The organism is Methylocaldum gracile, from assembly GCF_053646815.1.
Window position 1 is genome coordinate 2,110,921 of sequence record NZ_CM132196.1, and the last position, 55,733, is coordinate 2,166,653.

General features: G+C 60.9%; 55 protein-coding genes, 2 tRNA genes, 1 pseudogene and 1 riboswitch (2 of these 59 only partly in view). Of the genes and pseudogenes, 29 read left to right on the forward strand and 29 right to left on the reverse strand.

The window, feature by feature from the left end:
* The 5 genes from ACWJJK_RS09255 to ACWJJK_RS09275 all read right to left on the reverse strand — a co-directional run.
* Window positions 1-254, reverse strand: partial view of an Ig-like domain-containing protein gene (locus ACWJJK_RS09255; protein WP_454128916.1) — the 5' portion only. It extends 1,630 nt beyond the left edge of the window; only the first 254 of its 1,884 coding nucleotides appear in the window; it begins with the start codon at window positions 252-254; the stop codon falls past the left edge of the window.
* Window positions 255-270: 16 nt separating this feature from the next.
* Window positions 271-1,584 (reverse strand): multicopper oxidase domain-containing protein, encoded by a 1,314-nt coding sequence (locus tag ACWJJK_RS09260; protein WP_086132898.1) that lies wholly within the window; start codon window positions 1,582-1,584, stop codon window positions 271-273.
* A 10-nt stretch (window positions 1,585-1,594) separates the two neighbouring features.
* Entirely contained in the window at window positions 1,595-2,818 is a 1,224-nt protein-coding gene (locus ACWJJK_RS09265) for a multicopper oxidase domain-containing protein (RefSeq protein ID WP_168183691.1), read from the reverse strand.
* Window positions 2,819-2,884: 66 nt separating this feature from the next.
* Complete coding sequence (locus ACWJJK_RS09270; protein ID WP_454128917.1) at window positions 2,885-7,882, reverse strand: hypothetical protein; 4,998 nt, start codon at window positions 7,880-7,882, stop codon at window positions 2,885-2,887.
* A gap of 367 nt (window positions 7,883-8,249) precedes the next feature.
* Complete coding sequence (locus tag ACWJJK_RS09275; RefSeq protein WP_168183692.1) at window positions 8,250-8,636, reverse strand: response regulator; 387 nt, start codon at window positions 8,634-8,636, stop codon at window positions 8,250-8,252.
* Between the two features lie 201 nt (window positions 8,637-8,837).
* Between ACWJJK_RS09275 and ACWJJK_RS09280 the strand changes: the two genes are divergently transcribed.
* Window positions 8,838-9,497, forward strand: coding sequence for a response regulator (locus tag ACWJJK_RS09280; RefSeq protein WP_086132902.1), 660 nt, complete (start codon window positions 8,838-8,840; stop codon window positions 9,495-9,497).
* Between the two features lie 67 nt (window positions 9,498-9,564).
* Here ACWJJK_RS09280 and ACWJJK_RS09285 read toward each other — a convergent pair whose 3' ends face one another.
* From ACWJJK_RS09285 to ACWJJK_RS09320, 8 genes and pseudogenes are all read right to left on the reverse strand, one after another.
* Window positions 9,565-10,782 (reverse strand): PAS domain-containing sensor histidine kinase, encoded by a 1,218-nt coding sequence (locus ACWJJK_RS09285; RefSeq protein WP_454128918.1) that lies wholly within the window; start codon window positions 10,780-10,782, stop codon window positions 9,565-9,567.
* A gap of 315 nt (window positions 10,783-11,097) precedes the next feature.
* Window positions 11,098-12,312, reverse strand: a pseudogene (tnpC, locus tag ACWJJK_RS09290) (IS66 family transposase); the annotation flags it as partial.
* 23 nt (window positions 12,313-12,335) lie between these two features.
* Window positions 12,336-12,680 (reverse strand): IS66 family insertion sequence element accessory protein TnpB, encoded by a 345-nt coding sequence (gene tnpB, locus ACWJJK_RS09295; RefSeq protein ID WP_077732713.1) that lies wholly within the window; start codon window positions 12,678-12,680, stop codon window positions 12,336-12,338.
* Complete coding sequence (gene tnpA, locus ACWJJK_RS09300) at window positions 12,677-13,075, reverse strand: IS66-like element accessory protein TnpA (RefSeq protein ID WP_454128919.1); 399 nt, start codon at window positions 13,073-13,075, stop codon at window positions 12,677-12,679. Before tnpA ends, tnpB begins: the two co-directional genes overlap by 4 nt.
* Window positions 13,076-13,174: 99 nt before the next feature.
* Window positions 13,175-13,624 carry an STY4526/YPO1902 family pathogenicity island replication protein gene (locus ACWJJK_RS09305; RefSeq protein ID WP_454128920.1) on the reverse strand — a complete coding sequence of 150 codons (450 nt, stop codon included), beginning with the start codon at window positions 13,622-13,624 and terminating at the stop codon, window positions 13,175-13,177.
* Window positions 13,625-13,653: 29 nt separating this feature from the next.
* Window positions 13,654-15,222, reverse strand: coding sequence for a ParB family protein (locus ACWJJK_RS09310; RefSeq protein ID WP_454128921.1), 1,569 nt, complete (start codon window positions 15,220-15,222; stop codon window positions 13,654-13,656).
* Window positions 15,223-15,227: 5 nt separating this feature from the next.
* A complete protein-coding gene (locus ACWJJK_RS09315) occupies window positions 15,228-16,049 on the reverse strand; it encodes a ParA family protein (protein ID WP_454128922.1) in 822 nt (273 codons plus the stop codon).
* A gap of 96 nt (window positions 16,050-16,145) precedes the next feature.
* Window positions 16,146-16,221 (reverse strand) — tRNA-Thr (locus ACWJJK_RS09320).
* A gap of 283 nt (window positions 16,222-16,504) precedes the next feature.
* On the opposite strand from ACWJJK_RS09320, the gene ACWJJK_RS09325 reads away from it, so the two are divergent.
* Both ACWJJK_RS09325 and ACWJJK_RS09330 read left to right on the forward strand, forming a co-directional pair.
* Window positions 16,505-16,690: a hypothetical protein gene (locus tag ACWJJK_RS09325; RefSeq protein WP_139840956.1), complete on the forward strand. Its 186-nt coding sequence runs from the start codon at window positions 16,505-16,507 to the stop codon at window positions 16,688-16,690.
* Between the two features lie 134 nt (window positions 16,691-16,824).
* Window positions 16,825-18,003 carry a glycoside hydrolase family 57 gene (locus ACWJJK_RS09330; RefSeq protein WP_454128923.1) on the forward strand — a complete coding sequence of 393 codons (1,179 nt, stop codon included), beginning with the start codon at window positions 16,825-16,827 and terminating at the stop codon, window positions 18,001-18,003.
* Window positions 18,004-18,176: 173 nt separating this feature from the next.
* Here ACWJJK_RS09330 and ACWJJK_RS09335 read toward each other — a convergent pair whose 3' ends face one another.
* Genes ACWJJK_RS09335 through glyQ form a run of 4 tightly spaced genes read right to left on the reverse strand, consistent with a single transcriptional unit; the run spans window position 18,177 to window position 22,493 of the window.
* Complete coding sequence (locus ACWJJK_RS09335; protein ID WP_434101677.1) at window positions 18,177-18,929, reverse strand: 1-acyl-sn-glycerol-3-phosphate acyltransferase; 753 nt, start codon at window positions 18,927-18,929, stop codon at window positions 18,177-18,179.
* Between the two features lie 7 nt (window positions 18,930-18,936).
* On the reverse strand, window positions 18,937-19,479 hold the full coding sequence (gene gmhB, locus ACWJJK_RS09340; protein WP_156881967.1) for a D-glycero-beta-D-manno-heptose 1,7-bisphosphate 7-phosphatase: 543 nt from the start codon (window positions 19,477-19,479) through the stop codon (window positions 18,937-18,939).
* 13 nt (window positions 19,480-19,492) lie between these two features.
* Window positions 19,493-21,568 carry a glycine--tRNA ligase subunit beta gene (glyS, locus tag ACWJJK_RS09345; RefSeq protein ID WP_156881968.1) on the reverse strand — a complete coding sequence of 692 codons (2,076 nt, stop codon included), beginning with the start codon at window positions 21,566-21,568 and terminating at the stop codon, window positions 19,493-19,495.
* Complete coding sequence (gene glyQ, locus ACWJJK_RS09350) at window positions 21,561-22,493, reverse strand: glycine--tRNA ligase subunit alpha (protein WP_240506732.1); 933 nt, start codon at window positions 22,491-22,493, stop codon at window positions 21,561-21,563. Before glyQ ends, glyS begins: the two co-directional genes overlap by 8 nt.
* A 145-nt stretch (window positions 22,494-22,638) precedes the next feature.
* On the opposite strand from glyQ, the gene ACWJJK_RS09355 reads away from it, so the two are divergent.
* The 9 genes from ACWJJK_RS09355 (at window position 22,639) to ACWJJK_RS09395 (ending at window position 30,911) form a co-directional block, all read left to right on the forward strand.
* Window positions 22,639-23,013: a VOC family protein gene (locus ACWJJK_RS09355; protein ID WP_156881969.1), complete on the forward strand. Its 375-nt coding sequence runs from the start codon at window positions 22,639-22,641 to the stop codon at window positions 23,011-23,013.
* A gap of 278 nt (window positions 23,014-23,291) precedes the next feature.
* A complete protein-coding gene (locus ACWJJK_RS09360) occupies window positions 23,292-24,290 on the forward strand; it encodes a UbiA family prenyltransferase (protein WP_156881970.1) in 999 nt (332 codons plus the stop codon).
* 12 nt (window positions 24,291-24,302) lie between these two features.
* Window positions 24,303-24,953 (forward strand): transmembrane-type terpene cyclase, encoded by a 651-nt coding sequence (locus ACWJJK_RS09365; RefSeq protein ID WP_156881971.1) that lies wholly within the window; start codon window positions 24,303-24,305, stop codon window positions 24,951-24,953.
* A gap of 260 nt (window positions 24,954-25,213) precedes the next feature.
* Window positions 25,214-25,735 carry a helix-turn-helix domain-containing protein gene (locus tag ACWJJK_RS09370; protein WP_434111134.1) on the forward strand — a complete coding sequence of 174 codons (522 nt, stop codon included), beginning with the start codon at window positions 25,214-25,216 and terminating at the stop codon, window positions 25,733-25,735.
* Complete coding sequence (locus ACWJJK_RS09375; protein ID WP_156881976.1) at window positions 25,732-26,271, forward strand: IS630 family transposase; 540 nt, start codon at window positions 25,732-25,734, stop codon at window positions 26,269-26,271. The genes ACWJJK_RS09370 and ACWJJK_RS09375 overlap by 4 nt, the downstream gene beginning before the upstream one ends.
* 284 nt (window positions 26,272-26,555) lie before the next feature.
* On the forward strand, window positions 26,556-29,318 hold the full coding sequence (locus tag ACWJJK_RS09380) for an endonuclease/exonuclease/phosphatase family protein (RefSeq protein ID WP_156882032.1): 2,763 nt from the start codon (window positions 26,556-26,558) through the stop codon (window positions 29,316-29,318).
* A gap of 227 nt (window positions 29,319-29,545) precedes the next feature.
* Entirely contained in the window at window positions 29,546-30,109 is a 564-nt protein-coding gene (locus ACWJJK_RS09385; protein WP_156882033.1) for an Lcl C-terminal domain-containing protein, read from the forward strand.
* A 63-nt stretch (window positions 30,110-30,172) separates the two neighbouring features.
* Window positions 30,173-30,439, forward strand: coding sequence for a hypothetical protein (locus ACWJJK_RS09390; RefSeq protein ID WP_454128924.1), 267 nt, complete (start codon window positions 30,173-30,175; stop codon window positions 30,437-30,439).
* Window positions 30,440-30,617: 178 nt separating this feature from the next.
* Window positions 30,618-30,911 (forward strand): diguanylate cyclase domain-containing protein, encoded by a 294-nt coding sequence (locus ACWJJK_RS09395; RefSeq protein ID WP_454129039.1) that lies wholly within the window; start codon window positions 30,618-30,620, stop codon window positions 30,909-30,911.
* Between the two features lie 6 nt (window positions 30,912-30,917).
* Here ACWJJK_RS09395 and ACWJJK_RS09400 read toward each other — a convergent pair whose 3' ends face one another.
* Window positions 30,918-31,457: an IS630 family transposase gene (locus ACWJJK_RS09400; protein WP_156881976.1), complete on the reverse strand. Its 540-nt coding sequence runs from the start codon at window positions 31,455-31,457 to the stop codon at window positions 30,918-30,920.
* Entirely contained in the window at window positions 31,454-31,975 is a 522-nt protein-coding gene (locus ACWJJK_RS09405) for a helix-turn-helix domain-containing protein (protein WP_156882070.1), read from the reverse strand. The genes ACWJJK_RS09400 and ACWJJK_RS09405 overlap by 4 nt, the downstream gene beginning before the upstream one ends.
* Before the next feature lie 394 nt (window positions 31,976-32,369).
* On the opposite strand from ACWJJK_RS09405, the gene ACWJJK_RS09410 reads away from it, so the two are divergent.
* Complete coding sequence (locus ACWJJK_RS09410; protein WP_156881925.1) at window positions 32,370-32,873, forward strand: hypothetical protein; 504 nt, start codon at window positions 32,370-32,372, stop codon at window positions 32,871-32,873.
* 164 nt (window positions 32,874-33,037) lie between these two features.
* Complete coding sequence (locus ACWJJK_RS09415) at window positions 33,038-33,832, forward strand: PEP-CTERM sorting domain-containing protein (RefSeq protein WP_086132738.1); 795 nt, start codon at window positions 33,038-33,040, stop codon at window positions 33,830-33,832.
* A 287-nt stretch (window positions 33,833-34,119) separates the two neighbouring features.
* On the opposite strand, the gene ACWJJK_RS09420 is transcribed toward ACWJJK_RS09415, so the two are convergent.
* The 4 genes from ACWJJK_RS09420 to ACWJJK_RS09435 all read right to left on the reverse strand — a co-directional run bounded on the left by ACWJJK_RS09420 (window position 34,120) and on the right by ACWJJK_RS09435 (window position 40,057).
* The gene (locus tag ACWJJK_RS09420; protein ID WP_156881926.1) at window positions 34,120-35,037 is read right to left on the reverse strand and encodes a TorF family putative porin; all 918 of its coding nucleotides are present in this window, start codon (window positions 35,035-35,037) and stop codon (window positions 34,120-34,122) included.
* A 119-nt stretch (window positions 35,038-35,156) separates the two neighbouring features.
* Window positions 35,157-37,982 carry an ATP-binding protein gene (locus ACWJJK_RS09425; RefSeq protein WP_156881927.1) on the reverse strand — a complete coding sequence of 942 codons (2,826 nt, stop codon included), beginning with the start codon at window positions 37,980-37,982 and terminating at the stop codon, window positions 35,157-35,159.
* Between the two features lie 54 nt (window positions 37,983-38,036).
* Window positions 38,037-38,756, reverse strand: a complete 720-nt coding sequence (locus ACWJJK_RS09430; RefSeq protein ID WP_086132741.1) for a response regulator — start codon at window positions 38,754-38,756, stop codon at window positions 38,037-38,039.
* 347 nt (window positions 38,757-39,103) lie between these two features.
* Window positions 39,104-40,057 carry a DUF5765 domain-containing protein gene (locus ACWJJK_RS09435; protein ID WP_454128925.1) on the reverse strand — a complete coding sequence of 318 codons (954 nt, stop codon included), beginning with the start codon at window positions 40,055-40,057 and terminating at the stop codon, window positions 39,104-39,106.
* A gap of 836 nt (window positions 40,058-40,893) precedes the next feature.
* Between ACWJJK_RS09435 and ACWJJK_RS09440 the strand changes: the two genes are divergently transcribed.
* Together ACWJJK_RS09440 and ACWJJK_RS09445 are read left to right on the forward strand one after the other, a co-directional pair.
* On the forward strand, window positions 40,894-41,904 hold the full coding sequence (locus tag ACWJJK_RS09440) for a zinc-dependent alcohol dehydrogenase family protein (protein WP_156881928.1): 1,011 nt from the start codon (window positions 40,894-40,896) through the stop codon (window positions 41,902-41,904).
* 14 nt (window positions 41,905-41,918) lie between these two features.
* Window positions 41,919-42,611, forward strand: a complete 693-nt coding sequence (locus ACWJJK_RS09445) for a type 1 glutamine amidotransferase domain-containing protein (protein WP_156881929.1) — start codon at window positions 41,919-41,921, stop codon at window positions 42,609-42,611.
* A 99-nt stretch (window positions 42,612-42,710) separates the two neighbouring features.
* On the opposite strand, the gene ACWJJK_RS09450 is transcribed toward ACWJJK_RS09445, so the two are convergent.
* From ACWJJK_RS09450 to ACWJJK_RS09460, 3 genes are all read right to left on the reverse strand, one after another.
* A complete protein-coding gene (locus tag ACWJJK_RS09450) occupies window positions 42,711-42,869 on the reverse strand; it encodes a hypothetical protein (protein ID WP_156881930.1) in 159 nt (52 codons plus the stop codon).
* Between the two features lie 165 nt (window positions 42,870-43,034).
* Window positions 43,035-43,718, reverse strand: a complete 684-nt coding sequence (locus tag ACWJJK_RS09455; protein ID WP_156881931.1) for a protocatechuate 3,4-dioxygenase — start codon at window positions 43,716-43,718, stop codon at window positions 43,035-43,037.
* Window positions 43,719-43,906: 188 nt separating this feature from the next.
* Window positions 43,907-44,320, reverse strand: coding sequence for a DUF1326 domain-containing protein (locus tag ACWJJK_RS09460; protein WP_086132745.1), 414 nt, complete (start codon window positions 44,318-44,320; stop codon window positions 43,907-43,909).
* 418 nt (window positions 44,321-44,738) lie between these two features.
* Between ACWJJK_RS09460 and ACWJJK_RS09465 the strand changes: the two genes are divergently transcribed.
* The 4 genes from ACWJJK_RS09465 to ACWJJK_RS09480 all read left to right on the forward strand — a co-directional run bounded on the left by ACWJJK_RS09465 (window position 44,739) and on the right by ACWJJK_RS09480 (window position 46,744).
* Window positions 44,739-45,302, forward strand: coding sequence for an HdeD family acid-resistance protein (locus ACWJJK_RS09465; protein WP_245245659.1), 564 nt, complete (start codon window positions 44,739-44,741; stop codon window positions 45,300-45,302).
* Window positions 45,303-45,346: 44 nt separating this feature from the next.
* Window positions 45,347-45,667 (forward strand): hypothetical protein, encoded by a 321-nt coding sequence (locus tag ACWJJK_RS09470; protein WP_434112944.1) that lies wholly within the window; start codon window positions 45,347-45,349, stop codon window positions 45,665-45,667.
* Window positions 45,668-46,248: 581 nt separating this feature from the next.
* Window positions 46,249-46,596 (forward strand): hypothetical protein, encoded by a 348-nt coding sequence (locus tag ACWJJK_RS09475; protein WP_454128926.1) that lies wholly within the window; start codon window positions 46,249-46,251, stop codon window positions 46,594-46,596.
* 16 nt (window positions 46,597-46,612) lie between these two features.
* Window positions 46,613-46,744: a hypothetical protein gene (locus tag ACWJJK_RS09480; RefSeq protein WP_276205407.1), complete on the forward strand. Its 132-nt coding sequence runs from the start codon at window positions 46,613-46,615 to the stop codon at window positions 46,742-46,744.
* On the opposite strand, the gene ACWJJK_RS09485 is transcribed toward ACWJJK_RS09480, so the two are convergent.
* Window positions 46,717-46,941, reverse strand: a complete 225-nt coding sequence (locus ACWJJK_RS09485; protein WP_077731397.1) for a hypothetical protein — start codon at window positions 46,939-46,941, stop codon at window positions 46,717-46,719. The two genes, ACWJJK_RS09480 and ACWJJK_RS09485, sit on opposite strands and share 28 nt — an antisense overlap.
* A 205-nt stretch (window positions 46,942-47,146) precedes the next feature.
* Here ACWJJK_RS09485 and ACWJJK_RS09490 point away from each other — a divergent pair, with 205 nt between their 5' ends.
* Window positions 47,147-47,566: a hypothetical protein gene (locus tag ACWJJK_RS09490; protein WP_077731396.1), complete on the forward strand. Its 420-nt coding sequence runs from the start codon at window positions 47,147-47,149 to the stop codon at window positions 47,564-47,566.
* A gap of 69 nt (window positions 47,567-47,635) precedes the next feature.
* On the opposite strand, the gene ACWJJK_RS09495 is transcribed toward ACWJJK_RS09490, so the two are convergent.
* On the reverse strand, window positions 47,636-47,770 hold the full coding sequence (locus ACWJJK_RS09495) for a hypothetical protein (protein ID WP_276205406.1): 135 nt from the start codon (window positions 47,768-47,770) through the stop codon (window positions 47,636-47,638).
* A gap of 257 nt (window positions 47,771-48,027) precedes the next feature.
* Here ACWJJK_RS09495 and ACWJJK_RS09500 point away from each other — a divergent pair, with 257 nt between their 5' ends.
* A complete protein-coding gene (locus tag ACWJJK_RS09500) occupies window positions 48,028-48,243 on the forward strand; it encodes a hypothetical protein (protein WP_086132749.1) in 216 nt (71 codons plus the stop codon).
* Between the two features lie 11 nt (window positions 48,244-48,254).
* Complete coding sequence (locus ACWJJK_RS09505) at window positions 48,255-48,416, forward strand: hypothetical protein (RefSeq protein ID WP_156881934.1); 162 nt, start codon at window positions 48,255-48,257, stop codon at window positions 48,414-48,416.
* Between the two features lie 462 nt (window positions 48,417-48,878).
* Here the strand turns inward: ACWJJK_RS09505 and ACWJJK_RS09510 are convergent.
* A tRNA-Val gene (locus tag ACWJJK_RS09510) sits at window positions 48,879-48,953 on the reverse strand.
* A 238-nt stretch (window positions 48,954-49,191) separates the two neighbouring features.
* Here ACWJJK_RS09510 and ACWJJK_RS09515 point away from each other — a divergent pair.
* The 6 genes from ACWJJK_RS09515 to ACWJJK_RS09540 all read left to right on the forward strand — a co-directional run.
* Window positions 49,192-49,986: a DNA/RNA non-specific endonuclease gene (locus ACWJJK_RS09515; RefSeq protein ID WP_454128927.1), complete on the forward strand. Its 795-nt coding sequence runs from the start codon at window positions 49,192-49,194 to the stop codon at window positions 49,984-49,986.
* Between the two features lie 266 nt (window positions 49,987-50,252).
* Window positions 50,253-50,476: riboswitch (cobalamin riboswitch) on the forward strand.
* A gap of 248 nt (window positions 50,477-50,724) precedes the next feature.
* The gene (gene btuB, locus ACWJJK_RS09520) at window positions 50,725-52,584 is read left to right on the forward strand and encodes a TonB-dependent vitamin B12 receptor (RefSeq protein WP_156881877.1); all 1,860 of its coding nucleotides are present in this window, start codon (window positions 50,725-50,727) and stop codon (window positions 52,582-52,584) included.
* A 195-nt stretch (window positions 52,585-52,779) separates the two neighbouring features.
* Entirely contained in the window at window positions 52,780-53,367 is a 588-nt protein-coding gene (locus tag ACWJJK_RS09525; RefSeq protein ID WP_156881878.1) for a hypothetical protein, read from the forward strand.
* Window positions 53,368-53,379: 12 nt separating this feature from the next.
* Window positions 53,380-53,985, forward strand: coding sequence for a cob(I)yrinic acid a,c-diamide adenosyltransferase (gene cobO, locus ACWJJK_RS09530; protein WP_156881879.1), 606 nt, complete (start codon window positions 53,380-53,382; stop codon window positions 53,983-53,985).
* A gap of 13 nt (window positions 53,986-53,998) precedes the next feature.
* Window positions 53,999-54,739, forward strand: a complete 741-nt coding sequence (gene bluB, locus ACWJJK_RS09535; RefSeq protein ID WP_156881880.1) for a 5,6-dimethylbenzimidazole synthase — start codon at window positions 53,999-54,001, stop codon at window positions 54,737-54,739.
* A gap of 66 nt (window positions 54,740-54,805) precedes the next feature.
* Window positions 54,806-55,733: the 5' portion of a cobyrinate a,c-diamide synthase gene (locus ACWJJK_RS09540; protein WP_156881881.1), read on the forward strand. The gene runs 359 nt beyond the window's last position; the window shows 928 of its 1,287 coding nt (coding positions 1-928); the start codon lies at window positions 54,806-54,808; the stop codon falls past the right edge of the window.

The window sequence follows — 55,733 nt, forward strand, 5'->3', positions numbered from 1 at the left end:
ACGGTGAGGGTGCCATCGCCCGGCGGGACCGTCAGCGTCGGTCCCGGCACGGTCGCGGGGTTGCCCGAATCGAATGTTTCGTTGTCGAGCGCGAATCCCCACATGGGTATCGTCGCACCATCCGGCATCATCACGTCGACCGTGTCCGCTCGCAGCCAGTATTCCGCGCCGAACGCCGAACTCCAGGCGATCGCCAGCACCGATAACGGCGGGAGACGCATACCGGATACCAGTTTCCATTTTTTGCTGCTCATGATTTCGTTCCCTCGATCAAGGAATCGGCACGCCGGGTGGCTCGATGATCACCATGGTCATCATCCCCCCCGGGAATATGTCGTCATTGGTAAGCTCCCGCTCGGTATGGGAGTGCCACATGTGGAAATAGCCGGCATTGAGGTTCTTGCCGCCCGCACCGGGAGGCAATATTCCGAACTGTCCCAGATATGGGCTGCCGCTCCAGAATTCGCCAATCGTCACGGCGAGTTGGGGATCCGGCAACGCGACCGGAAGCGGCTTGCCGTGGTCGGGCGCGTATTCGTTCGGCTGCAGGGGATCGCCCGGCTGGTGCCCGTAAATGTCCCAGCCGAGCCCTTTTCCGGTCCATTCGAAGATCGCGTCGTAGGTTTCCCCGGGCGCCGTCGTAATGGTGTAGTCCGAAACCGCGAGATCGGGCCCCGTCCCGGACGCGCTTTCCAGCAGCCTGCCGTCGCGGGCGATCAACCATGAGTTGTTGCCGTGATGATGGAACGGATGGAGGTCGCGGCCGCCATTGATGATGCGAAGCAAGAGTTTTTCGCCGGGATGCATCCTGGGCAAGCAGTTATAAGGCTGCGTCGGTAGCCAGGGCGTTTCGTTGCCCGCTTTCAGCATCGTGTCGGGATTATTGCGTCCGTTAATGAACCAATGCACCGGGTGGTAAGCCGCGGTGTCGATCTCGGACCGACGGCCGGCCTCGACCAGCCTGTGAATGGTCGGATCCATCTCGCTCAGCAGGAACAGGTATTCCTGATCGAAAGCGCTGTCCGGGTGTCCGTAGGCCTGGTTGTTCGAATTGGGCCGAACGATGAGCGCGCCCATCAGCCCCATCTCGACCTCCAGGTCCATCCTGGTGCCGGCGTGATAGAGATAGGTTCCAGGGCGGGATGCGGTGAAGGTGTAGGTCACGACCGCTTCGTTTTCCGGTGTGGCCGGGTTGTCCGCGATATCGGCCTCACGGGTCAACAATCCCTCCTTTCCGCCGCCGGCCGTGACGCCCTCCTGTCCCGGAAACACGATGGACACCGGCAGGGGCGCGTCGGCGCCATGCGGCGGCAGCGCGTTGTGCAGCGTCACGGTGACGACGTCGCCCTGGTTAACGATCAGAGTCGGTCCCGGATATTGCATGGTCCCGTTCCCGTTGGCGTAGCCCCAGGCGAGGATGGTATTGCCGTCGGCGGTGCTGATGTAGTCTTCCTTGGCGGTGAGGTCGAAGGTCGGCCCGGTAATGCCGTCGATCTGGGCGATCGCCGGATGCCCGAAGATGCCGAGCAATAGCGCCACGGAGGCCACGGAGAGTCTTTCGAGTATGCAAGCTGACTGGTTCATGGTCCTGCTCCTAATTGATCACGATCTCGGTCATCATCCCGCCGTAATCCTCGGTGTTGTTGCTCAAATAATTGAGATTGGTGGTGTAGAGGAAGTAGGTTCCGGGTGCGATTCCGCGAGTATCGATCAGAACGTCAACGGCCTCGCCCCCGCCCAAGGTGATGGAGCTGGTATCGTAGTAGAGCGTCTTGCCGGTCGGACCGCGCAGGATGTGGGCGCCGGTTCCCACCACGGTCATCGGGAGCCCCAGCGCCGCCACGGTGTAGAAATTGGTGACATTGAGATTGGAGATGCGCAGCAGGATGCGTTGCCCGGCGCTCGCCGTGACCAGCGAGGAAACCTTCTGCGACTGATTTCCGTTGTTGGCGCTTTCCCCGGTTTCCGGATCGATGGGCGTCGGCAACTGGGCAGGGTTGACGGTGTCCGGATAGCCGCGCCCGTTGATCATGGGATAGGTGTCCTTCATGTTTGCGAAAGGCAGCGGCTGTATTTTCAGGTGGAGATCGTGGAAGACGGGGTCGAATGAACCGAGTTGCAGCGGAAATTCCACGTCGTACCCGGTCGAGCCGTCGCCGTCGTTGTAGACGAATTTGGTGTAAGTCTTTCCGTCGTAGGTCTTGGAAGTGCCGTCCTGGCTCGGGTGCACGTATAGATTGCCGAGCATCCCCATCTGCATGTGTTCCGCCGCCTCGACGTGACAGTGATAGATGAAGGTGCCGGGTTCCACGATGTTGTAGTAGTAGGTGAGCGATTCGCCCTGGTTGACGGCGATCGAGCCTTCGGGAACGCCGTCGAACACGGACGCGGCATTGGGAAACCCGTGGAAATGGACGGAATGGGGATCGAACAGGTCGGGGCGTATCGCCAGGGCAACGTTGGTGAGCGTGAGGTAAAACTCGTCGCCTTCCCTTAGCGAGATGGTCGGTGCCGGAAAATTTGCCGCCAGCAGCCCGGTATCGATCACTTGGTCGGACGGGACGCCGGTCACGTCGCTGAAGCCGAAAATGTATTGCAGTTTCTCGATGTCGTCGCCCATCCGGATGAAGCCGTCACCGGCCGCGAGATGTTTGCATACGGCGCGAGGATGATTGGGATCGGGATTGTCTATGACCGCGTCGCCGTTGATGTCGCCCGGACACTGGACGTACACGCCCGCGTGGGATGTATGCGTTAGGGCACAGGCGATCGAGGCTGCCAGCAGCCTCACGGGCATGCGAAGATCGGACGTATCCATGATTGCCTCCTCCATGGGGTCTGGGTGTGCCGCCGGGCGTCCGCCCGGCGGGATTGGCGAGCTGAATCAGGGCAGGTGATAGTCCCCGAAGGGTTCGCCCGTGGCCGGATTGAACAGGGTCAGCGGACCGAAGTGCACATCGATGAAGTTGCCGCCTTCGTCGAAGGCCGGTGCCGTGGCCAAGGCCGTCGTGACTTCCGGTTGCTGGATCGTCTGTCCGGGCGAACTGTTGAAGTACGAGGCCAGGAAGCCCGGATTGTTGGTGTTATTGGGAGTGAGGAGACCTCCGGGATAGCTGCATCCCTCCGGTCCGCTGAGCGAGGTCAGCGTGCTGGCCCGCGGATTCAGACAGGCCGTGCTGGCCGTTCCGAGGACCGCCAGATCGTGGAATACCGCCCCGGTGACGCCATCCGCCTCCACCGCCGGTCTCAGGCCGAAGCTGGCCGGGTCGGTGCTATTGTCGATCTCCCAGAAGAACGATCGGTTCCGCCACACGATATTGTTCAGGAGATCCGGATTGGAGAAGACACCGTACTGATTCCTGGTCAGAGCACCGAACGCGGCCGCTAGCGCGGTGCTGTGGGCACGCGAGACGATTCCGGCCGGTTGCGCGTTGGACCGGTTCGGACTGCCCGGACTGAAGGTCTCGCCGGCCGTCGCGGTGCTGTCGTTGTGGGCGATCGTGTTGTGGAAAATTTCGATCCGGGCAGTATCCTGCATCGAAATTCCGCCGCCCGCCAGTCCGGCGATGTTGTCCACGATCCGATTATTTCGGATTTGTATTTGGTACCATCTGCCGGCGTTATTTCTTGCCGCCAGAACATCCGCGCCATTGACGAAAAGGGTCCGGATGCCGCCGCCGTCGCCCGCGCCGGCCATATTGCCCTGGATCAGGTTTTCGTCCACGGTCACGTTACCCGCGCCGGCGCTCAGTTCGCCCGCGGCCAGGGCGGGCAGCCCGCCGATGAAGATGCCGCCGCCGGAAGCGTTCTGTCCCTGATTGAAGGTTTGGTTGAAAACGATGGTGTTCCGGGCGATCAACCCATTATCCACCAGCCTCGAACTGCTGAGTCCCAAATGCGCGATGCCGCCGCCGTCTCCGGTGGAGAAGTTGCCGCACACGAAGTTGTCGGTCACCTCATAGTTTCGCGATCCCGTGGCGACGGTGATTCCACCCGCGCCAAGACCGCCGCTGGCGCCGTTTTCGACCACCTGGTTGTGGTGGATGCGGACGTCATAGTTCTCGTTGTCGGTATAGGTGGTGCCGTTGATTAATTGCGGGTTCCCGATGCGGATTCCGCCGCCGTAGATGCCGTTATTGCCGATGATGCGGTTGTTGCTGATCTCCAGATAGCGGGCATAGCCGTTGACGAATATTCCGCCGCTGTGGTCCGCACCGGTGATGGTGAAGCCGTCGATGCGCGCCCTTTGAGCCGCGGGGCCCGAGGCAAATTCGCCGACGTTGGCCACCACGGTAATGCCCGCGCCTTCCTCGGTGTTGAACAGTATCGGCTCGTTGTCCTGGGGATCCGGCGGACCGGCTTCCTGTCCCGGCAGCAGACTGAACTGGTTCGTGTCGAGAAGCTCGGCGAGCTTGTTTCTCCAGTTTTGCAATTTCTCGGACGGGAACTTGGCCGCGTTGATAATGGTTGACCCGGCTCCCCAGCCCTGGAGGCGAACCTTCTTGTGCATGATCGGCAGTTCGTCGTATTCGCCGGGAGCGACCGTGATCAGCGCGCCGTTCGGGGCCGTGTCGATCGCCGCCTGGATGGACTGTCCGGCGTTCACGACGATCGGGGCCGCCCCGCCGACGGTGACGGTGACGCCGGTCACGGAGAATGCGCCGCCGTTGGCGCGGGTAACGACCAATTCCCCGGTTGTCGTACCTTGCGGGACCCGTACGACGATCTGATCGTCGGTCCAACTGCAAGCCGGCGTACAGTTCGTGAAGGACAGGATCGTGTTGCCGATCCGTACGGAGCCCTGTGCATCGCCGAAACCGTGGTCGCGCACGATGGTTTTCGCGTTGGTGCCGTCATAGGCCGGATTCGGCACTTCGACCAAGCCCATCGAGCGGATGATCAGATACCGTCGGTTATTCCCCGTGTTGCTGATTGGCGTGGGTACGTAAGGGCCGACGTTGGCGGTGCCGGTCACCGAATAGATCATGGGCGTGCGAATGGGCTGCTCGCAATCGAGCGGAAACTTGTCCTGCGAAGCGAACGCGGCGATGGGTAGCACCGGGGTATCCAGATAAGTGGTCTTGCCCGGCATGTACTGGAAGGTGTAGCAGAACTGGCTGTACCTCGGGTTGTAGTAGGGGTCCAATGTGTGTCCGCCGGGATTGTTCGGATCCGGCATGGTTGGCGAGTTCATGCACGCCGTCAGCATGTTCGGCGCCACCCCCGAGGGTATGGGCGGATTGATGGTGAACGTGGAGGGCACCAGGGCGTTGAACCGGCCCCACTGGTCCGCGTGCACGCGGTTGATCTCGCGGCCGGTCCAGTCGCGAATCGAGACCGGAAGGTAGGGTGGGGCATATTTCTCGCCGAACGTTGGCGCGTTCGGGTCGAACTCGTTCGACAGATCATCCAGTATCATGCCGACCATATGCCCCGCAATCGGTACTTCGGTGAACATGAAAAAATCCGCCGCCGCATTCTGGCCCTGAGCGACGCGAACCTGCTTGCGATCACATAGAGGCCGTGTCTGCCCGGCGTAGGCTCCGGGCACGCCCGGAAACAGACTCAGCTCGGCCGGTACCAGGTGCGGGTCGCCGACGCACACCGGCGGCAGAAGCAAGGGGCTGGGCGTGTATTCGTCGCCGAAGTCGACGTTCTTGTCCTCTTCCTTCTGATGCTCGTAGCCGGGCGGAGTGACCGCCTCGATGATATAGGTGCCGGCCGCCAGCTCGGGTTTTCCGGCAGGGCCGCCGAAGGCATAGCCGCCATCGAACAGGGCGGGCCGCACCTGGTTGAAGTTGCGGAGACCGTCGTAGCAGTCGGTCGGCTGGCCTGTGGACGAGAGGAAAATATCGCCCTGGCAGCCGGCAGGCAGGTTGTCGTCCCAGCTGTCGGTGGTGGTGAAATCGACCGCGTCGCCCAAATCGAAAGTCCCGTTGGAATTACGGTCGATGTCTTCAGGCCCTTTGGCCGCGTTGCCTTCACTCCAGCCGAACGGATAGTTGTCTACGTCGGCCAGCACGAAGGTTCCGGGCGCGCCGAGGGCGGAACAGTCGGGCTTATCGATGACGCCGTCGTCGTTGCAGTCCCGGTAGAGATTGACCTGCACCCTCGGAATGCCCGGCTCCCAGTTCTCGGCCGCGGCATAACGCGGATCATCCTCGGCACGAGTGGTCGGATAATGGACAATGCCGCTCACGCCGCCGTTTTCTCCGATCGGATAGACTTGTTTGCCCCAGTCGATCACGCTGGTCTGGCCGAGAAAGCCTTGTATGCCTTCCAGCAGCACCGGTCCGGCTTCCGTGCGCGAGAGATTGTGGCCGGTGTTCGGATTCACGAGTTCGTTGCCTACTGTGCACCCGGTTTCAAAGGCGTCGGCGGCGGTGCAGAACTGCGGTTGAGGATTGAGCTTGCCCCGCGCTTCGGTACTGGCCGGTATCGCTCCTCCGGCGTCGACCGTGACGGTGGCGCCGGTCGCCTTGAAGCGGGCGAAATCCACTTCCGCGACTAGCCAGTTGAAGAAGGGAAAGATTTCCTCGAAGCCGTACGAACCGTCCGCTTTTGTGGGGAAGGACTGGTAAATGCTGCCGTCGCGGAAGCGGAGGTTAACGGCCTGGTCCGGCATGCCGACTTCGCCGTCGTCGCGATAACCGTTGCCGTTGGCGTCGTAGAACACACTGCCTTCCAGTCGGGAAAACCAGTCGAACACCGGCACTTCCACGAGGTCGCAGCTTCCGTCCGGGGTATTGCAGCTACCGTCGCCGTTCACCGTGACGCCGTGCGAAGCGAAGATGATATCCAGAGCCTCGTCCCAGACCACCAACTGATAATTGCCGGGCGGGACATTGGGAATGGAGAAGCTGCTGTCGGCATTGCAGGGTTGAGCGAAGATGGCTTGGCCTTCGCCGACGGCGAGGTCGTTCAGGCCCACCCAGCAGTTGGGAAAGGGGTGTCCGTTGTAGAACGGGAATTCCGGCGGACGCGAGGTGTGCAGATTGACCACCCGACCGCTAATGGTGCTGCCGCCGGTGAGCACCGTCGTATCGTTGATCTTGTTGACGAAGCCGATGAAGACATGGTGCCCCGGCGGCCCGAATTCAGTGAAGAAGGGCGGTTCATTCGCCTTGACCCAGGCATCGATCCCTTTTGTGCCCTCGATCGTGCTTGTCTGGTGCCAGTCGGAACCGGTCGGCGGTATGGCAAAGAGGGTGTACTTGGCGGGCACCAGATTCTTGATGAGGGCCACACCGTTGGCATCGGTCTGGATGACGCCGAGCGGGTTTCCGAACGCATCCTGGGTGACCTCGCCTCCGGACTGGCCATAGGTTCCGCCTGCTTCGTAGACCTTGATCGTGAAGCCGGCCAGTCCCTGTTCTTCGGGCAGGTCGGGGGCGTTGTTGATGGGGCGGTTATCGTTGAAGACGAACACCGAAATCTGCGCGGTGGGTATCGGCGACCGATTGACGTAAACGGTTACCGCGGACTGGCCCGGCGCTATCGGAGCGCCCCCTATGGTGTAACCGGGATTGGTGGCAGCGGAATCCGGGAGTACGGAAACGAAGTAGCGCTTGCTAGGGTTCAGAGGAATGTTCGACGCATTGTCCTGGTTGCCTTTGGCCACCAGCGGCATATAACTGGTATGGAAGCCGAGCGCGAGGCTCGTTCCCGGCTCGGCGGGCACGCCCGGTTGAGAAACCTTGGTGGCGTCCTCCTCGATCAGCCAGCGGAAACTGCCTACCGGACTTCCATCGGAACCGACCACGGTGATGTCGACCGCCTGGACATCGAGATGAACGGAAAGCCCGAGCACCAAAGCAAGAAAAAGCACACAGCGCTTTGCGCTTTTGATCGACGCGTCACGACACGAAACTCGAGCGTTCATAATCCTCCTCCTTGTGAGCGCGATGTCTTTTTTTTTGGGCGAGCGCCAGCGCGACGACCCTTCGCTCGGCGTCCTTACCTGGCGTTGGAACTAGCGTACTGAAAGGAGGATGAGTAAGAACTACAGCGGATACTGTATTCGGTAGCTCGTCGATACTGTAGTCTGAATGAGCAGATAGGGTAGAGGCCGGTGCGGGAGATGCGCCAAGAGCCGAATGACAGGCGACTGCGAGGGCTAGGAACCCGAGATTCTCGTGATCCGGAAGTCAGCGGCCGGTCGTACCGGTTCGCAACGCTGAATCGTTCGATGGGGCGAGTCGCAAATCGTTCTTTGTTTGACCGGACTCGGGGCAGCTACGAGTCAGGGACTAGATCGGCGGCGAAGAACTCGAGCCCGGAAGATAAGACTCGACCAGCCTTGAAACCTCCGCGGCGCTTGCCGCATCCTTGGCCAGGAAATAATCCGCGCCGCACGCCGAGGCGGCTTCACGATACTCGACCGCGTCGTAGCTGGTCAGAATGACGATGGCGGGAGAATAAATTGTCTTTATCTTGCGGGTCAGTACGAGACCGTTTTCGCCGGGCAGCTTGATATCCATGAAAATAAGATCGGGCCGCGCGAGATCGATCGTTCTCATCGCCGATGCGCCATTTTCGGCTTCCGCGATAGCGAAGTGCGCGAACTGGTCGCACAAGAAGGCTTTAAGAGAGCGCCGAAAAGAGGCGTTGTCATCGACAATCAATATTTTGCGCACGGTCGCTGGGTTCCTTGATAAAAGCGGAAAGCATTCATTCCCTTGCGTGACGAAGAGGCATCCGGCCGAATCATCGAACACGCCGCTTACCCGGTTATTTGACCGTACACGCTCGTATTGTTTCAGGCACTAAGGATTTTTGCTTATTTGGTTCGCGCGCCCAGCCGTAGAAGATCAGCAAAAACAAAGTAGCATCGCGCCATGGAAGAAAAAAAACGAATCTGTATCGCCGAGGACCACACGATTTTGCGGGAAGGTTTACGGGTACTGTTGTCGCAAGATCCGGAGTTCGAAGTCGTCTGCGAGGTCCATGATGGCCTGGAACTCATTCGCCGCTGCCGCGACGGCATAGCGGATCTAATCTTGCTCGATCTTTCCATGCCCAGGCTGGGCGGCTTGGAAGCGATCCTGGAAATCAAGAAACGTGTATCGCAGCAGCTGAAAATCCTGGTACTCACTGTGCACGACGTCGAAGAATACATCCTCGCAGCCCTGAGATCCGGGGCAGACGGCTATGTTTTGAAGGATGCCACCCATGCGGAATTACGTATCGCGATTCGCAGCGTGTTAATGGGGAAAATTTATTTAAGTCCGAGTATTTCCGGAAAAATCATAAAAGCCTATCTGCAAATCAAAAGTACGGAAGAACCTCGGTCAACCTGGGGCAGCCTGACCCATCGGGAGCGAGAGCTCCTGAAATTGATCGGTGAAGGCCACAAGAACAAAGAAATCGCGCAATATCTGCATCTCAGCGTGAAAACCGTGGAAACCCACCGCGCGAACTTGATGAAGAAGCTGGATCTCCACAGTGCTGCGGCGCTGACCGCCTATGCGATAGAGAAAGGGCTGGTTCTGCGATAGACAACGACACGCGGGTTGCGCGGGGCGGCTTTCCAATCTGCGCCGCCATGCGGCGGTCACGAGTCTTCTACTCGGCCCAGACCGCGCGAACGATCGTGCCGATGCCGGGCGCGGAATCGATGTAGAAGGCCCCCCCGGAACCCTCGCACCGTTGGCGCATGCTAGCGAGGCCCAGGCCGCGTTGCCGTAATTCTCGTTCCACGGTCTCGCTGACGTCGAATCCCCAGCCGTTGTCGGTGACGATCAACTCGACTGCGGTGTCGATTTTTCTCAGGCGAAGGACGATCCGATCGGCTTTGGCGTGTTTCGCAACGTTGTTCAGTGCTTCCTGAATGATCCGATAGATCGCGGTTTTTAATCCGCCGGGCACATCGCTTTCCTGCAGTTCTATTTGTTTTTCGACCGTGATGCAGGCATAGATGTCCTGAAAAGTGCGGCAGTGCCAGCTCAAGGTCGCAAGAAGCCCCAGATCGTCCAGAATCGCCGGCCTCAAGTCCATCGAGATGCGCCTCACCTCGGAAATGGCCTCCTGGATGACAGGGATAACGGCTCGCAGGGACCTCTGGCCGGATGCGATCTGATTGTCTTCGAGCAGCGCGTTGACGTTGTCCAAACTGAACTTGATGGCGCTGAGGTACTGTCCCACGGTGTCGTGAAGCTCCGAGGCGATCCGCTTGCGCTCTTGCTCCTGAGCGCCGAGAAGCTTTGCGGACAAGAGTCTAAGCTCATGTTTCGACTGCCAAACGACGTCTTTCAGCCGTTTTTTCGGGGTAAGGTCGATGACGTTCCCCAGGATGGCGGGAGATCCGCGATGTGCGATCAAGATCTCGCTCCGTCTGATCCAGATCACCTTGCCATTTTTCCTGATGCCTCTCGCCTCATGCACCGGTGGTATGGCGGCCGGTTTCTGCTGGTACACAACGGCCGCTTTCTGCGAACGCCGATGATCTAACTGAAAAAGTTTCCCGGGTGACATACCGATCAGTTGATCTTTCGGATAGCCGAGGATTTTGGCCAACTTTTCGTTCGCATAGACGACTTCTCCATCCTGAACGATGTAGATGCCGACGAGCAAACAATCGTCGAAGGCATGCTTAACCGCCGCATGCGGCGACGTTTCCGACGTCTTGCGGGTGTTGGTTATATTCCGTGGATAGTCTTTGGCGCCGAAAATTTGCCGATAGGGGTAGGGGAGGGAGCCGCCAGCGTGCTGAACCAAAAGCCCTTGATGCACGGTCTCGACCATTCGGCGAAACCATTCGACGGCCTTTTTCCTTTCGATCATCCCTGCTCTCCGCTCGAATTCATAAGATATTCTGACAATCAGCGGATTCGGCATTCCGCCAATAGCGCAGTTCCATTAACTCCGGACGACATCCTCTCCGGATCGTTCCAACTGGTGTTCTAGGCGGAATATAAACGAAACTTGGACAATCCGGCTACTCGCATCGGCCGGTCCGATGCCGTTTCCGCCGCGCCCTCCATAGTACCCTTTGCTGTTCCTTATGCTAGAACGCCTCTTCCCATGGCTTGGATAGGACCATGGCCGAATGAATGATCCCGACCATCGAATAGGTTTGCGGGAAATTGCCCCACATTTCGCCGGCCAGCGGGTCAGGGCATAGCGGATCGCCTCGGCTAGCGCCGACTTTTTCGAGACCTGTGTCAGCGTGGTGTGCAGCCAGGTCTGAAGCGCCGCGAGGAGCGGACCTGCGCGGGCTTGCCGCGCTGCGGCGCGGGCCTCCGGCGGCTGGCCCCGGATCTCGGCTTCGATCGTATAGAGCGCACCGATACGCTGGAGCGCCTCGGCCGCCAAGGGACTCCTGTGGGCCTTGTGGAGCTCGTAGAACTTGCGCCGGACGTGCGCCCAACAGGCGACTTCCTGCACGCGACCGGTGTCGTACAACCCGTTGAACCCGGCATAGCCATCCGCCTGCAGGGCGCCTTCGAAGTCCTTGAGATGCGTCCTGGGATGCTGGCCTTGGCGGTCCGGCGCGTAGGCGAACCACACCGCGGGCGGCGTGAGATCACCGGCCGGGCGGTCGTCCCGGACATAGGTCCACAGCCGACCGGTCTTCGTCTGGCCCTGACCGGGCGCGAGCACCGGGACCGGCGTGTCGTCGGCATGGAGTTTGTCGCCGGCGAGCACATGCCGGCGGATTGCCGCGACCAAAGGCCGGAGGAGGCCCGCGGCGTCGCCGACCCAATCGGTCAAGGTGGACCGGGACAGAGCCACGCCTTCGCGGGCGTAAATGACCGACTGGCGGTACAGCGGCAGATGATCGCCGTATTTCGAGACGAGTACATGGGCCAGGAGCCCAGGACCCGCCAAGCCTTGGGCGATGGGTCGGCTCGGCGCCGACGCCTGGACGATGCGGTCGCAGCGGGCGCAGGCACACTTGGGGCGGACGTGGCGGATCACCCGGAAGCGGGCCGGGACGTACTCCAGGATTTCGGCGACCTCCTCGCCCAAGGGCTTCAAGGGACCGCCGCAGTCGGGGCACTCGGCCAAGCCGGGGGCATGGGCCTGAGTTTCGCGGGGCAGATGATCGGGCAGTGACCGGGGCGTTCTTACCCGGCGCTCGGCTGCGCGCGGTTCGACGATCGCCGCGAGTTCCGCATCGCCCGTTTCGAGCTCCTCCAGCTGAAGTTCCAATTGATCGAGGAGCCCGGCCATTTTTTCGGAGCGGCGCCCGAACTGCTGGCGGCGGAGCTTGGCGACGAGGAGTTTCAGGTGGGCGATTTCGACGCGCTGGGCTTCAATCAGCGTCTTGAGGGCGGGAATCTCATCGGGAAGCACGTCGGGGTTGGTCATGCCCCGATTATACCCGCCCTCCGTCAGGCGGCGTGAGAAGGCGCGGTGCGGATCGGGCGGCGCCAGTCGATGCCTTCCAGCAGCATCGACAACTGGGCGGGGGTGAGGGATACCGTGCCGCCCGTCGCCTGCGGCCAGACGAAGCGGCCCCGCTCCAGCCGCTTGGCGAACAGGCAGAGTCCATCGCCGTCCCACCAGAGTAGTTTGATCCGGTCGCCGCGTCGCCCGCGAAAGGCAAAAATGTGTCCGGAGAAGGGCTCGGCTTGGAGCTGGGTCTGGACCAGGGCGGCCAAGCCATCGAAGCCGCGGCGCAGATCGGTCACCCCGGCGGCAATCCAGATGCGGGTGCCGGACGGAGGCGCGATCATGGGCCCTTGAGACTCGCGAGGACGGTGCGCAAGGTCGCCGCATCGACGGGACCTTTCACCTGAACCCGCGTACCCCCGAGTTCGATGGTGATGGTGCCCGGTGGAGCGGATACCGTGGCTTCACGCGCTGGCGCGGCCAATGCGGGCGTCATCGCCACCGGTAATAAGGTCGGCCCCGGCGGACCGGCCGGGGCGTTCCGGTCCTTAAGGTAGTGTCGGCGCCATTTGAACAGTTGATTGGCGTTGATCCGATGCGCCAGCGCAATCCCCGCGACCGAGGCGCCCGGCTGTAGGGTTCGCTCCACCAGTTCGCGCTTGAACTCAGGCGCAAACCGCCGCCGGCCCAAGTTATCCATCGCCACCACGCCCGTTGTGAAGTCAGCATCGTGAGTCATCAGTGCGTCCACCTCAAGAGTGTGCGGACACCCCGTGCATCCGCTCGCACCAGTGTCGCCTGAGCCTTTCAATCCGTCGAGACGGTCCTCGGCGGACGCTTACGTTTCACGCTGCCACAACGCCCAAATCCGGCCCTGGCAGGCGGGCTCGGGCCGTGGCGGTCGGCCGCCGGCGTGTTCGGACAGAGCGAGTCGCTTTCGCGCCTCGGCATAGTCTACCGTATCGAAGGCGAACAGCTCGTGCATCACGGTGTAGGACGCGCCGGCGAGGATCAGCTGGTCCTTCAAGTCATTCTCCTTCTGGCGCCGATCGAGCACCGTAAACGCCGCATTGAGCGCCTCCGCGTCCACCGCGAGGGCGATGAGTTTCGTTTTCGCGCAGGCGGCGAGCTCCACCAGGCTTTCCACCGGCAGACGCACGAGCCGGTCGAGCTGGTCCGGGCGAAATCCCAGCTCGATCGCCGCTTTTCGCCTGCCGCTGTGGGTCAGGCGGATCGCCTGCAACAGCACCTGGAGCGCAAAATCCCTCTGAACGTCGTGCGGAGTCATCGGTATCCCCCCTTTCGAGTCATCAAATCCTAAGGTCTCTCAATCCGTGGGTTCGAGTCGACGGTCGGCGCATGCCAGAGGTCGGTCTCCGGGAAGTGCCGACGCATACGCCGGCAACACCCGACGAGCTCGATCAGGGCGCCATAGGCCGCCTCCGGCAACCGCTCCGAGGACAGGAAGCGGAACGCCAGCTCCGGCACGGTGGGCGGTGCGCCGACCAGGGCGTGGAGCTCGGCCGCGCGGTCCTCGAGCAGGACCGGCTGGAGCGCGAGGCCGGGCGGCGCGAGCTGAAGCCGGTAGGGCGACACGGCGATTTCGGACAGGCCCAACAAGCACCACCAGGCGGCGCGGAGGACGGAATCGGCAGGCAAGGGGCCGGCCGGAAGGTCGATACAGAAGCCGAAACCCTCGTCGTTGTCGACGATCAGCGCCTCGAGCCCGAGCGCGGCAGCGAAACGCCGGGCTTCCTCGCGGCACCGGGCACGGGCGGTGGCGAGCCGGATGGCGAGATCCTGTCCGGATCTCACGGGCGTATCGTTCCTGGGTGAACCGGGCGACGGCGCTTCGTGTTTTTCTGCCGGGGTCGTTGGCTGGTAGGGTAGGCTCGGTTCGAGGTCGGCCGAAGCGAGGCCAGCTTCCTCCCGTTCTAAAACCCCGTCCCCATCGGTCGATCCGTGCGGCACGGTGGGCGAGGGCGGTGGATCCGGAGTCGGATCCGTATCCGCTTGATGGCGGCCGTCGTAGAGGAGCGCCTCGACCGCCAGGTGGACCCGGTTGGCGGGCAAGCCACCGTAGCGGCTGAAGCGGGCGTCGAGATCCGCGCGCACCTCCTCCAGGTCGAGGAGTTCGCCGTCGTGTTGGGCGAGCGCCTCGGCGAAGAGGGCCTCGAACGGCGGCGCCCCGGCTAGCTGTTCGTGGTAGCGCCGATAGGCGCGGTGAAGGTCGCGGATCAGGTCGACGCGCCAGCCGCCCAGTCCCGTCGCGAACGCCTTCGGGATCAGGGGCTCCAAGACTTCGGTGGCGAACTCGTAGCGGATGAGCTGGCGCCGGGAGATCACATAGCCGAGGCAGCCCAGCCGCCGCTGGAACTGCCCGCGGTTGAGCGTGTCGCCGGTCTCGGTCTCGATCTGGCGTTTCAGGTCCATCACGGCGTGGGCGAGGTCGATGAAGTTCAGTTCGCCGCGCGCCTCGTTCTCGACGATGTGCGCCCTAAGCACCTCGGACTCGGATTCCCAGGGCACGAACAGGCAAAACACGTCCCGATAGACGGGATCGCCCGTGTCCTGCCACAGGGTCCGGTGGATCTCGAGGCGGGTATTGCCGCCAGCCTTGACGATGAGGTGCTCGTCGCCGGGCCGCCGGGTGACGGTCAGGGGATCGTCGGCCAGCCCCGGTTTGGCCTTGATGGACCGATGGATGTCCTCGTACTTGGGATTCGGCCGACGGCGCGGATTGCGGTCGTAGGGCCGGATGGCCTCGACCGGCAGGATCATCGGCGTGGGCGCGACCGGGTCGGCCGGCGGCAGGTGCCCGTCGCGATGGGGACCGAAGGACCCCTCCTGCAACAAGGCACGGACATCGGGTGTGCGCTTGGCCATGCGGTCTACTCCACCGATGAGGTCGGCGACGTCTTCAGATGCGGAAACAGCTCCGCGATCAGGGCCTCGAGGGTGTCCAGGGCGGAGGGCGTGGTCCCGCGCCGACGGTCGAACCGGTGCACCGGGGTGCGATAGGTGGCCGCCTCGCGATAGACGACCGAGGCGGGAATGGCGGTCTCGAGGATGGTGATGGCCCCCTTGCTCGGCAGATAGGCTTCACGCCGGAGTTCCTCGGCAATCCGCCGGGCATCGCGCGAGCGGTCCAGGCGGTAGATGATGCCGCGCAAGGGACCGATGGGGGCGCCGAGAAACGCCATGGGCCGTAGCCGTTCCAGCATGGTGACGGTGCCGCGGACGAACTCGCGGGCCGAGAGGATTTCCGGCGGAATGGGGGAGAGGAGGATATCGGCGGCGGCGACCGCGGCGTCCTGGAGAGGACCGACCGCGCCCTGGGTGTCGATCAGGATGATATCGTACTGGGCAAAGGGGGGACGGCCGAGGAGGTGCTTGAGACGCACCCGCCCGTCGACGGCGTCGCGGATCCAGTCGCGGAGCTTGCCGTCCGGATCGTCGGAATAGACGAGATCGAGCCGCTCGAGGGTGGTCTGGCTGATCACGTCCGCGGTGGCCGCCTCGACCATCAGCCGGGTGAGACCGCCCGGGGCGCGGTGTCGGAGCGGAAAAAAGCTGGAGAGGGTGGGTTGGGGATCGGCGTCGACGAGGAGGGCGGTCTGGCCGAGATCGGCGAGATAGGCGCCGAGATTGGCGGTCAGCGTGGTCTTGTCGACGCCGCCCTTGGTGCTGGTGATGGTGATACAGATGGCCATGGCGCCCTTCTCCGGCATGTTACCCGGGGATGGAGTCCCGGGGGACGATGATGAACCGAAGGAAGTGAAAACAGAGCGCCAGCGCCTAAAAGGCGTTGGAGCCGGTGATAGGATTTGAACCTACGACCCGCACATTACGAATGTGCTGCTCTACCGACTGAGCTACACCGGCGATGAGAGCTGCCCATTATAAGAAAATTTGATGCGCTTACACAAGGCATCGAAGTAACCATGTGCGCATTGGCGCCTCGTGAGCGACGGCGTTAGGATATGAGGAACCTTTTATTTGATCGGGAGGAATTATGAACAAGGAACAGTTCTTGACATTCGCTTCATCGCTCCTACTTATGTGTTCGACGGGACAGGGCACCGCGGCTTACGCGGCCAACGTTTCAAGTTCAACCGTGTCCAGTTCGGTCTCCTCCGTTTCGCTCGGAGGCTCCCACGCGCAGGCCGTGATTAGCGGTCAACAGGGGATCATCTCGATTAACGGCGATCGCGTGGAGGTCAAGGACGGCAGACTGACGTGGAACGGCGTGTCCTACGGCACCGTAGGGAAGAATTCGGTCGTGAAATACATCGCCAACGGCTCCGTCAAGAAGCTGTTCGTCGATGGAGTGGAAAGATCGGCCGATCCTTGAACGCAGCGCTTTAATCCCACTTCGCCCGCCATTCTGAAGCGAAACTCGCCCACGCCCGCGTGTCCCAAACGGACTCGCCAGAAGGCATAATAAGCCTCACGAGTTCGTGATCGAGTTGAACACATCGAGGGATTATGTCTGCCATTCATCACGCCCTGGTATTGAACCTGCATCAGCCGCCCGGCAATCTGGACCATCTCCTTTCCGAACAGCCCTGGGAGGCTCGGGAAATTCTTTATGCCTACGATCGGATTCCGAGATTCCTATGGGATTACGACGACATCGCGCGGGTCCATCTGTCGCTTTCCGGGACGCTCCTCGAAACCTTGTCGAATCCGGAATTCCAGAGCCGCGTTTACGGCATCGTCGATTGCGGGTCGCTGATTTGGCACCTCCAGAACGAGCGGATCATCGACATCCTCGGTACGGGCTATTACCACCCGGTGTTGCCGCTCATCCCCGAGGCGGATCGCGACGAACATCTGGCACGCTGGCAGGCCATTGCCGGCCATCTGTTTTGGCGGAATTCGTTCCAAGGGTTTTGGCCTCCCGAGATGGGATTTTCCATGGAGCTGATTCCGCTGCTCAAGAAATTTGGCTATCGCTATGTAATCGTCGACAGCGAGCACGTGGAGCCGGTGACGCCCATGCAATGGCACGAACTCCGGTATCGGCCCCATATTGCTCGCCATAACGGGTCGGAAATCATCGTCATCGTACGCGACCGGGAGCTTTCGGACGCTCAGGAATCGGGCATGGACTACGTTTGGTTCGCGAAAGAACTGGCTCAGCGAACGCAATGCTGCGATTTCGAACCGCTGGTCACGACCTGCACGGACGGCGAGAACGGGGGTTGGTTCCGGAACACGACCAACGAGGTGAATTTTTGGGGTGCGTTTTACCGGGAATTGTTGGATGAAGCCCGCAAGAAAAGTTTAATTCAACCGGCTTTTATCAAGGATTATTTGGACCGATTCGGCGCGTACGGTGAAGTTACGGTAAGAACCGGAGCCTGGAATACCGGTTGGCATCACGGACGGGATTTTCTGCGATGGACCGGTTCGCAAACGCAAAAAGATTCTCTGGCGCGATTGCAGGCCGTAAGCATGGCGGTACACCAAGCCCGAAATGCCGCTGTAGCCAAGGATTTGACAGAAGAGGAGCAGGGTGAACTGAACGAAGCCTTCTGGCGGCTATTGCGTGCCGAAACGAGCTGCAACTTCTATTGGGGCGAAGACTGGGTGCACCGCTGTCATAACGACCTGGATGAAGCCGAGGCTTGTTTGCAGCGCTACAGAGCACGCGGTTCCTAGCACGCGAGAACCCGGAACGGCTGCCTTCCCTTTGTCCAAGCCCAGTTGTAGGTCGGCAATCCTTTGCCGACAAAGCCCTAACGCGACCGTTTGCCATCGGAGAGACCGGACAGACCGCATTCGTCGGCAAGGGAATTCCGACCTATCAATTCAGCCCGGAAGCCGAAACGGGACTACTGCGATACCGTCGGCGCGCCGCTCGGTGGAAACGTCCCCGCGTACGGGCCGAAGCCGCTGATTTCGGCCATTCGGCTTTCGATCCACTGTTCCGCTTGATGATTGATTTCGCTGGAGCTCAGCGTGGTCGCATCGATCGGCGGTCCGATGCGCACCTGGATAACACCGGGAAATTTGAGAAAAGCCCGCCGTGTCCAGTATTCGCCGGCATTGTGGGCGACGGGGACTACCGGACAGCCGACGCGATGAGCGAGTATTCCGCCGCTAGTCCCGTAGCGTCCTTTCTGCCCGGGCGCGACCCTAGTTCCCTCGGGGAAAATGACGACCCAGCGCCCGTCTTTCAGTCGTTTTTCGCCGTCCCTCAGGATCTGCTTCATGGCGGCGGATTTCGCCTGCCGGTTGATGGCGATCGGTTCCAAGGTAGCCATGGCCCAACCCCATACCGGGATGCGCAGCAATTCGCGCTTCAGAATGAACACCAGGGGCGGGAATATGGCTTGCAAAGCCAGAGTTTCCCAGGCGGATTGATGTTTGCAGAGTATGATGCCGCTTCGCTCCGGGATGTTCTCGAGCCCGCGCACCTCATACTTCAAGCCGCAAACGGTTTCCAACATCCATAAGTTGAACCGTACCCATAGGCCGGCGATGGCATAGCGGGTTTCGAACCGGAGCGGATAGGCCGTCAGCAGCACCGGCCCCAGCAGGAGGGTAGACAAGACCTGGCCGATGAAATAGAGAGTCGAACGCAAACAAACGCTAATCAGCGTTAAAAAGGATATATTGGGCCGCTGCATAGAGATTTGGAAAAATAGGAAGGTCGAGATCCGGATGGCGGGCCAAAGTCCGCATGCCTTTGCCCGTTTCAACCAGGATGGGTTGCGCCCCGGCCGCCTGTGCGGCCTGAACGTCCCGGAAGGAATCGCCCACCGCGGGTACGGACCTCAGATCGACCTGATATTTTTCGGCAAAGGCGCGGAACAAGCCCGGCTCGGGCTTCCGGCAGCCGCAGCCGTCTTCCGGGCCGTGCGGGCAGAAGAAAATCTCCTCGATCCGTCCTCCGGCAGACTCGACGGCATCGCGCATCTTTTGATGGATACCTTCCAGCGTAGCCAGATTGAACAATCCGCGGGCGATGCCGGATTGATTCGTCAGGATGACGACGCGAAAGCCGCCGCGGGTCAGAAGCGAGATCGCTTCGAGGCTGCCGGGAATGGGCACCCATTCGTCGGGCGACTTGATATAGGCGTAGGAGTCCTCGTTGACGACGCCGTCGCGGTCCAGAATGACGAATTTCGACATGCCGCGGGACCGCTTATCCCTGAAGCTTCGAGATGTCGGCGATGTTGAGGAACAGTCCTTCGACGATCGCCAAGAGGCCCAGCCGGTTGCGGCGAAGCTCGGCATCCTCGGTCATCACCATGACGCTGTCGAAGAAGGCGTCCACCGTTTCCCGGAGCTGCGCCAGACGGCACAAGGCCGCCGTATAGTCCCGTTCGTGCAGCAGCGGAAGAATGTCTTCCTTGGCTTGCCGCGCGGCCTCCAACAGATGTTTCTCTTCCGTTTCCGTCAGCACGTGATCGTCGACATTGGCGACGACTTCCTCTTCCGCCTTGCGCAGGATATTGCGTATCCGCTTGTTGGCCGCGGAAAGGCTCTCGGCCTCGGCCAGGCGGCGGAATTCGCGAACGGCTTTCAGGCGCCGGTCAAAGTCCGGCAGGCGGCCGGGCCTGACCGCCAGAACGGCCTCGAACTCGTCGTGGCGGACGCCGCGCTCCAGGCAGTAACCGCGGAGCCGTTCGAGGATGAAGTCGTAAACGTTCGCATGTACCGTTTCGGCGTCGAACGGATGGGGGAACTGCGCCAGGGCTGAATCCAGGAGCTCCGGAAGATCCAGATCCAATTCCCCCTCGAGCAGGATGCGGATGGCGCCCAAGGCGGCGCGGCGCAAAGCGTAGGGGTCTTTGTCGCCGGTCGGTATCAGGCCGGCGCTGAAGATGCCGGTCAAGGTGTCGATCTTTTCGGCCAGAGCCAGCATCAGGCCGGTGCCCGTTCGCGGCAGGGGACCGCCGGAGACCTTCGGCAGATACTGTTCCTCGATGGCTGCGGCGATTTCTTCCGGCTCTCCCTCCGCCAGGGCGTAGTAACGGCCCATGGTGCCCTGCAGCTCGGGAAACTCGCCGACCATCAGGCTCAGCAGATCGGCTTTGGCGAGAAGAGACGCGCGTTCGACCCAGGCGCTTTCCGTGTTCAGACGCTCGGCGATGCTGACGGCCAGGTTTTTGACCCGCTCGGTTTTGTCGAGCAGCGACCCCAGGGTCTTCTGGAAGGTGATCTGCGCCAGGTCGGGCACCCGGCTTTCGAGGGTTTGCTTGCGATCCTGGTTCCAGAAGAATTCGGCGTCCGATAGGCGAGGGCGCACGACTCTTTCGTTTCCGGCGCGTACGGTGTCCGGGGAGCGGCTGTCCAGATTGCTGAAGGTGATGAAGTAGGGCAACAGACCGCCTTCTTTATCCTTCACCGGAAAATACTTCTGATTCGCCTGCATGGTGGTGATCAGCACTTCCGGTGGAAGGGACAGGTAGCGGGCATCGAACCCGCCCAGAATTGGTACCGGCCATTCGACCAGGGATGCGACTTCGTCCAGCAGATCGGCTTCGATATGCGCGCAACCGTTGACCGTGACCGCGGTGGCTTCGGCCGACTCGCGGATCCTGGTCTTGCGGGTCTCGAAGTCGGCGATGACGAAACCTTGTTCGAGCAGCTTTTCGGCGTATTCGCCGGGCTCGTTCAGAACCAGGCCGTCGGGATGGTGGAAGCGGTGGCCGTAAGTCACGCGGCCCGCGGGTACGCTCAGGATTTCGGCCTCGATCACTTCGCTGCCGAACAGCAGCACGATCCAGTGTACCGGGCGCACGAATTCGGCGGTTCCGGCCCCCCAGCGCATGCGTTTCGCGATCGGCAGGGCGGCCAGCGACTGGCGCAGAATATCAGGGATCAAATCCTCGGTTCGGCCGCCCTTTACCTCCTGGCGGAACCCGATCCACGCGCCCTTATCGGTTTCGATGGTGGTGAGCTGTTCGAGCGTGGCGCCGCAGCTCTTCATGAAGCCTTCCAGAGCCTTGGAGGGCGAGCCGTCCGGCTGATAGGCGGCATTGAGCGCAGGGCCGCGCCTTTCGACGGTCTGGTCGGGCTGGGCGGTCGCCAAGCCTCTTACCCATACCGCGAGCCGCCGCGGCGCCGCATAGGGTACGACGTCATCGAAGTTCAGCGCGGCTCTGGCGAGACCGCTCTCGACGTTGCCTTTCAGTGCCAGGCTTAGCGTAAGCAGGGACTTGGGCGGCAATTCCTCGGTGCCCAGTTCGAACAGAAGATCGCGCGTCTCACTCATCGTCGGCACTCCTCGAATTCAGCAGCGGAAAACCGAGTTTTTCACGGCGCTGGTAATAGGCTTCCGCGACGGATTTGGCCAAGTCGCGGACACGGAGGATGTAGCGCTGGCGTTCGGTGACCGATATGGCGCGGCGCGCGTCCAGGAGGTTGAAGGAGTGCGAGGCTTTCAACACCATTTCGTAGGCGGGTAGGGGTAAATCCTGCGCGATCAGTTTTTGACATTCGCGTTCGTAAGTATCGAAGCAGCCGAACAGGAATTCGGTATCGGCGTGCTCGAAATTGAAAGACGACATTTCCACCTCATTCTGGTGATAAACGTCGCCGTAGGTCACTGGTCCGTTGGGTCCGCGGGTCCAGACCAGATCGAACACGCTTTCGACCCCTTGCAGGTACATGGCGATGCGTTCCAATCCGTAGGTGATTTCGCCGCTGACCGGGCGGCAGTCCAGCCCCCCCACTTGCTGGAAATACGTGAACTGCGTGACCTCCATGCCGTTCAGCCAGACCTCCCAACCTAGGCCCCAGGCGCCCAGGGTCGGCGATTCCCAGTTGTCCTCGACGAAGCGAACGTCGTGTTCGAGCAGGTCGAAGCCGAGAAAGCGGAGGGACCCCAGATACAGCTCCTGGATATCGGGCGGATTCGGTTTGAGAATGACCTGAAACTGGTAATAATGCTGGAGCCGGTTGGGGTTCTCGCCGTAGCGGCCGTCGGTGGGCCGGCGGGAGGGTTGCACGTAGGCGGTGTTCCAGGGCTCCGGGCCTATGGCCCGAAGGAATGTCGCGGGGTGGAAAGTGCCTGCCCCTACCTCCATGTCCAGAGGCTGCATGATGACGCAGCCCTGTGCCGCCCAGTACTCCTGCAGCGCCAGAATCAGTCCCTGAAAAGTGGAAACGTCGCGTTTAGCTATGGTTTGACTGGCCACAACGGTTTCGGATGGTTGATCAAAGTCGTCGATTATATCCCGAAATGACGATAGCACCGATCATTGCGGTAACGGATTGTGCGGCCGGGATGTCGGCGACAAAATACCCCGTCTTGAGAATTCGCGAACTTAGTTTAGAGGGCCTATGAAAGTCATCGGTTTTAATCACGCCTCATTGATTGTCAGCGATTTGGATGCCTCGCGGCGGTTCTACGAGGGCGTTCTCGGATTGACGCCCAGCGACAAGCGTCCGCGTATGCCCTTCGACGGGGTTTGGTACGAGATCGGCGCGCAGCAGATCCATTTGCTTCAGGTACCGAATCCCGATGCAGGGGCAGAGCGTCCGGAACACGGCGGACTCGACCGCCACGTGGCTTTGAACGTCGCGGACCTGGCGGCGATCAAACGCGACCTCGAACAAGCGGGGGTGCGCTATAGCGTAAGTAAATCCGGCCGCCCGGCGCTGTTTTGCCGGGATCCGGACAACAATACCTTCGAGCTTATCGAACTACCGGTCTAGATTTCTTATCCCGAGCCGCCAAGAAGGGAGATCGATCTCTTCCGGCGGCTGTCGTTATCGGGCGCAAGGGTTTGCGCCCAGCGCCCTCCGCCCGAAATAAGTCCGAAACGATCGAGTTACGAACGAAACAAATCTCCCATTTCGGGAAATCCTTCAGAAACGTTCCTCCCCTGAAATAGCGTCGCGTTGCGGGACGCGAGAGCCACCGATCAGCCCGCGACGAACTGACCATCAACCGGGCCGTGCCGAAACGCCGGCTCAAACCGAGGAGGAATTCCATGAACAAGTTCGTCCCGATTTTCGATCTCAGCAGCGTATTTTCGGTACCCGGCCGGGTGTCCGGGGAATATTGGCTGCGTTCAAACATGGCCCGCCTGAGCCGGCTCATGTCTTACGGAGTCGAATGCATGGCGCGTTTGGGACTGGTATTGCCCGCCGGTGCCGCCAGCGCGGTTTCGGCGGTTGCGCTGGCCGGGACCGGGCGGATTTCGACTGCGTTGGCCGCAGCCGTATTTCTGCTGGTCTACGCCAGCTATCTGATCGACCATCTGGCGGATGTCGACCGTTTCGATGATGAACAAGCTTCGAAACGCAGTCTGGCCTTGGGGCGTCGGAAACGATTCTTTTCAGTGCTCGGTGCCGCCGCGCTCGCGGCGGCCGTGACGATTACCGGAATAGCGAGCAGTCCGGCTGCGATGCTGTTCCTCGTCTCGTTCCCTATCGCGGTGATTCTTTACGGAACGCCATGGTTCGGCATTCTCACCCGCGGTCTCTTCCGCTATCGGCGGCTCAAGGACATTCCGGGGTTCAAGGCGTTTTACACGGCCTTTTTCTGGGGCTTGCTAATGGTCTACGCGGACCGTTTCGTCGGCGGAAATCAGCCGTCCCTGGTCCCGTTCTTTTTCGGTTACACGTTTTTGTCGTTCTTGTTGAATACCGTCTATTGCGATTTCAAGGATCTGGAGCGCGACCGCTTCGATGGCGTGGCCACGCTGCCGCTGATGCTCGGCATTCCGAAAACCTTGCGGCTGCTCCACATCGTGAATGCCGCGGCTCTCGCTTGGCTGATCGCTTTCGTGGCCGTCGGTTGGATTCCGGTGTGGACGACCGGGTTGGCGCTGGTGCACGGATACGTATCGGCCGTTCTTCGCCACGGTGCGAGGGTGATGGCGGGGGGCGGTCTTCCCGGCGATGCCGCCATCGATGCCGAATTCGCGCTATGGCTGCCCTGCGCCTTGCTCGGGTCCTGGATGACGGCGTTCCTCGGCTTGGCTTAAAGGAGGAAACTCATGAGTCCGACGGAACAGCTCGTCTACAACGCTTCCTCGATCGCCTGTCTGGGTTTGTGGGGCGTCGCTTATCTGCTCATCATCCGCCGCGCGTTCAAGGACCGCGCCTACGGCATGCCGTTGCTTCCGCTTTGCACCAATCTCTCCTACGAATTCATCTTCGGCTTTCTTCTGCCCGATGATCCGCCGCTGAACTACGCCAACGGCATCTGGTTTCTGATCGATCTGGTGATCGCTTACCAGTACTTGCGATTCGGCCGAAAGGAGTTTCCGTCCGCGTTGCCGCAACGGTGGTTCCTGCCGGCGTTCGGTCTGGCGCTGGTCACCGCATTTGCGGGCATCCTGGCCATCACTTTCGAATTTCAGGATTGGCACGGCAATTACACCGGATGGGGGGATCAGCTGCTGATCTCGGTTTCTTTTCCGTACCTGCTGGTGCGCAGGCAAAGCGTCAAAGGGCAGTCGGTCTACATCGCGTTGTCGCGAATGATCGGCAGCATCGCGCTGATTCCGGCCCAGTACGTACTGACGCCCGACTCCCTGTTCCTGGCCTACGTCTACATCGCCTTCATTGTTTTCGATCTCCTCTACATCGCCCTTTATCTGCGCCGGTGCCGTTCGGACGGAATCAATCCGTGGCGGCGTCTTTGAGCATAGAAGCGCGAGCAGAGCCGTGGAGTCCAGGGCGATTCTCGGATTGATTCGCGGAATGCGGGAGCGGGTTTTAGAGCACTTTCCGGTTTGGCGCAGAAGTAGGTCGGCAATCCTTTGCCGACACGCGCGGTCGGCGGGGGCATTGTCGGCAAAGGATTGCCGACCTACGAATTTCCCGATTCTCACCGCAAAACCGCGGTAAAAAACGCTCTAAGTACATCCCATAAAGTTCTGCGGAAAGGGCGTACACTGGTGGCATGAAAGCCATCCTGATCCCCCCGTTGGGCAAAGCGCAACAGAGTGAGTTAGACACCCTGTATCGAAAGACCAAGGACCCACGACTCCGAACTCGTGCCCAGATGGTCTTGCTCTCGGCCGAGCGGGGTCTCAAAGCGCTGGAGATCGCGGGGATCGTGCGGGAGAGCGAGGACACCGTGGTGCGGTGGCTGAAACGGTATCAGAGCGAAGGCGTGGACGGGCTGAAAGATGCGCCGCGAGCGGGACGGCAAGCCAAAGTGACGGCGGCGTATCGGGCCGCCCTGGTGGCGGCGGTACGGCGCCGTCCGCGCAGTTTGGACCTGCCGTTTTCCATATGGACCCTGCAACGGCTGGTGGATTACCTGGCCGAGCAAACCGGGATTCGCATCGCTCTGGAAACCCTGCGCCAAACCTTGAAGCGCGAAGGGATTGTGCTCAGTCGTCCGCAGCATAAGATCAGCAGCCCTGATCCAGACTATGCGGTGAAAAAAAAGCGGTCGAAGACACCCGCGATCACTTGAAACCGGGCGATGTGTTTTACTACGCCGACGAGTTTAACCTCAGTTGGCTGCCTACCTTGACGGCGTTGTGGAGCCCGGTAGGCCAGCAAATTATGATTCCGACCCCAGGTCAGCCTAAGAAGCGCTATGGGTTGGGAGCGGTGAATTACCATACCGGTGAAACCGTGGTCTTATTCAAACGACACAAGCGCCGTCGGGAGGTGGCCGAACTGCTGCAAGCCATAGTGGACCAGCATCCCACGGGGACGATTTACGTCGCGTGGGACAATGCCGACACGCATCAAGACGACGAGATCGAAGCGGTCGTGCGCGGAGCCGCCGGGCGACTGGTCCTGCTGTACTTGCCGACCTATAGCCCTTGGCTCAACCCGATCGAGATGCTGTGGCGCCATTTCCGCCGCGAAGTGACCCATTGCGAACTCTTCGAGACGGTGGCCGCCTTGCTCCAAGCCGCCCGCGAGTTCTTCGACCGTCACAACCGCTCTCCACAGCTGGTGCTCTCGATTATCGGTTCCTATGCCGTAAAAGTTTCATGAATGTACTTAGCCCGTACCTATACTGAGGCCGTTTGCAATCAATCCTTGCGTGCGAATGGAAACGCTTTAGTCTCACGACGGGCGTCCTTGAGTACGTTGACTGAGCCTGTGGGAAATCGCCGATTTCCAATTCGCCGGGGCTTCGGCGGTTACCCTGACGGGCGAAACAATTGAAACAAATCTCCGCTCCGCCGGAAATATTCGAGATACACGGCCCATTGAAACTGGTTCCCGACCTCGGCGCCTTCGCCGGGGAATTCGACAATCGAAGAGGAGAACCAACCATGAAACCAATCAAATCGCCCTTGCGAGCTATCTGGCGGGCGCTGGTCGCCGCAGTGCTCTGCTCGGGGCAAGCTGTGCTTGCCGACAGTCCCAATAAGCCGAGCCCGGTGGACCAACCGCCGGCCATCAAACTACCGGCGGTCGCGGACCATCCCGAAGTGATCCGGGCCTTGCACTGGAACGTCTGGATGTATCCCGACATCGTCCATCCCGACGCGGCAGGTCTGGACAACGACCACCGGGTACCCCACATCGTCGGGCGCCTGAACAAGCAGAAATACGACATCGTATCGATCAACGAGCTGTTTTCCGGATCGCCGGACCAGAAAGGCCAGTACGACGAGTTCATTTACCTCATGACCGGCATCGATACCGGGGTCTCGGATATCGGCAACACCGATATTTCCTATTCCTACCTCCCGCACGGAGCACCACCGGCCCAGTACCCCTACTATGCCTGGTCGCCCGGATTCCATATGACCACCGTCGGCGACGCCGGCCTGGGCCTGTTCACCCAGTTCCCGCCGCTGCCCCGCAACGATCTCGAACCCGCCTTCATGGCGCTTCCCAACATCCCTTATCCGCAGGGCATCAGCGTGGACTATTACTGCCTGAATGCGGAGGGCGCGGAAAAGCTCGCAAGCTTTCAATTCCTCGCCGGCGGGCCGGCGAGCCCCTTTCCGTGGGTGAAAAGCAAACCTTGGTACAAAACCAATATGAACCAGGCTCTCGGCTGCGCGGCGGCCTATACCTGGTACACGGAAGCGGAGGGGGCGGACGCGGGCGCCGTCAAGGGCATCCTCTGGACCCGCGTGCAGAACACCAAGACCGGCCGTCCGCTGAACATCTTCGTCACCCACACCCAGGCCGATTATCCGGAAGCCAATCCGCCGGAGGAATATTCGGCGGTCCGCGCCACCCAGTTGCAGCATCTGCGCAAATTCATCGACTCCATGGCTTCCGCGGACGAGGATGTCATGGTGATGGGCGATCTCAACGTTCTGGGCGACGGCAAGAAGTTCATCGGCGTCAATCCGTCGCAGAACCAATACGAGTACAAGGATTGGATCAGCGACATCTTCGTGGCTCAGGACGGCTTCGAGGACGTTTATCGCGCCCAGATGAAAACCACCGACAACGACGGCGGATTCACCCGGCATCCCGTCTGGAACAGCCACGACGCGGCGGACCCGTATCCTCAGCGGCTGGATTACATTCTGTCCCGCTGGAAAAGCGACTGGGACCGGAACGGCTACTGCATGCAGCATGCCCGCGCACGCCGCGATTTCAACCTCTATTTGGGAGGACCCAATCCGGCCACCGATGCTTCGGACCACTTCCCGGTGGAAATGGCGGTCAGCTTCGACTCCGGCTATTGCGCCCCGCGCAAGGCGCTGGATGCCGGGAACTCGGCCAATCTGAACACCACCAGAGTGCTGACCTTCGACAATCCGGGCGCGGTGCAGTGGATTCGCGTGCCGGCGGACACCGATCTGGCCATCACCGCCGAAAAACTCACCCATGTGGACGGCAGCAAGTATGAGCTGGATGTCACGGCCTTCCTGTCCACCGATCTGTCGATGCCGGTGGAAACCTTCAACAAGCGGTACCGGCTGGGCTTCGGCAAGCGCGATCTGAAAAAGTCCGTGAAGATCTCCTTCCCGGTTCCGGCCTACTTGCGGATCACGCCGGCAAGTTACGGCGCCATCGGCACGGCCGAAATCATGATCACCAGGATGGACGGCCTCACGCCGGACACGGCGCTCCTGATCGGCGCGGGCGGCTTCCTGGACGTGGACAAATCCCATGCGCGCTATGGCGAGAACTGGTCCAAGTCCTGGTCCGAACCGACCGACATGCCCGGCACCAGCCTGAACGGGACCCCCGGCCAGAAGGTCAAGTGGTTCGAGTTCAACAATCAGCCCGGTGAGGACGGCAAGGGCAGTTGCTTCACCCTGCGCATCCTCCAGGGCGGGATTCAGCCGCCGGCGGCATCCGGCAACAGTTCCTTCCGCATCCGCGTACAGCAGGGCAATACGGTATACCAGAACTGGGGAAATTATGTGCCGACCAACGCCGGCAGCAGTTCCAAGCCCTTCCAGGCGGTGTTCGATTGCAGTAACAATCCCGGCCTGGCCGTACCCACCGGAGCGGAAATCAAGCTGGGAATCGAGCGCTCGGACAACGCCAACAACGAAACCCTCCGCCTGGCCCTGACCCCGGACGTGCGCTCCCACCGCTTCATCAAGGTGGGGATCGCCCAGCAGGGCGACTGGGGCGCCACTTCGGGCGGCGACGAAGTGGTCGGTAGGTTCTACCTGGACGACATCGTCGCCTGGAACGTCAAGACCACCGACCGCCACACCGACGTTTCCCGCTGGAATCTCCATTTCCCGATATGGGGCCAAGGTTCCACCGGCCTGGTCGACAAGGCGTATTTCCGCACGCACATCGGCTGGGAACTGGGCGAGGAGTCCTGCGATTGCGACGCCGACACCTGGAACCCGAACGAGGTCGAATGGTTCAGGGTTTACCAGAACGGCAATCACTTCGGCCGTTCACTGGACTTCCACTCGGTACCCTGGGGCGTCCAGGTGAAATCGGGCGACACCAAGGTGGAAACCCTGGAGTTCAAGCGTCTCTCGGCGTCCAAGGCCTATCGGACCGGATTCTGGGATCCGGACGGCCCGGATGAAGGCGAATACTACCTCAGCGTGGAACTGGGTATGCCGAACGGCTTGCCGGCGGTACCGAACGAGTAATCCATCCCTCACAAACCCCTCGGGGCGGCCGTCGGCCGCCCTCTTTTTTTGGAGCCACCAAATTCAGTGACTTACGGGCTTTCGGCGGCGCTTCCCGTCGAAACAAATGAAACAAGTCTCGGGAATTCCGGAAATCCTTCAGAAACAAACCCGCCTCATAGTGTTTCCCGAGCCCCCGGCATGGGGGCAAGTCATACACGTTATCAACCAACACGGGAGGCAGAACCATGAACAAAAGAACCTTCATCGTCGCCGCACTAGCCGCGGCCGTTTCCGGACAGGCGCAGGCGCTCGATCTGCGCGACTGGGGCAAGAAATACAACTCCGCATCCCAGCGCTTCGTGGTGCTGTCCGAGTTCAGCAATGCGGCGGTGCTGGACAAGGAGACTCAACTGGTCTGGTTCAGGACCTGGCCGAACGCCACGACCGAATGGAACTCCGCCCGCGACTCCTGCGCCAACAGCAGCGTCGGGGGACGCAAGGGCTGGCGGTTGCCTTATCTGCACGAACTGATGAGCCTGATCGATCCCAACGTCGTTCCGGCGGCGAACGGCGACACCAAGCTGCCGCAGGGACATCCGTTCGCGAATTCGGCGCCGCAAAACGGACTGGGCTATGTGGCCTACTGGACCGAGACCTGGGACAAGATTTCCGTGCTCAATGCCACCGGCGCGGCGTACGCCCAAGTCTGGCGGGTCGATCTGGAAACCGGCGACACGAGCAAAGGCTCGCCGTATTCCGACTACCGCTTCGTCTGCGTGCGCAGCGGCGCGCCCCTGGCGGAATACTGAGCGGTCGGCGCGGGCGGTTCGAGCCCGTGCTCACTCGCGGGCCAGCCCTTCGGCATCCGCCCCGTGCGGGAAGTACTGGCCCGATTATCACAGATCGTGCCACTGCGGGTGGAACTGCCCGTCGAATGTTCTGCCAGCCTTGTCTCGTTGAAATTCTGCGGACTTCCGCTGGCGGAATTCATCGCCCGGCCGCTGGAGGACCGGCCCTATGCCTGGATCGTCGATCCCGAAGGCGAGCATTGCCTCATTCTCCCCGCTACCCGCCGCAACCATGGCCCATTGGAGAAAGCTCCCCATCACCCGCAAACCGCAACCTCGAGTCACCCATGAAACATCGGGCAAAAGTATTCTCGTCCAACGTCGACAAGCGGCCGGAGACCCTCTTCTCTGCCGAGATGTCCCGAGTCTTTCTCCGCGCCAGCGTCGCCTATTCGTCGGCTCAGGCACGGGGAGGGAACGGCTCCGTCCTTCCCTTTTCGATATGGGTGAAAAGGCTGGTAGGACGGTGATGCGCCGAAAGGCCTATAAGCATCACTACGGCCACGCCGGGGGCGACCGCCGCTTGCAGGAGATTGCCCCCGGCCAAGTCCCGGCGCGCCGGGGCGGCGAGGAATTCGCTGTTCCATTGCCGGAAACCGACCCGGAGGGGGCTCCGGAAGTCGCCGAGCAGTCGCGCAACCGGGTTGCTGGCTCGACCTTGCCCCATGCGGCCTTCCGAACCGCACCCATCGCCGCTGTCAGCTCCGCTCCGTATCGTTTGTCCGGAACGGCGCGGAACCTTCCGGAACTCGCCAGTCGCTAAGTACATTCATGAAACTTTTACGGCATAGGAACCGATAATCGAGAGCACCAGCTGTGGAGAGCGGTTGTGACGGTCGAAGAACTCGCGGGCGGCTTGGAGCAAGGCGGCCACCGTCTCGAAGAGTTCGCAATGGGTCACTTCGCGGCGGAAATGGCGCCACAGCATCTCGATCGGGTTGAGCCAAGGGCTATAGGTCGGCAAGTACAGCAGGACCAGTCGCCCGGCGGCTCCGCGCACGACCGCTTCGATCTCGTCGTCTTGATGCGTGTCGGCATTGTCCCACGCGACGTAAATCGTCCCCGTGGGATGCTGGTCCACTATGGCTTGCAGCAGTTCGGCCACCTCCCGACGGCGCTTGTGTCGTTTGAATAAGACCACGGTTTCACCGGTATGGTAATTCACCGCTCCCAACCCATAGCGCTTCTTAGGCTGACCTGGGGTCGGAATCATAATTTGCTGGCCTACCGGGCTCCACAACGCCGTCAAGGTAGGCAGCCAACTGAGGTTAAACTCGTCGGCGTAGTAAAACACATCGCCCGGTTTCAAGTGATCACGGGTGTCTTCGACCGCTTTTTTTTCACCGCATAGTCTGGATCAGGGCTGCTGATCTTATGCTGCGGACGACTGAGCACAATCCCTTCGCGCTTCAAGGTTTGGCGCAGGGTTTCCAGAGCGATGCGAATCCCGGTTTGCTCGGCCAGGTAATCCACCAGCCGTTGCAGGGTCCATATGGAAAACGGCAGGTCCAAACTGCGCGGACGGCGCCGTACCGCCGCCACCAGGGCGGCCCGATACGCCGCCGTCACTTTGGCTTGCCGTCCCGCTCGCGGCGCATCTTTCAGCCCGTCCACGCCTTCGCTCTGATACCGTTTCAGCCACCGCACCACGGTGTCCTCGCTCTCCCGCACGATCCCCGCGATCTCCAGCGCTTTGAGACCCCGCTCGGCCGAGAGCAAGACCATCTGGGCACGAGTTCGGAGTCGTGGGTCCTTGGTCTTTCGATACAGGGTGTCTAACTCACTCTGTTGCGCTTTGCCCAACGGGGGGATCAGGATGGCTTTCATGCCACCAGTGTACGCCCTTTCCGCAGAACTTTATGGGATGTACTTAGAGCGTTTTCATCGCGCTCGTACGGCAAAACCAGCTTGGCGGACGTCGTTGGCGCCTTCGGCTCGGGTGAATGGATTCAAGCATTCGTAGGTCGGCAATCCTTTGCCGACGAAGCCGCTCGGCCGGGACGTGGCGTCGGGAAAGGATTCCCGACCTACTCGCGAGTGCCTGTACAGTAGATATGAAAATGCTCTAGCTACAACCCAGCCCGTCCGTTACAAATGAAACAAAAAAGACAGATTCGGAAATCAGTCAGAAACACTCTTCCTTCGTAATAAGCACCCATCCGCCGATGCAGAGGCGGATGGACATTCAAGCGTTAAACAAACTTTTGCGGAGGAGACATCCATGAAACTCACATTCAAGACCCTCGTTATGGCTTCCGCCCTGACGGTCAACCTCGTGGCTTCGGGCACTGCTTGCGCTTTCAGCCCGTCCGAGTTGGGAGACCGGCCATGGGCGATCAATTTCGCCGTGGTCGACGTGCTCGCCGGAGCGCAGTCGGCGCGCTTGAACCTGGTGAACGTCACGGACAGGCCGGTTCAGTACCATGTCGTCGCCGTTTTACAAGATCCCGAAACCGGCCTCCCGCGTCGCCTCTTCGAAACCGACGGAACCGGCTTCCTGGAACCGGGCCAGAGCAAAAAGCAGGACTTCCACTTCCGACCCGGCATGACGCTGGACCGGCGCCAGGTGCGGATCGTGGTTTACACCGGCAATCCGGATGCGGCGAATGAAATAGGCGGGGCAAGCCCGGCGATAGCCGCCTCGATGACCCTGATCGACAGCTCGACCGGCAAGACGAGCGGCGTCTTCCTTCCCGCGGTCCAGCGCACACTGGTCGCTCCCTGAGGAACAAACCGGCATGGACGGCATCGGCTTCGTCGGCAAGGGATTGCCGACCTACTACCTATCCGATCCGCACCGCTAAAACCGCGGTTAAAAATACTTTAACGAGACGCGGATCCCGGTATTCGTCGCATCCACGGCAAAAGATTTCCATTGGAGCTCGTATCATGAACTACGGCAAATGTACCGAATCAGTCAGCTTATTCATCCGCCGGTTATCAGCCCCGGCTCTTCTAAGCGGCGCGATGCTGATTCCAGCGCCGGCGCAGGCTTTGATCATCGACAACTTCGAGCAGGGCGGCTTCAATCTCGTCGCCGACCAAAACAATAATCCCATCAGCATCGAAACTGGTTTGCCCACGTCCGATGTGCTCGGCGGCGTGCGCTGGGCCCAGGTGGTGCAGAACGGCGGGATCGGTACGGTCGGCATTACCCTCGATACCGGCAGTCCCGGCGATGACGGCGTGTATATCGACACGGTGGCGACACCCGACGCCAATCCCGGCGTGAGCGGCTATCTGCAGTTGACCTATGGCGGCGGGGTGGCCCTGCATGAGGACCTTACTGCCGACGGCGGAAGCTCGTTCCTGGTCACCGTGGGTGCCGTGACTCAATCCACAAACCTGGGCATCGCCTTGTATTCGCAGATCGGCTCGTCGATATTCGCCCAGTTCCTCAATCGAACGATAGCGGCCGCCGGCACGTACGATTTCGCCTTTTCCGATTTCAGCGCCGTTCCGGATGCCTTCAAGGACGTCGTGCGCCTGGATTTGTTCATCGGCAATTCGCTCGTGACGGACAAGGCCTTATATTCTCTCCTCGACTTCAGAACCAATGGCGGAGCCATCGAGACGACGGTTCCCGAGCCCGGCGTTCTGCCGCTTGTCGCGCTCGGCGCCGTGGGGATGGTGCTGAACCGGCGTCGCCGAGCCGCGGCTAGTGCATTTTCCGATTCAGTGTAGCGGAGCCAAGGCGTAGGTCGGCAATCCTTTGCCGACACACGACATCGGCAAGGGGCTTCGTCGGAAGGGTCGCGACTAAAGCGACCGTTTGCGATTGGAAGGGTCGCGACTAAAGCGACCGTTTGCGATTGGAAGGGTCGCGACTAAAGCGACCGTTTGCGATTGGGAAGGGATTGCCGACCTACGTTCTTCCCGCCCGACACGAAGCCGTACGCCGGGATGAAAAACGCTCTAAACAGACGGCGGCTTCGATAGGCCAGCGGAAATCGAAACCGCCTCGGATTGATTCATTCGTAGTACAGACTGATCGACCCGATGATTTCGTTCTCCTGCGCAACGCCGAAGCGGTTGTATCCGCCCAAGATGCCCGTCACGCCCAGGGACACCGGCAGATTGGGAACCAGGTAACTCAATTGCAGAATCACGTGGCCGAAGGTATTGCTGACGGGCAATTTGCCCGGATAGCAGCCGGTCACGTTCATGGCGCTGTCCGGAGGGCAATCGGTCTTCAAATAGGTGTCCCGCGTCCCGTAAAACTTCCCTTCGCGGCGGAAGCTGAACCAGCCGAGGGTGGCGTTGAAGTTCAGATTCCAGGGCAGAACCCGGCGATAGTTGAGAGTCCAGTAGGTGTCGCCCGCGTTGCCCAGAAGGGAATCGTTCATCAGGGTTTGCGAAAACAGGCTGAAGTCGCCGTACCCGATGCCGACCCTGCTTTCCAGGGTCTCGGCGTGGCGGCTGTTGGTGTAAAGATACCCGGTCAATCCCGCTGTGATCGTGAAATCGCCCAGCGGCAGTTGATAGCCGCCGTAAATATCGTGCTCTATCGATTTCTTGTCGTCGAATACGCTGATGCTCCGGTTCGAGTAGGCCTGACCCAGGCGCAGATAGGAATAGTTGATCATGGAGCCGAAGTAGCCCAGATACCATCCGGAAGCGAATTTCAAATCGGCGCCCCATTGCAAGACCGGATCTTCGGATTCCGGCGCGTCGGCGGACGCGTTGCCCAAAGGCTCTCCGTTGAAGTAAGTCGTGGTAAAGCCGCGAACGACGTAACTGGACACCAGATCGACATGGGCACTCAGGTTGTAGAGCGGGGGCGTGCCGGAGGGAAGGTCGCCTGCGACCGCCGACAGCGCCGGCAGCAGTCCGAGAACAGCAAGACACGCCAGGCGCATTTCCGGATAGGGGGAAATCGAATGAAGCATCGGATGTCTTCTTGTTTTTTTGGATCGAGCGGGTCGAGCCGGTCGTCGGTTGCCCGAGATCGCAGGCCGCTCGCCCCGTGGCTCACCGAAGGGTTTCGAGAGCCTATCGGGATCGGTTCTTATCGGATCGTGCCTCCGCCGTTCTCCACCTGCGCGACCTTCTGACGCACGTCCTTCGGCACGAAGGGTTTTTCGATGACCGGACAGCGGGCGGCGTCCAGGAATACCTGCACGTTGGGGCTCAAGCTGTCGCCGGTGACGAAAATGACCTTCCGCGCCAGTTCCGGCCAGCGCCGCTCGATCTCCCGGTACAGCGCCGGGCCGTCCATCTCCGGCATCCGGAGATCGCTCAGAATCGCCGCATACCCGCCGTTATTGCCCAGCAGGCGCAAGGCCTCCCGACCGCTCGCCGCGACGTCGACGCCGTGCCGGTCGCTCGCCAGGATGTCCGCCAGCAAAGCGCTCACCTCCGGTTCGTCGTCGACGATCAGGATGCGTCCGCGTCCGCTCTCCGGCGGCTCCGGCGCCGCCGTGTCGGCTTCGACCGCATCCGCCGCCTGCACCGGCAGCCGCACGGTGAACACCGCCCCGCCCGCGGGCGGACAGGTGGCGCTCAGGCTCCCGCCATGGGCTTCGACGATGCCGAGACTGACCGCCAAGCCCACCCCGGTGCCGCTGCCGACCGGCTTGGTGGTGAAGTAGGGATCGAAGATCCGCGAGCGAATGGCTTCCGGGATGCCGGGACCGTTGTCCGCCACCTCCACCCACAGGGCGTTCGCCGCCGGGTCGTGGCCCGAGCGGATCCACAGGCGGCGGGGCTCGGGCTGGTCGGCCAGGGCCTGCTGCGCGTTGATGAGGAGGTTGATGAACACCTGGTGCAGCTGGTCGGCATCGGCGGCGATCTCCGGCAGGTCCTTCGCCAGGTCGGTGACGACCTCGACGCCGCCTGTGCGCAGGCTATAGCTCAGGATTTCCAGGGAATCCTCGATAACCCGGTTGAGCCGAACCGCCGTGTGCTGCGGCGTGTGCTGGCGGGCCATCGCGAGAAACGTCTTGACGATGCGGGCGCAGCGCTCGGCGGCGGCGCGGATTTTCCCGGCGGCCGCCACCGTGGTTTCGTTTCCTGCCTCTTCCTCCAGCATGATGGCCCGCCCCGCCACGATGGAGAGGGGATTGTTGAGTTCATGCGCCACCCCGGCCAGGAGCGAACCCATCGCCGCGAGCTTTTCCCGCTGATAGAGCGTGTCGCGCTGACGGGCGATCTCGGCTTCCGCCTTGACGGCCTCGGTGATGTCGCGGGCATTGACGACTATTCCTTCCACCGAGGGATTGTCGAGCTGATTGGTGCCCGTGGCTTCGAACACCCGCCACTCGCCGTTGGCATGCCGGACCCGGTATTCGAGGCGCTCGATGGGGGCGCCGGGGTTCTCGATCGCGGCCCGATACGCGTGTTCCACTCCCGCGGCGTCCTCCGGGTGCACGATCTCGAAGATGCTCCTGCCGACGTAATGCGCCGGGGGAAGATTCAACACCGCGGCGACCGAGGGGCTCACGTAACGGATGATGCCCTCGGCATCGACCACGCTGATGATGTCGGCGGCATGCTCGATCAGGGCGCGAAAGCGCTCCTTTTCCCGGCGCACCGCGATGTCCCGCTCCGAGACCTTAGCCACCATGTGATTGAACGCATTGGCCAGTTGACCAATTTCGTTGCGCGGATTTTCCCGCCCGCCCAGGTTCGCGACGGGCGCCTGCCCGGAAGCCACGCTGCGGGTGGCAGCGAGCAGCCGGTTCAGGGGCTGGGCGATTTGGCGGCGCAAAATCGCGGTCAAAATCAGGAGCAGAAACGCGAGCGACGAGATGCCGCTCCAGAACACCCATTGCGCCGAGCGAAACGCCTGGGCGCGGACCAAGGCGCCCGGCAGGGTCGAGGCGAAATACCAGCCGGTGCTGGGCAATCGGCTGATCGCGTAGTATTCGTCGATTTCAGGGGCCAAGCCGGAACGCGGCAGCTCCGCGCTCTCCGTCGCCAAGCGCAAGAGCGCGTTCAGCCGCGGGTCCTGGGCGTCGCGAATGTTGAATCCTTCGAAGCTTTCCGAGATCTGGACCATGTATGACGGATCGATGATCAGCCGTCCGTCGCCGCGGAACACGGTATGGGTGGCGCCGGCAATGTCCGACTGGCGAATGCTGGCCTCCAGTTCGTCGAGAATCTCATCGGTGCCGATGTTGGCGATATGCTCGTCGCCCACGTACACGGGGGTTACCCCCGGCACCAGAATCTTCTTATAGGCCGGCTCATAGTAGGTGCCTCCCCAAACCGTTTTGCGCTCGGGATTGTGCGCCGCATCGGCCAGATAAAAATACTCGCGTTGATCCAGCGCATAGTCCGCCGGCGTGTCGTAGGCCCAGCGCACGTGTCCTGAGCGTTCGGGATCGTCGTAGCCCATGTCGGAGGGTTGGCTGGGATGCATGAAGTAGAAGTTGGCGAATTGACTGGTGAAGGTTCCCTTATATTTTTCGGACAGATCGAAAAACAGCATCCAGCGTCGCTTGAACTCCGTATCGGGCTGCACCCGGCGATGGATCCAGCCGGTGGAATAACGTTCCACGTCGGAGAACTTCTCGCTGTTGCGCATCGCACCGTCCGGATACCGGCTCATCAGCTCATCGAACCGATGTTCGAAATCGGGGGAGGGCGGTGCGGAATAGCGTTCCACGAAATCCCGGCGCACGACCTCGTGCAATCCCTTGAGAAACGCGAAATGGGATTCGTGATAGCGCGCCCGCTGGACGCCGTAGTCGGTCAGCCGCGCCAGAGCGCTCTGCTCGATTTCCCGGTACAGCAAGTGGTATGTGACCGCCGTGGACAGGGCGATGATGGCTGTCACCCCGGCGGCGATCCGGTACAGCGTAGCCCGAGTAAGCGATGTGGAGATGCCCATGATGTCGATTGATGTCGCTGGAGTGCCGGAGTTGAACGGGAATGGCCGGTCGAATCATTCGCCGTCGGGAACGAAACGGTAACCCACGCCTCGAACCGTTTTGATGAAGCGCGGATGCTCCGGATTCGGTTCTATCTTCTTGCGCACCCGCGTCACGCAAATGTCGACGCTGCGGTCGAACGGGTCCCACGACCGCCGCTGGGTCAGATCGAGGATCTGATCGCGCGACAGCACTCTATTGGGATGGGTTGCGAACACCTTCAACAGGTCGAACTCCCCGTTGGTGATCGGCAGTTCCCGGCCGCTCTCGTTCAGCAGGCGATGGCTTTCCAGGTCGAGTTCGCAGCAGCCGAACCGCAAGAGTTGCGCCGGTCTTGCTGCTATGGCCTGATCCGGTTCCGCCGCCGAAGTTATGGTGCGTCGGAGGACGCTTTTGATCCGTGCCAAGAGCTCGCGGGGATCGCACGGTTTGGCGAGGTAGTCGTCGGCCCCGATTTCAAGGCCGACGACTCGATCCGTTACCGAATCGGCAGCAGTGAGCATGATCACCGCCGTCGTCCGGTTTTCCCGAATATGGCGGGCAAGGCTGAGCCCGTCTTCGCCCGGCATCGTGATGTCCAATACCGCGAGATCGATGGCTTCCCTTCGGAGAACTTCGCGCGCCTTCAGGGCCGACTCGGCCTGCCAAACCCGAAACCCGTGCTTGCCGAGATACTCGGCAAGCATCTCGCGAATGCATGGCTCATCGTCCACGACCAAAATATTGGCATTCATATTTTCAACTCCGCTTACCCCCCAGATTCGACGGAGATCGACCATCGGCTGAACTGTCCCGGCGCCGAGAGTTCGTAATAATTATATTAATCAGGTCCGTAAATACGCTCCCGGTATTTACGGGCCGACGCCAAGGCCGGTCGCTTAGGCGTGGCTCGCGCGGCTTGTGGCCGCGCCTGGGCATCCCTGCCCCGGATTAGCCCGGCCTGATTTAGAGGCCGGGTTAATAAAGAGCGTGTCGCATCAAATCCGCTCATGTTAGCGCATAAGCCGACAAGCGATATCAACGATCGATTGGAAAGATACGGCGCTCACTGAATTTGGTCGGCTAGTGTCAATGCCGGAGGTTAAGCTACCCGTTGGTTCCGGTCAGTCATTTTTTGCTTGCGTAGAATTAGCGGCCCGGCCTTTTCATTGTTCGAGGCCGAAGCCGGGATGAGGGTGTCGCGGTTTTCAGCAGAGGGCTTTTCCATACACAGCCGGTATCCGGGCCATCGCTCCACGCGCAGCAGGCGGCGCAGCGGCGTCTTGATCACGGAGACGCACAAGGCGATGGACAGCAGACACCACACGGCGGCATGTTCGTTGGGATGGCGCGTCAGAATGTCGGCCAGCAAAGGACCGACGACGAGATGAAGAGCGACGAATCGCCATGATCCGTAAAGGAAAGGCAGAAAAAAACTCACTGCGAAATAGGAAAAACCGTGCAGGCCGAACTGAAACGGGATGAGGTTATCGGGATAAATCGACATCAGGCCGTTAAGAGGAAGCTGCCAGGCTATGTGCCAGTCGCCGGACAGGGAACACACCTCGGGCCCGCAAAATCCCTCGTATCCTCGGATGCAGGTTCTCGCCCAGGAAAAGGGATACATCTTGAGCAGCATCGCCGCGCTGGCGAGTCCGCACAACGAATAGACCATCCCGCCGATTCGCCGCTTCACCGGGGCAGGAATGAAGTACAGCGCGACCATGTTGACGAAGAAGGGTTGAAACGTGATGTGCAGATAACCCAGCCAGGTCAGCAGCTGGTTCTGCGGGGTATCGCACTGATCGATGTATACGTAGGTCGCGGCCTGCAACAATTCCATGCAGGCAAAATAAGTCAGGGGCAACCACAGTTCCCGTGTTTCCCCTTTGTAGGCCAAGTAGCTTGCCGTCGCAAAACCGCCTGTCGCTAACATGGCCGAAGCTTCGCCGCTCCAACACATGAGGAGATCCCCCCAAACTTGATTCAAAAGCTTGAAAGTGAACACCAAAACGATACGCCAACAGGATTTCGCGCATTCTGTCGACTGGATCATCTATGTTGACGCCGCGGAAAGCGAATGTACGGTTCTTCCCGTTGATGTCAATAGTTTGTGATATTGCGGCGCAGCGCGTCCGTTGATCGGGGGGGGGGGCCGAATGAGTCGACGGGAAGGCCCGACTCTCTGATTGTCGCCAGTGTTGCTGACACTCGGCCAAAACCGTGGTCAGACCATTAAGAGATGTGCTCGCGCGAACCGGATAAGATCGGATTCGGCCGGGGCGGGGACACCGACCCTAGATCCTAATTCCGTTCGGCATTCGAGTGAACATTCATCGTAGGATGGGTAGAGCGAAGCGAAACCCATCGATGGCGGGTTAGCCCCTAGAGCGTTTTCATCGCGCTCGTACGGCAAAACCAGTTTGGCGGACGTCGTTGGCGCCTTCGGCTCGGGTGAATGGATTCAAGCATTCGTAGGTCGGCAATCCTTTCCCAATCGCAAACGGTCGCTTTAGTCGCGACCCTTCCGACGAAGACGCGCGGCCGGGACGTGGCGTCGGGAAGGGGGGCTTCGGCGCTCCAATCGCAAACGGCCTGGCCGGGAGCGCCGGCCACGCCCTTCCCGAAGACGCCGTTTGCGATTGGGAAGGATTCCCGACCTACTCGCTAGTGCCCGTACAGTAGATATGAAAATGCATTAGTCTCCGCTCGGGACAGGCTCCGCCTAACCCACCGATGGAAGGCCGCTCGGCGGGTTACGGCGCACGCGAAGGGCAGTGATCGGCGGTCGGTCAGTGCTGATGTGCGCCTAACCCACCCTACGACAATGAATTCCGGATTGAAGGCGATTTGGAATAACACCAGGGTATAGTTTGAATCAGGAGACGACTCATGAAGGTCTACGAACTGCAAGGCGGCTTCGGCATCGATTCATTGGCTCTTGTCGAGCGGCCGATGCCTCGGCCCGCCGCGGGGCAGGTGCTTCTGAAAATGAGGGCGTGGTCGCTCAACTACCGCGACCTGATGCTGGTCAACGGAAGCTATAACCCGAATCTCCGTTTGCCGATGACGCCGCTCTCGGACGGCGTCGGCGAGGTGGTCGACGTCGGCCCGGGCGTATCGCGCCTAAAGCCGGGGGAGCGGGTCGCGGGCATCTTCATGCCCAAGTGGCTGGACGGCGAATTGACCGAAGAGAAAACCAAGAGCGCGCTGGGCGGTGGTGATACCGGCATGGCGGCGGAGTACGTCGTGCTCGACGCGGAAGGCGTCGTTCCGGTTCCGGACCATCTCACGGACGAAGAGGCCGCAACCTTGCCTTGTGCCGCAGTGACCGCCTGGCATGCGCTGGTCACCTCGGGCCGGGTCAAGGCGGGGGATACGGTGCTGACGTTGGGCACCGGCGGCGTCTCATTATTCGCGTTGCAGTTCGCGAAGCTGTCCGGAGCGCGAGTGATCGCCACCTCCAGCAGTGACGAAAAACTTGCGCGAGCGCTCGATCTCGGCGCTTCGCAAGGCATCAACTACAAGATCACGCCCGAATGGGGCCGGTTCGTGCGCGAACTCACCGACGGCGTCGGCGTCGATCAAGTGGTCGAGGTCGGCGGCGCCGGCACCCTCGGCCAATCGCTCCGAGCCGTGCGCATGGGCGGGCGTATCAGCCTGATCGGCGTTCTGTCCGGCGGCGGCCAGGTCGATCCCACGCCAATTCTGATGAAGAACGTGTGCGTGCAAGGCATCTTCGTCGGCAGTCGAGCGATGTTCGAGGCCATGAACGGGGCCATCGCGCAGCACCGGATGCGGCCCGTGGTGGACCGCGTGTTTCGGTTCGGCGAGTTGCCCGATGCCCTTCGCCACATGGAGCGGGGCGCCCACTTCGGCAAGATCGCCTTGGCTGTAAGCTGAATGGAGAAACGACGATGAACATCCTGATGGTATTGACCTCACACGATAGGCTCGGCACGACGGGCGAGAGAACCGGATTCTGGCTGGAAGAATTCGCCGCGCCGTACTACGTCTTCAGCGATGCCGGCGTAGACATTGTTCTGGCTTCGCCCGAGGGCGGGCAGCCGCCGGTGGACCCCAAAAGCTTTCATCCGGATGCGCAAACCGAGTCGATCATGCGCTTCAACCAGGACCCGGCCGCGAAAGTCGCGCTAGCCCACACCGTCAAGCTGTCGCTAGTCTCGGATGCCGATTACGATGCCGTGTTCTATCCCGGCGGCCACGGCCCCATGTGGGATCTCGCCGAAGATCCGGATTCCATCGCATTGATCGAAGCCGTGTACGCGGCCGGCAAGCCCGTGGCCGCGGTGTGCCACGGACCGGGCGCGTTCCGCCATGCAAAGACCGCGGACGGTTCTCCCCTGGTGAGAGGAAAGTCGGTCACCGGCTTCGCCAACACCGAGGAGGAAGAAATCGGGCTTACCGAGGTGGTTCCGTTCCTGGTGGAAGACATGTTGCGCGAAAATGGCGGCAACTATTCGAAAGCCGAGAACTGGAAACCACATGTGGTGACCGACGGCCATTTGATTACCGGGCAGAACCCGGCCTCATCGGAAGGTGCCGCGCGAGCGCTGTTGAGGCAATTCAAAGCGACGACGCATGGCTGAGCGCCGGAGGCGTGATTCGCCCAAGAAAAAGCCCGGAATCGGTTCCGGGCTTTTATATTCCGCCTTTTCGGCTTCAGGGTTTTCTCTCAAAAAAGCGGCTCAATGTCTCTTCTCGGCGGCGTCGTTCTCGTGTTCAGCCTTCTCTTCCTCGATCTTCTTCAAAATCTCCCGTATCTCTTCGTCGTCGAGTCCGCTCAGTCCCGCGAGTTCGTTCAGCAGAAAGTCTTCGTAATTATTGGTTGGGTTATCCTTAGGCATAAAAAGTCTCCGAAAGGGTTAGCCCTTCCCCTTTGACTTGCGCCAATTCGAAAAGAGCCCGATCCGGCACTCTTTTTTTGACATTTGTTTTGGCCGAGCGGCATACGGCCAAAAGAAGAGGAGAAAGAAGCCGGAGTAGGTCGGCAATTCTTTGCCGACGCCCTGCTAGTCTTCCAAGGGGGCTTCCGGAGTTTTCCCGATCACGATGTCAAAACGTGCTGTCAGTCCCCCGATCCGCGAATCGGCGGCCGGCGTGAAATCGACCAGGACCGATTCGCGAGCCGCCTTGTCCCGGATGCCTTTGAGAACGAAGTCCTGTTCATTCAACGGATGGCCCTTGACGTACAGCTGCGTGGTCAGCATCCGCTGCCCGCCTTTGTTGACGATGACGTGAATGTGCGGCGCGCGCTGGACGCCGGCGGCATAAGGCACGGGTTTGATGGTGCGGAAGTAGTACTCGCCGCCTGGACCGGTCAGGCATCGCCCGAAGCCCTGGAAATTCTCGTCGCGCCGTTCACGATTGGGACTCGCGGTGTGCAAGTAAATGCCCTGATGATCCACCTGCCAGATTTCGACGATGGCATTGGGAACGGGCTCTCCGGCCGGGCCGAGAATCCGTCCCATGAGATGCGTCACGTCCCCGGATGCCGGCGTGACGGAGTCGTTCACGATCAGAAGGTCGTTGTCGGTGTCCGGCGGGAGTCGGTTCGGATAAAAAGGTCCCTGGGTCTGCCGCGGGGTTCGAGTCGGTTCCGCGGCAAACGCGCCGCCTACGGTAAACATTCCGGCAGTCAAGGCAAGGCATTGCAGCAACAGCCGGCGGGCTAGGCTTGGATGTTCGGCTCTCATGAATCGCCGCCTTAGGAAAGATCGATTGCTTAGGTTTTGGACCGGGTCATCACCCGCGGCGTTCACCGGAAGACTCCGAGTTCAGCGAGATGGGGAAGAGAAACGGATTGCGACGTCTCGTCCTCTCGTTCCCACGCTGCGCCGGCTGGCTGGGGTCCGGCGGAGTCCGAGGGGACCGGAAGAGGGAGCTAGACAGGGCCGGTCCAGTCGAAGGGAATATGCTTGCTCGACTGGCCGGCCCAGTTCCATCTAAAGCCGAAGGCGTCCACTTCGTTATCCGAGGCCCGCGCCCAGGTGGCGATCTGGCCGGGGCCCACCTCCGACCCGGGCGCATTGTGGAGCTGCACCCTAGCGCCAGCGGGCGTGGTCGGACCCGAGAGCGCCTCGGCAAATGCCTTCACCCGCACGGGAATCTCGGCCCGCCAGTAAGCGAGGTCGTCGAGCCGGACGCTTCCGAAGGCACCTTCACGGATGTGGTAAGCCATGATGCCTTCGCAGTGGTTACCCGTCGGCGCCTGGGCGAAGGTACAAGGACAGGGAACGTTGCAGCTACAGGCGTCGAACCAATCACCCTTCATCCACCAGTTTGGAATCTCCGTCATTTCGATACGCCTCCTTTGATCTCGTAGATAGCCCGTCAGCCGGACCGCCCGGCGTTGAGCCACTGCCCGCCGGAGCCTTAGATAAGCGTTTGGACTCTATCCTCTGCGGGCTTGTTCTCTTTCTTCTCAGTGCCGTGATTTCAAGCCTAGTCGGATAGTCAACTTGGCGCTCATAACACCAAAATGCCGCTGGGCTTCCCAAGCCGCCTGTCCTTTCGTCCCCACCGCTGCATGTGGACGCCGGTGAGGCGAGCCAGCCAGCTCCACGGAGCTCGTAGCAACCGGGAATAGACACAATTTGAACAAAAACGATTCCAGATCGTCATTGTCCATAAATGGGCTTCGATATTTCGATATAAGGACATATCTTATGCGCCTCTCATCCTTACGGTCCTCTTCGACTGCTTCGCGCGCGGGAATGGATGGTGTGCGGGAACATTGGAAGGGGGGTTCTCGTACTTGGCATCGGTTGATCCTTCTAGGCGTGGCTGCGATCTTCTTTCCGTTCGTCGCCACTCTGGCGACGGAACTGACGATCGCCTGGATTCTGGTCTTCTCCGGCATCGGGCAGGGCCTCCATGCCTTTCGCCTGCGACACCGGGTCGGCTTTTGGCCGTCACTCTTAAGTGGTCTGCTCACCCTTGCGGTCGGCCAGTTACTGATCTTGTTCCCCATGAGCGGCATCCCGTCGATCACATTCCTGATCGCGATACTCTTTCTGGCCAACGGCGCTTTTCGTATCGCCCAAGCACTCCGGCTGCGCCCCTTGGAACATTGGGGTTTGCCGCTCGCCGGAGGAGTCCTCTCGATGCTGCTCGGGCTCCTGGTCATTGCCCAATGGCCGGCCGCTGCCATTTGGTTATTGGGCCTTTTAGTGGGCATCGACCTGATGTTTTCCGGCTGGATGTTGCTTTGGCTGTCGCTGACCGATGGCTTACCGCATCGGCTCTGGCCGATGCGGTGCACGGAGCGCCTAGCCTGAACCACCTGATGACAGAGAAACCCCCTTCCTGATAGAGGCCACAAATGACTTTTGATGAGGACACCATTCAAATCATCTGGGAGAAAGGTCGCGTCATGCAGGATCACGACGCCACCCAATGGCGCAAGGACGAATGCGGTGCCTGGATATACCGAGAGCATTACGGCGTCACGGATACCGAATTCGGCTGGAAAATCGAGAAAGTCATGCCCGATGTGTCGGAGCGCGCAGACAGCTTTCGCCCCTTCCATCACCGCAACAGTTACAACATTGCCAATGGCGCGCCGCATTGCCACGTCACTGCCGATCGAATTGAATTGGCACCGATGGAACATGTCGACAGGCCGCGCAATAGGGAGCTTTAGATCCGAGGCGCGGGCAGCGCCTGCCTGAGGCGGGGTGCGCCCGAAGTCTGCCCAGAAGCGGACGAAGGGGGCGGAAAAGCCCTGGCTCGGGGGCAGAAAGGCCGGACAGACCGGCGGAAAACCCGATTTCCCGCCCGAAAAAAGCCTTCCGGGGAGGGGTAAGGGGAAAGATCGGGGAGTTTTTCACCATCCTGTTAGGTGCTATCGGTGTTTACAAGCCGCTCACCAAGCGGCATGAGCTGGCCAATGTCTGGTCTCCAAAAGTCAGCGCAGTGGCCGGCATGTACCGGCCATCAGTTATCCACGGCATAACCACTCGCAACCTTCCACCGCCCGTCATCATGCGTGTCATGGTTAAGCCAATACGATCAATCCAAATCCCGATTCATCACTTAGGTATCTGACTCGGGCCCTTGAGATTCTCAAGCGCCTGTACAGAGGCTTATGACCAAAACGAGGTTTAAAAATCACCGACCACAAATTTGATGAGCGTATCGCCGAAGCCGAAGCCAGGCACGAAGAAGCAATGAAGGCGCGTCAGGAACACGACGCCATTCTCAAACGAGCGGTTTCGTTCCTCGATGCGTGCCAAGCCGACCTTGACGCAAGTTGAAGGCGCCGTCTATGCGGCGATCAAGGCCGGTGACGAAATCGACCTGCAAAGCCTTGTCGTGCGCCGGCTTGAACTGGCGGCGATCATAGACGCCATGCCTCGGGTGCTGAAGCAGTTGACCGACGAACTGACCCCGCTTGCTCAGGCCGTGGGGTTTGCTGCAAATCGTGTGATCGATCTTCAGGAAGAGAAAGCGCATTGCGAACTCGTTGAAAAAGTGACTGCCCTGAGTGCAGCCGGCGACAGCGATAAGACAATGCGCGAAAAGCTCAATCTCTCGCCGCGCGAATTGGACCTGGCGTTGGGGCGGGCATGATGGGAGGAATTCATCGATGAACCTAAGACAGCGCTTGGCGCGCCTGGAGGCCGCGCGGTCGTTGCAAAACGTCGAGCCGCCGCCCACCGATTGGGATGCGCTGTTCGAGAAATTCATTCGTCATCTGCCGCCGGACGTGGCCGCCTGACATCGTTTATCGCCCTGCCACAGTTCCAGCGGTTCGGGTGCGGGCGGGTTGTCGGGCCCCTTGTGAGCTTCACCCATGCGCTGCTCGATGAATGCCTGAATCTCGCCGACCAAATGCGCCGGCACCCGCATGGTGACCGTCTCGCAGTTCCATTTCCGTTTCCGGCCGGCGCCGGACCGCTTCCCTCCGCGTGTCATGTTCGTACCTTGTGATTTCGTGACGGAATCAGTCTATCCCGACCATTTGATTCTGTCACGGAATCATTCAACCGTGCCGAACCTTGCATTCCACCGATTCTGGCCTAGGCTGAAAGGACCGCTCCCTCCGTTGGGTGATAAATTGCAAGCGGTAGCCCGGCTAAGGTGACGGGCGGGATCTATGAAAAAGAAAAGGAGAATGACCATGAGCAGCAACACCAATCCGACAGGATGTGGTTCCATCAACACGCAGGTGTACGAGTTCACCACAAGTGACGCGGGGAAAACGTCGGGCACGGCCTACGGCAATCTGCCGTTGGGCGACCCCAACGGCTCACAGGTGTCGATCAACGGCACCACCGACCTGTCCCAGATCATCGTTGGCAACAACGGGGCGTGTGTCATGTCGATCGTTTACCAGTACTTCGACGGGATCGCCCGCAAGTCGGCCATTTATGTCTTCGGCCAGGGGCCAAAGGGAATGGGGTCAGGGAGTCTCCACATGAGCTTCGTCACGTCGCAGGACACGCACACGTTGTCGCTGACGAGTTCGACCCCGTCGTGCCACGACGACAAATTCGAGGACATGAACGCCATCACGCAGATCACCTGGAAGTCGGATTAACCAGCGGTCCGAGCTGACCATCAACTTCTTGACGGAACAGTGAACTAGGACCTATACGTCGTATAGGTCCTACATGTCCTGAGTCATCATCGCCCGCGCATGTTCGTAGGAGTGGACCGCAAAGCGTGGCGCGCGCTTTTCGCGGCGCAGCTCGGGTGGATGCTCGATGCGACCGCCGATCTTACCGACGTTTGTTGATTTCAAAGGTCTTTTCAGCGGACCTTGACTCCCCCGACCCGCCCGGCGTCTGCTGGACGCACTACTAAACAGAAAGCGGACCCCGAACCCGTAAGCCTTGCGGTTTTTTTGCGCCTTGCGAAAGGCGAGCACCGATTTATGGTGCGGTCGATACGGTGAGATAAGCCGGGAAACCGGACGAATAAGCCGAGCAGTCTGTGTGCTGTAGTTGAGGCCGTGCCACCCTCATTCTGGTGGCGCTCGTTCAACTGGAGCAATTCACCATGTCAAACGAATCCCACACCACCCACGACCCCGCAAGCACGGCTGATGCGCTGGAAGAGGCGCGGGCCATGCTCGATTTGTTGCGATCGGCAGTTGCAGCGTCCGACGGCTGGACGCAGACAACGGTTTTCGGAGCAAACAAGCTGCTCGATGAAGTCGATTCCCGGATCGAGCGGGCCGAAAAGCTGATATTCGAACCGGTGGGATCAGATTGAAGGGGGAACTCATGAAAGCATCGCTCAAATCCGAATGCCAAGCCGTGGCGCACACGCTGGTCATGACAAGTACCATGCTGGCCGTTGTCGGTGCTGCAATAGACGATTATGTTGCACACGCTGAGGCTGAGCGAACCATGGATTTGCCAGACGTTGAAAGGGGCACGGGCTAGCGGAAATCGTTGGAGTGGCGCGAAACAGGTTGTTGGAATCCGCTGATTTCCTGGAGAGCATAAAAGAGCTTTTGCGTGATACGCCAAAACCCGCCGACGATTGATCGAATCATCGGCGCCTGGGGTAACCCCGCTTTAATCGAGTACGCGCCAGCGATTAGCGGACTTTATTACGTAATCCGCGACATCGCGCAGCGAGTCCAAAAGGCCGGCGAACTGATTAAGGGACTCCGGGATTCTGAGCGGGAGCTTGCCGCTTGCCGATCCTGAACGGGAAACCTTCGAGCGACAACCCGGTTCGCGAAAGCGGCCGGGTTTTTTGTTGCCGTGGCGAAATCAAATGGTCGTCACCGTGGCATTTTTGGAGCCTGGGAAGCAGGGGTCTTTAGAAGTGGATTTGAGTACTTTTTGAGTGCTCACCCCTGCCGAGTACCGGGAATCTGATCTAAGTTATTGAATCTATGGTGGGCGGTGCAGGGTTCGAACCTGCGACCCCTGCCGTGTGAAGGCAGTGCTCTCCCGCTGAGCTAACCGCCCGCCGGTCGATCGGTTCCTTGAAAAGATCACAATTTTCGCCGCGGCTGTCAATGCCCGGTAGGGCGTGTCTAAGCCGTTAAAGAAGCTCTGATTAAGTCCTTCGACAGGCCTGTCCTGAGCCGAGTCGAAGGGGCATGAACGGAATCCGCTTGTTCGGAGCTTCCTTAACGGCCCTTTCCAAGAAGGTTCGATCGTTCCACGCGGTTTTGATAGACTCCGCGCTTTTTTGTTCCGAGCCATGAGACGTCTTGCTTCACTGCCCCTGATCTTCTCCGCGGTGCTTGCCGCTTGTACCGGTGTTCCCCGTGGCGGCAGCCCTGAATATCCCGCGCTGCGCGCCGATAAGACGGCCATCCCGCCGACCGAGATTCACCGCGAAGGAAACCTGCTCCGCCTCGACTACGAAGGCTTCACGGTATGGATCGACTGCGAGAGGCGCGGCGCGGTGAAATTCCGCTACAACGCCCAGCGCGACGACGGCAGCGAGCCTCGCGCCGACCACTTCAAGATTGATCCCTACGTGCCGAAGGAATGCCAGCAAACCAGCGCGAAGGGTTACGGCCACGGCTACGACCGCGGGCACCAGGTTCCGGCCAACCATCTCGATTCTTCGGCGGTAGCGATCCGGCAGAGCAACTACATGACCAATATCCTGCCGCAGACTTCCCAGATGAATCGCGGTGCATGGAAGCTCACCGAGGAAATCGTCGAGTGCTATCGGGATATCGACGAGCTATTGGTGATCGGCGGGGTGATCTGGGGACACAATCCCGCCGACGACTATTTCGTGAAATCTCACGGCGTGAAAACGCCCGACGCTTTTTGGAAGGTGATCGTGCGCGGGGACGGCCGGGCTATCGCGTGGATCGTGCCGAACACGAAGGATGCGGTCGAAAAGGAACTCGACCGCTATCTCGTGACCGTTGCCGATGTCGAACGCCTGACCCGAGAGAAATTGCCGGTTGCCGGCGACGCACGGACCACGAAGCCGAAAGGGTCATGGGTAGTACCGATCGGGTGCGACAAGGGGTAGGGCGTCCACGGTGCGGCTCATTATATTTCGTCAGCTCCCATGCTCCCGCTTGGGAGCTATATCGGGAAGCTCTGGCTTCCCGAAACCGGACGCGCGCTGAGAAGCAGGAGCTTCTCAAGACGGGTTCCCAAACGGGAGTTTGGGAACCAGCACACCAGATGGATTTCCGGGATTCCTTCGTTGTCCCGGCTTACTTTTGCGACACCCTGCCGTGTGCCGATTGTTATGCCATTCACTTTTTATTGACGCCTTCCCGTCCATCGATTAACCTGCCGACCGCTTCAGGTGTCCCGGCGAGCTCTACGGCCGGGATTAAACGGGAAGCCGGTGCGTTCCTGACTCATGAGGAACAAGGCCGGCGCTGCCCCCGCAACGGTAAGCGAGTTGAGGAACAGCACAATGCCACTGCGCTTTAGAGCGCGGGAAGGCGCTGTTCCGGGGAGGACCCCCGCTCGCGAGCCCGGAGACCGGCCTGAAGCCAGGTCGGCATCGCGGAGGGCGACGCCTGGATGGCCTTTACCTAGGACAGGACTTATGCATTCAGCTCCTTCTCCCGACGGGAGGGGGAACTCTAAGCGCTTCCGGTAAATCCTGTAGAAATACATCCTTGTATTTCACCCCGCAGGGCAAGCCTCCGGTCGTTCGATCGGCTCCCCCGGACTAATGCGTCCGCGGCTTCCTCCGTGTGCTTTGCGCAATCCTATCCCGCGCGGGTGTGCTCGGGGGAAGTCATCGAACATGAAAATCGAAAACCGCTGCCTAGAGGCGGCATTGCTGTTTTTTTGTCTGCCGTCGGTCCGTGCCGACGATGCCTATCTTTCCCGGCTCGAAACCGTTACCGTTACCGCCACTCGAACGGAGCGGAGCGTCGAGGAATCGCTGGCCTCGGTCACCGTCATCGACCGTGACGAAATCGAGCGCCGGCAGGCGCAGTCCGTGCAGGAGGTCCTGCGTGGCGTGCCCGGCCTGTCGATCGCCAACAACGGCGGTCTGGGAAAGTCCACTTCGGTGTTCCTGCGCGGAACCGAATCCGGTCATGTGCTGGTACTGATAGACGGCGTCCGCGCCGGATCGGCCACTACCGGAATCACGGCCTTCCAGGACACCCCCATCGACCAGATCGAACGCATCGAGATCGTCCGTGGGCCGCGCTCCAGCCTGTATGGCTCGGAGGCGATCGGCGGGGTGATCCAGATCTTCACCCGCAAGGGCGGCGAGGGTTTCAAGCCTTACCTGAGCTTCGGCGCGGGCAGCCATTCGATGTACAAGGCTACCGGCGGCGTATCCGGGGGCAACGACCGGGCGTGGTACAGCCTGAACGGTTCGCGTTTGGAAACGCGCGGCTTCAACGCATGCGCCGGGCGGCCTTTCAGCTTGGGCGGCGGGGGCTGCTTCACCCGTCAGCCCGACGACGACGGCTATCGCAACACTTCGGGCAGCGCTCGCGCCGGCTACCGCTTCGACAACGGCCTGGAAATCGAGGGCAATCTGTTGCACGCGGAAGGCGAGAACGAGTTCGACGGCAATTTGCAGAACCGCTCGACCTTCGTGCAGCAAATGGTGGGCGGCCGCCTGAAATATTCGCCGTTTGAATTCTGGACCACGAGCCTCAGGGCAGGCCGCACCCTGGACGAGTCGGACAACTTCAGGGATCGGCGGTTCAGCAGCACTTTCGACACTCAGCGGGTCAACGTCACCTGGCAGAACGATTTCGCGCTGGCCGAGGGGCGCCTTTTGACTCTGGGGCTGGACTACTACAACGATCAGGTCGACAGCACGACCGACTATGCCGTGGATTCGCGCGACGACAAGGCCGGTTTTGCCCAGTACCAGCTGACCTTGGGCGGATTCGACGCGGTATTGGGTACGCGCGTCGACGATAACGAACAGTTCGGCGTCTATCCCACCGGCAATGTGGCCTTGGGCTATGGCTTCGACAACGGCATTCGCCTAAGCGCGTCCTGGGGCAAGGCCTTCAAGGCGCCCACCTTCAACGAACTTTATTTCCCCGGTTTCGGCAATCCGATGCTCGAGCCGGAAACCTCGGAGAGCTGGGAAGTCGGAATCAGCGGACAGCACTGGGACGTGGCCTGGGCGCTCAACGGCTATCACACGGAGATCGACGACATGATCGCCACCGTGTGCGGCCAGGTGAGCTGCTTCGCCGAAAACCTGGACCGGGCGCGCATACTCGGCCTCGAAGCCCAGGCCTCGACTCGGCTGTGGGGCTTCGACATCGCGGCCAATTTGAGCCTGATCGATCCCGAAAATCTGTCCGAAGGAGCCAATAATGGCAATCGGCTGCCGCGCCGCGCGCAGACCATGTTCCGGTTCGACCTGGACCGCTCGGTCGGTCCGGTTCGGGTCGGAACGACCGTTTACGGCGAGGGCCGCCGTTTCGACGATGTGGCCAACACCCAGCGGCTGGCCGGCTACGTGACGGTCGATCTGCGCGCCAGCGTGGATCTGTATCGGGGCTTGTCTCTGGAGGGGCGGGTGGCTAATCTGTTGAACAAGCAGTATCAGACTGCCCGTTTTTTCTATCAGGACGACTTGAATTTCTTCCTGACCGTGCGCTACGCGCCGGATGCCTTGTAATTTCAGCTTTGTAGGGCGGATTAGGCGGTACCCTGCCTTAATCCGCCATTTTCCGGGATCGGCGGGTTACGCGAGGGAGCCTGTCCTGAGCTAAGTCGAAGGGCTAACCCGCCCTACATTCCGGAGGCGACTTTTACGACATCCTCGTCGGGGATGAGCGCCCGGCACAACTAACTACAACCATGGAGATCCGACATGCATGACACGACATCGAAGAACGTTTGGTCTATCGCCCTGGGGCTGGCCGTACTCATGGCCGCTACCCGCAGCCACCATTTCGCGAGCATCACTCATTTGCCCGACGCGTCGTGGGCGGTCTTCTTCCTCGCCGGTTTCTATCTGCGCTCGGTCTGGGCTTTCCCGGCCTTGCTCGGGCTGGCTGTGGTCAGCGATTACGTGGCCATTACTTGGTTGGGCGTCAGCGATTTCTGCGTCAGCCCGGCCTACGGATTCCTTTTGCCGGCCTACGCCGCATTGTGGCTGGCGGGCCGCTGGTACGCGCGCCGTTACCATTTCCGGTTCTCCACCCTGCCGTTGCTGGCCTTGGCTCTGGTGACCGGTGCCGCAATCTGCGAACTCCTGACCAGCGGCGGTTTTTACTTCTTCTCCGGGCGTTTTGAGGAAACCAGCTTCGCCGAATTCGGCGCACGGCTGGCCCGATACTTCCCGCATGCGCTGGAAGGCATTGCGCTGTACATCACGGCGGCAATCCTGGTTCATCTGGCCTTCGGCTTGGCCAGACCTGGGCGGTCCGCTGAAGACGACGGACGTCAGGCGCACTGACGCAGGTCCCCCATGTCGGATTCGTCGCGAGAGGAACGCCACCGCCGGCGGATGGCGCGCAAGAAGGCGGTCGTCGACAGCGCCATCGCACTAGCCACGCTGGACAAGGGCCTGCTGTTGGTCCTCACCGGCAACGGCAAGGGCAAGTCCTCTTCCGCGTTCGGCATGGTCGCCCGCGCTCTGGGGCACGGCATGAAGGTGGGCGTGTGCCAGTTCATCAAGGGCCGTTCGGATACCGGGGAAGAGGCCTTCTTCCGGCGGCAACCGGACGTGGAATGGCGGGTGCTGGGCGAGGGTTTTACCTGGGAGACGCAGGACCTCGAACGGGATACCGCCGTCGCCCGCGAGGGCTGGGAAACAGCCCGCGCCATGCTCACCGATCCGGGTTATGGACTCGTGGTTCTGGATGAACTCACCTATCCCCTGAAATACGGTTATCTGGACATCGGGAGCGTGCTCGCGGATCTTGCTGCGCGCCCGCCCATGCAGCACGTGGTGGTTACCGGGCGCGGCGCGCCGCAAGGGCTGATCGACGCCGCGGACACCGTGACCGAGATGCGCGATGTCAAGCATGCCTATGGGGCCGGCGTGCGGGCGCAAGCCGGCATCGATCTCTAATGACGGAATACCAATGACGGAACATCGCTACCCGGACGACGACCGTGTCGCGATTTACCGGGTCATCCGGGAACGGCGCGACACCCGCCATTTCCGCCCCGGCGCGATCGATCCGGCGGTATTGCAGCGGCTGCTCGAAGCCGCTCGCTTCGCTCCCTCCGTGGGTTACATGCAGCCCTGGCGATTCATACGCATCACCGATCCGTCGCTTCGCCGCGCCATCCATGCTTTGGTAAGGGCGGAATGCGAAGAGACCGCCGCGGCCTGCGGCGAGCGGGCGGAAGAGGTGCGGCGCCTGAAGCTCGAAGGCATCCTGGAGTGCGGCGAACTGCTGGTCGCAGCGCTGACCGAGGGACGCGAACGTTATATTCTGGGCCGGCGCACGCTGCCGGAGATGGATTTGTGTTCGGTCGCCTGCGCCATTCAGAACCTGTGGCTCGCCGCTCGCGCGGAAGGGCTGGGGATGGGCTGGGTCTCGCTGTTCGAACCGGACGAATTGGCCCAATTGCTGAATCTGCCGGAGGGCGCCCGGCCGGTGGCGGTGCTCTGCCTGGGGCATGTGGACGCCTTCTATCCGGAACCCTTGCTGGAAACGGTAGGCTGGGACACGCGCCGCCCGGCGGAAGAGACCGTTTTCGAGAACGGCTGGGGCCGACCCGCGAAGCTGCCTAAGAGGGTGTGTGAGAAGCGTAGCGAGCGGCCCGAGGGCAAGGAGCCCGGAGCGCAGAAACCGGAGTGTACGAGTGGTACATGAGGACTTCGAGCACCGCGCGACGCCGCCATCGGGTCGCGCAGTAGCTTCTCACACACCCTCTAAGCCATGAGCCGCTGTCCCGCTCTCTTGATCTCCGCGCCCGCCTCGGGCCAGGGCAAGACCACCGTCACGGCGGGTCTCGCCCGGCTGTACGCCCGCCAGGGCCGAAGGGTACGGGTGTTCAAGACCGGGCCCGACTTCCTCGACCCGATGGTGTTGGAGAAGGCAAGCGGCGCGCCGGTTTATAACCTCGACCTATGGATGTGCGGCGAATCTCATTGCCGCCGCCTATTGCACGAAGCGGCCGGCGATGCCGATCTGATCCTGGTCGAAGGCGTGATGGGGCTTTACGACGGCACGCCCTCCAGCGCCGATCTCGCGGTTTTGTTCGGCATTCCCGTCCTGGCGGTGATCGATGCTTCCGCGATGGCCCAAACCTTCGCGGCTGTCGCCCACGGTCTTTCCACGTTTAACAAGGATCTGCCGTTTACCGGAGTTTTGGCCAACCGGGTCGGCAGCGCGGGACATGCGGAATTGCTCCGCGCCGGCTTGCCCGATCCTGCCGTCTGGCGCGGGGCCTTGCCGCGCGAGGCGGATTTCGCGTTGCCGGAGCGCCATCTGGGCCTCCACCCTGCGGAAGAAATCGCCGACCTCGAAGCCCGTATCGACGCCGTGGCCGATGCGCTGGAAGGTACGCCGCTGGCCGAATTGCCGCCGCCGGTGGAGTTCTCGTCGATCGAATCCGAAGTTCCGATCGGCCCGCTGGCAGGCGTGACGATCGCGGTGGCGCGCGATGCCGCCTTCTGCTTTCTCTATCCGGCCAATCTCGATACCTTGCGCGCCCTGGGCGCGAACCTGGCGTTCTTTTCGCCGCTGGCGGATAGCGCTTTGCCCGAAGCCGATGCCGTCTGGCTGCCGGGCGGCTACCCGGAACTGCACCTCGACCGGCTGGCCGCCAACCGGGCCATGAAGGAAGCGCTGCGCAGCCACCATT

Coding starts and splice junctions, on each gene's coding strand:
- ACWJJK_RS09435 (WP_454128925.1), bottom strand. CDS start 40,057: ATGATCCAGTCGACAGAATGCGCGAAATCCTGTTGGCGTATCGTTTTG.
- ACWJJK_RS09415 (WP_086132738.1), top strand. CDS start 33,038: ATGAACTACGGCAAATGTACCGAATCAGTCAGCTTATTCATCCGCCGG.
- ACWJJK_RS09265 (WP_168183691.1), bottom strand. CDS start 2,818: ATGGATACGTCCGATCTTCGCATGCCCGTGAGGCTGCTGGCAGCCTCG.
- ACWJJK_RS09505 (WP_156881934.1), top strand. CDS start 48,255: ATGAAAGCATCGCTCAAATCCGAATGCCAAGCCGTGGCGCACACGCTG.
- ACWJJK_RS09440 (WP_156881928.1), top strand. CDS start 40,894: ATGAAGGTCTACGAACTGCAAGGCGGCTTCGGCATCGATTCATTGGCT.
- ACWJJK_RS09365 (WP_156881971.1), top strand. CDS start 24,303: ATGAGTCCGACGGAACAGCTCGTCTACAACGCTTCCTCGATCGCCTGT.
- cobO (WP_156881879.1), top strand. CDS start 53,380: ATGTCGGATTCGTCGCGAGAGGAACGCCACCGCCGGCGGATGGCGCGC.
- ACWJJK_RS09525 (WP_156881878.1), top strand. CDS start 52,780: ATGCATGACACGACATCGAAGAACGTTTGGTCTATCGCCCTGGGGCTG.
- btuB (WP_156881877.1), top strand. CDS start 50,725: ATGAAAATCGAAAACCGCTGCCTAGAGGCGGCATTGCTGTTTTTTTGT.
- ACWJJK_RS09425 (WP_156881927.1), bottom strand. CDS start 37,982: ATGGGCATCTCCACATCGCTTACTCGGGCTACGCTGTACCGGATCGCC.
- ACWJJK_RS09355 (WP_156881969.1), top strand. CDS start 22,639: ATGAAAGTCATCGGTTTTAATCACGCCTCATTGATTGTCAGCGATTTG.
- tnpB (WP_077732713.1), bottom strand. CDS start 12,680: ATGATCGCGCCTCCGTCCGGCACCCGCATCTGGATTGCCGCCGGGGTG.
- ACWJJK_RS09485 (WP_077731397.1), bottom strand. CDS start 46,941: ATGACACGCGGAGGGAAGCGGTCCGGCGCCGGCCGGAAACGGAAATGG.
- ACWJJK_RS09270 (WP_454128917.1), bottom strand. CDS start 7,882: ATGAACGCTCGAGTTTCGTGTCGTGACGCGTCGATCAAAAGCGCAAAG.
- ACWJJK_RS09450 (WP_156881930.1), bottom strand. CDS start 42,869: ATGCCTAAGGATAACCCAACCAATAATTACGAAGACTTTCTGCTGAAC.
- ACWJJK_RS09500 (WP_086132749.1), top strand. CDS start 48,028: ATGTCAAACGAATCCCACACCACCCACGACCCCGCAAGCACGGCTGAT.
- ACWJJK_RS09280 (WP_086132902.1), top strand. CDS start 8,838: ATGGAAGAAAAAAAACGAATCTGTATCGCCGAGGACCACACGATTTTG.
- ACWJJK_RS09310 (WP_454128921.1), bottom strand. CDS start 15,222: ATGGCCAAGCGCACACCCGATGTCCGTGCCTTGTTGCAGGAGGGGTCC.
- ACWJJK_RS09305 (WP_454128920.1), bottom strand. CDS start 13,624: ATGACTCCGCACGACGTTCAGAGGGATTTTGCGCTCCAGGTGCTGTTG.
- gmhB (WP_156881967.1), bottom strand. CDS start 19,479: ATGTCGAAATTCGTCATTCTGGACCGCGACGGCGTCGTCAACGAGGAC.
- ACWJJK_RS09445 (WP_156881929.1), top strand. CDS start 41,919: ATGAACATCCTGATGGTATTGACCTCACACGATAGGCTCGGCACGACG.
- ACWJJK_RS09405 (WP_156882070.1), bottom strand. CDS start 31,975: ATGAAAGCCATCCTGATCCCCCCGTTGGGCAAAGCGCAACAGAGTGAG.
- ACWJJK_RS09410 (WP_156881925.1), top strand. CDS start 32,370: ATGAAACTCACATTCAAGACCCTCGTTATGGCTTCCGCCCTGACGGTC.
- glyS (WP_156881968.1), bottom strand. CDS start 21,568: ATGAGTGAGACGCGCGATCTTCTGTTCGAACTGGGCACCGAGGAATTG.
- ACWJJK_RS09455 (WP_156881931.1), bottom strand. CDS start 43,718: ATGAGAGCCGAACATCCAAGCCTAGCCCGCCGGCTGTTGCTGCAATGC.
- bluB (WP_156881880.1), top strand. CDS start 53,999: ATGACGGAACATCGCTACCCGGACGACGACCGTGTCGCGATTTACCGG.
- ACWJJK_RS09370 (WP_434111134.1), top strand. CDS start 25,214: ATGAAAGCCATCCTGATCCCCCCGTTGGGCAAAGCGCAACAGAGTGAG.
- ACWJJK_RS09475 (WP_454128926.1), top strand. CDS start 46,249: ATGCGTGCCAAGCCGACCTTGACGCAAGTTGAAGGCGCCGTCTATGCG.
- ACWJJK_RS09260 (WP_086132898.1), bottom strand. CDS start 1,584: ATGAACCAGTCAGCTTGCATACTCGAAAGACTCTCCGTGGCCTCCGTG.
- ACWJJK_RS09360 (WP_156881970.1), top strand. CDS start 23,292: ATGAACAAGTTCGTCCCGATTTTCGATCTCAGCAGCGTATTTTCGGTA.
- ACWJJK_RS09285 (WP_454128918.1), bottom strand. CDS start 10,782: ATGATCGAAAGGAAAAAGGCCGTCGAATGGTTTCGCCGAATGGTCGAG.
- ACWJJK_RS09430 (WP_086132741.1), bottom strand. CDS start 38,756: ATGAATGCCAATATTTTGGTCGTGGACGATGAGCCATGCATTCGCGAG.
- ACWJJK_RS09330 (WP_454128923.1), top strand. CDS start 16,825: ATGTCTGCCATTCATCACGCCCTGGTATTGAACCTGCATCAGCCGCCC.
- ACWJJK_RS09490 (WP_077731396.1), top strand. CDS start 47,147: ATGAGCAGCAACACCAATCCGACAGGATGTGGTTCCATCAACACGCAG.
- ACWJJK_RS09515 (WP_454128927.1), top strand. CDS start 49,192: ATGAGACGTCTTGCTTCACTGCCCCTGATCTTCTCCGCGGTGCTTGCC.
- ACWJJK_RS09380 (WP_156882032.1), top strand. CDS start 26,556: ATGAAACCAATCAAATCGCCCTTGCGAGCTATCTGGCGGGCGCTGGTC.
- tnpA (WP_454128919.1), bottom strand. CDS start 13,075: ATGACTCACGATGCTGACTTCACAACGGGCGTGGTGGCGATGGATAAC.
- ACWJJK_RS09460 (WP_086132745.1), bottom strand. CDS start 44,320: ATGACGGAGATTCCAAACTGGTGGATGAAGGGTGATTGGTTCGACGCC.
- ACWJJK_RS09395 (WP_454129039.1), top strand. CDS start 30,618: ATGCGCCGAAAGGCCTATAAGCATCACTACGGCCACGCCGGGGGCGAC.
- ACWJJK_RS09315 (WP_454128922.1), bottom strand. CDS start 16,049: ATGGCCATCTGTATCACCATCACCAGCACCAAGGGCGGCGTCGACAAG.
- ACWJJK_RS09465 (WP_245245659.1), top strand. CDS start 44,739: ATGGATGGTGTGCGGGAACATTGGAAGGGGGGTTCTCGTACTTGGCAT.
- ACWJJK_RS09385 (WP_156882033.1), top strand. CDS start 29,546: ATGAACAAAAGAACCTTCATCGTCGCCGCACTAGCCGCGGCCGTTTCC.
- ACWJJK_RS09480 (WP_276205407.1), top strand. CDS start 46,613: ATGAACCTAAGACAGCGCTTGGCGCGCCTGGAGGCCGCGCGGTCGTTG.
- ACWJJK_RS09420 (WP_156881926.1), bottom strand. CDS start 35,037: ATGCTTCATTCGATTTCCCCCTATCCGGAAATGCGCCTGGCGTGTCTT.
- ACWJJK_RS09470 (WP_434112944.1), top strand. CDS start 45,347: ATGACTTTTGATGAGGACACCATTCAAATCATCTGGGAGAAAGGTCGC.